At 64.6% G+C, this 55601-nt stretch carries 59 protein-coding genes (2 of these 59 only partly in view); 16 read left to right on the forward strand and 43 right to left on the reverse strand.

Annotated elements, in window-relative coordinates:
- Together yfcF and LGN17_RS03590 are read right to left on the reverse strand one after the other, a co-directional pair.
- Positions 1-611, reverse strand: partial view of a glutathione transferase gene (gene yfcF / locus LGN17_RS03585; protein WP_226195177.1) — the 5' portion only. Its footprint begins 22 nt before the window's first position; the window shows 611 of its 633 coding nt (coding positions 1-611); it begins with the start codon at positions 609-611; the stop codon falls past the left edge of the window.
- Between the two features lie 142 nt (positions 612-753).
- Positions 754-1164 (reverse strand): TIGR02594 family protein, encoded by a 411-nt coding sequence (locus tag LGN17_RS03590; RefSeq protein ID WP_175957648.1) that lies wholly within the window; start codon positions 1162-1164, stop codon positions 754-756.
- A 270-nt stretch (positions 1165-1434) separates the two neighbouring features.
- Here LGN17_RS03590 and LGN17_RS03595 point away from each other — a divergent pair, with 270 nt between their 5' ends.
- Complete coding sequence (locus tag LGN17_RS03595; RefSeq protein WP_226195178.1) at positions 1435-1890, forward strand: carboxymuconolactone decarboxylase family protein; 456 nt, start codon at positions 1435-1437, stop codon at positions 1888-1890.
- Here LGN17_RS03595 and LGN17_RS03600 read toward each other — a convergent pair.
- The 3 genes from LGN17_RS03600 to LGN17_RS03610 form a co-directional block, all read right to left on the reverse strand.
- A complete protein-coding gene (locus LGN17_RS03600; protein ID WP_226195179.1) occupies positions 1841-2743 on the reverse strand; it encodes a LysR family transcriptional regulator in 903 nt (300 codons plus the stop codon). The genes LGN17_RS03595 and LGN17_RS03600 overlap by 50 nt on opposite strands.
- A gap of 190 nt (positions 2744-2933) precedes the next feature.
- Positions 2934-3161: a hypothetical protein gene (locus LGN17_RS03605; protein ID WP_226195180.1), complete on the reverse strand. Its 228-nt coding sequence runs from the start codon at positions 3159-3161 to the stop codon at positions 2934-2936.
- A gap of 42 nt (positions 3162-3203) precedes the next feature.
- Positions 3204-3464 (reverse strand): hypothetical protein, encoded by a 261-nt coding sequence (locus LGN17_RS03610; RefSeq protein ID WP_226195181.1) that lies wholly within the window; start codon positions 3462-3464, stop codon positions 3204-3206.
- A gap of 207 nt (positions 3465-3671) precedes the next feature.
- Between LGN17_RS03610 and LGN17_RS03615 the strand changes: the two genes are divergently transcribed.
- From LGN17_RS03615 to LGN17_RS03625, 3 genes are all read left to right on the forward strand, one after another.
- The gene (locus LGN17_RS03615) at positions 3672-4583 is read left to right on the forward strand and encodes a LysR substrate-binding domain-containing protein (protein ID WP_226195182.1); all 912 of its coding nucleotides are present in this window, start codon (positions 3672-3674) and stop codon (positions 4581-4583) included.
- 133 nt (positions 4584-4716) lie between these two features.
- The gene (locus LGN17_RS03620; protein ID WP_226195183.1) at positions 4717-6033 is read left to right on the forward strand and encodes an MFS transporter; all 1317 of its coding nucleotides are present in this window, start codon (positions 4717-4719) and stop codon (positions 6031-6033) included.
- Positions 6034-6045: 12 nt separating this feature from the next.
- Positions 6046-7281, forward strand: a complete 1236-nt coding sequence (locus tag LGN17_RS03625; RefSeq protein ID WP_175965809.1) for a metal-dependent hydrolase family protein — start codon at positions 6046-6048, stop codon at positions 7279-7281.
- Positions 7282-7446: 165 nt separating this feature from the next.
- Here LGN17_RS03625 and LGN17_RS03630 read toward each other — a convergent pair whose 3' ends face one another.
- Complete coding sequence (locus LGN17_RS03630) at positions 7447-7791, reverse strand: hypothetical protein (protein WP_226195184.1); 345 nt, start codon at positions 7789-7791, stop codon at positions 7447-7449.
- A gap of 284 nt (positions 7792-8075) precedes the next feature.
- Positions 8076-8489 (reverse strand): hypothetical protein, encoded by a 414-nt coding sequence (locus LGN17_RS03635; protein WP_226195185.1) that lies wholly within the window; start codon positions 8487-8489, stop codon positions 8076-8078.
- 384 nt (positions 8490-8873) lie between these two features.
- Between LGN17_RS03635 and LGN17_RS03640 the strand changes: the two genes are divergently transcribed.
- On the forward strand, positions 8874-9260 hold the full coding sequence (locus tag LGN17_RS03640) for a hypothetical protein (protein ID WP_226195186.1): 387 nt from the start codon (positions 8874-8876) through the stop codon (positions 9258-9260).
- Positions 9261-9490: 230 nt separating this feature from the next.
- Here the strand turns inward: LGN17_RS03640 and LGN17_RS03645 are convergent, their stop codons facing one another.
- The 11 genes from LGN17_RS03645 to LGN17_RS03695 all read right to left on the reverse strand — a co-directional run bounded on the left by LGN17_RS03645 (position 9491) and on the right by LGN17_RS03695 (position 20207).
- On the reverse strand, positions 9491-10654 hold the full coding sequence (locus tag LGN17_RS03645; protein ID WP_226195187.1) for a hypothetical protein: 1164 nt from the start codon (positions 10652-10654) through the stop codon (positions 9491-9493).
- A 109-nt stretch (positions 10655-10763) separates the two neighbouring features.
- Positions 10764-11591 carry a DUF6602 domain-containing protein gene (locus tag LGN17_RS03650; protein WP_226195188.1) on the reverse strand — a complete coding sequence of 276 codons (828 nt, stop codon included), beginning with the start codon at positions 11589-11591 and terminating at the stop codon, positions 10764-10766.
- A 491-nt stretch (positions 11592-12082) separates the two neighbouring features.
- On the reverse strand, positions 12083-12871 hold the full coding sequence (locus tag LGN17_RS03655; protein WP_226195189.1) for a hypothetical protein: 789 nt from the start codon (positions 12869-12871) through the stop codon (positions 12083-12085).
- Between the two features lie 104 nt (positions 12872-12975).
- Positions 12976-14838, reverse strand: coding sequence for a methyl-accepting chemotaxis protein (locus LGN17_RS03660; RefSeq protein WP_226195190.1), 1863 nt, complete (start codon positions 14836-14838; stop codon positions 12976-12978).
- A 169-nt stretch (positions 14839-15007) separates the two neighbouring features.
- Entirely contained in the window at positions 15008-15682 is a 675-nt protein-coding gene (locus LGN17_RS03665; RefSeq protein ID WP_226195191.1) for a flagellar motor protein MotB, read from the reverse strand.
- A gap of 39 nt (positions 15683-15721) precedes the next feature.
- Positions 15722-16486 carry a flagellar motor protein gene (locus LGN17_RS03670; protein ID WP_175952203.1) on the reverse strand — a complete coding sequence of 255 codons (765 nt, stop codon included), beginning with the start codon at positions 16484-16486 and terminating at the stop codon, positions 15722-15724.
- 13 nt (positions 16487-16499) lie between these two features.
- Positions 16500-17741 (reverse strand): Crp/Fnr family transcriptional regulator, encoded by a 1242-nt coding sequence (locus tag LGN17_RS03675; RefSeq protein WP_226195192.1) that lies wholly within the window; start codon positions 17739-17741, stop codon positions 16500-16502.
- Between the two features lie 295 nt (positions 17742-18036).
- Positions 18037-18489 (reverse strand): transglycosylase SLT domain-containing protein, encoded by a 453-nt coding sequence (locus tag LGN17_RS03680; protein ID WP_413227001.1) that lies wholly within the window; start codon positions 18487-18489, stop codon positions 18037-18039.
- A gap of 68 nt (positions 18490-18557) precedes the next feature.
- Positions 18558-18941: a hypothetical protein gene (locus LGN17_RS03685; protein ID WP_226195193.1), complete on the reverse strand. Its 384-nt coding sequence runs from the start codon at positions 18939-18941 to the stop codon at positions 18558-18560.
- A 14-nt stretch (positions 18942-18955) separates the two neighbouring features.
- Complete coding sequence (locus LGN17_RS03690) at positions 18956-19342, reverse strand: hypothetical protein (RefSeq protein ID WP_226195194.1); 387 nt, start codon at positions 19340-19342, stop codon at positions 18956-18958.
- Positions 19343-19544: 202 nt separating this feature from the next.
- Entirely contained in the window at positions 19545-20207 is a 663-nt protein-coding gene (locus LGN17_RS03695) for a glutathione S-transferase family protein (protein ID WP_175952205.1), read from the reverse strand.
- Positions 20208-20495: 288 nt separating this feature from the next.
- Here LGN17_RS03695 and LGN17_RS03700 point away from each other — a divergent pair, with 288 nt between their 5' ends.
- On the forward strand, positions 20496-21851 hold the full coding sequence (locus tag LGN17_RS03700; RefSeq protein WP_226195195.1) for a polyhydroxyalkanoate depolymerase: 1356 nt from the start codon (positions 20496-20498) through the stop codon (positions 21849-21851).
- Between the two features lie 106 nt (positions 21852-21957).
- Here the strand turns inward: LGN17_RS03700 and LGN17_RS03705 are convergent, their stop codons facing one another.
- The 13 genes from LGN17_RS03705 to kdpF form a co-directional block, all read right to left on the reverse strand.
- Entirely contained in the window at positions 21958-22416 is a 459-nt protein-coding gene (locus LGN17_RS03705; protein WP_226195196.1) for a hypothetical protein, read from the reverse strand.
- A 61-nt stretch (positions 22417-22477) separates the two neighbouring features.
- The gene (locus LGN17_RS03710) at positions 22478-22618 is read right to left on the reverse strand and encodes an HHHH-motif protein (RefSeq protein ID WP_226195197.1); all 141 of its coding nucleotides are present in this window, start codon (positions 22616-22618) and stop codon (positions 22478-22480) included.
- A 313-nt stretch (positions 22619-22931) separates the two neighbouring features.
- Positions 22932-23366 (reverse strand): cupin domain-containing protein, encoded by a 435-nt coding sequence (locus LGN17_RS03715; RefSeq protein ID WP_175952209.1) that lies wholly within the window; start codon positions 23364-23366, stop codon positions 22932-22934.
- 93 nt (positions 23367-23459) lie between these two features.
- Positions 23460-24227, reverse strand: coding sequence for an ABC transporter ATP-binding protein (locus LGN17_RS03720; RefSeq protein ID WP_175952210.1), 768 nt, complete (start codon positions 24225-24227; stop codon positions 23460-23462).
- 33 nt (positions 24228-24260) lie between these two features.
- Positions 24261-24974 (reverse strand): ABC transporter permease, encoded by a 714-nt coding sequence (locus LGN17_RS03725; protein WP_175952211.1) that lies wholly within the window; start codon positions 24972-24974, stop codon positions 24261-24263.
- Positions 24971-25660 (reverse strand): ABC transporter permease, encoded by a 690-nt coding sequence (locus LGN17_RS03730; protein WP_175952212.1) that lies wholly within the window; start codon positions 25658-25660, stop codon positions 24971-24973. Before LGN17_RS03730 ends, LGN17_RS03725 begins: the two co-directional genes overlap by 4 nt.
- Before the next feature lie 174 nt (positions 25661-25834).
- A complete protein-coding gene (locus tag LGN17_RS03735) occupies positions 25835-26608 on the reverse strand; it encodes an ABC transporter substrate-binding protein (protein ID WP_226195198.1) in 774 nt (257 codons plus the stop codon).
- 274 nt (positions 26609-26882) lie between these two features.
- Positions 26883-27635, reverse strand: a complete 753-nt coding sequence (locus LGN17_RS03740; RefSeq protein WP_226195199.1) for a response regulator — start codon at positions 27633-27635, stop codon at positions 26883-26885.
- On the reverse strand, positions 27632-29338 hold the full coding sequence (locus tag LGN17_RS03745; RefSeq protein ID WP_226195200.1) for a DUF4118 domain-containing protein: 1707 nt from the start codon (positions 29336-29338) through the stop codon (positions 27632-27634). The genes LGN17_RS03740 and LGN17_RS03745 overlap by 4 nt, the downstream gene beginning before the upstream one ends.
- A gap of 80 nt (positions 29339-29418) precedes the next feature.
- Positions 29419-31467: a potassium-transporting ATPase subunit KdpB gene (gene kdpB, locus LGN17_RS03750; protein ID WP_264165836.1), complete on the reverse strand. Its 2049-nt coding sequence runs from the start codon at positions 31465-31467 to the stop codon at positions 29419-29421.
- Between the two features lie 56 nt (positions 31468-31523).
- The gene (kdpC, locus tag LGN17_RS03755; RefSeq protein ID WP_226195201.1) at positions 31524-32225 is read right to left on the reverse strand and encodes a potassium-transporting ATPase subunit KdpC; all 702 of its coding nucleotides are present in this window, start codon (positions 32223-32225) and stop codon (positions 31524-31526) included.
- A 10-nt stretch (positions 32226-32235) separates the two neighbouring features.
- Positions 32236-33939 (reverse strand): potassium-transporting ATPase subunit KdpA, encoded by a 1704-nt coding sequence (gene kdpA, locus LGN17_RS03760; RefSeq protein WP_226195202.1) that lies wholly within the window; start codon positions 33937-33939, stop codon positions 32236-32238.
- Positions 33940-34077: 138 nt separating this feature from the next.
- Positions 34078-34224 carry a K(+)-transporting ATPase subunit F gene (gene kdpF, locus LGN17_RS36820; RefSeq protein WP_413226995.1) on the reverse strand — a complete coding sequence of 49 codons (147 nt, stop codon included), beginning with the start codon at positions 34222-34224 and terminating at the stop codon, positions 34078-34080.
- A 270-nt stretch (positions 34225-34494) separates the two neighbouring features.
- Between kdpF and LGN17_RS03770 the strand changes: the two genes are divergently transcribed.
- The 3 genes from LGN17_RS03770 (at position 34495) to hutC (ending at position 36994) form a co-directional block, all read left to right on the forward strand.
- Positions 34495-34809, forward strand: coding sequence for a hypothetical protein (locus LGN17_RS03770; protein ID WP_226195203.1), 315 nt, complete (start codon positions 34495-34497; stop codon positions 34807-34809).
- 179 nt (positions 34810-34988) lie between these two features.
- Positions 34989-36116 carry a porin gene (locus LGN17_RS03775; protein WP_226195204.1) on the forward strand — a complete coding sequence of 376 codons (1128 nt, stop codon included), beginning with the start codon at positions 34989-34991 and terminating at the stop codon, positions 36114-36116.
- Between the two features lie 182 nt (positions 36117-36298).
- Positions 36299-36994 carry a histidine utilization repressor gene (gene hutC / locus LGN17_RS03780; RefSeq protein ID WP_039349239.1) on the forward strand — a complete coding sequence of 232 codons (696 nt, stop codon included), beginning with the start codon at positions 36299-36301 and terminating at the stop codon, positions 36992-36994.
- A gap of 15 nt (positions 36995-37009) precedes the next feature.
- On the opposite strand, the gene LGN17_RS03785 is transcribed toward hutC, so the two are convergent.
- Positions 37010-38251 (reverse strand): glycosyltransferase, encoded by a 1242-nt coding sequence (locus LGN17_RS03785; RefSeq protein ID WP_226195205.1) that lies wholly within the window; start codon positions 38249-38251, stop codon positions 37010-37012.
- Positions 38252-38345: 94 nt separating this feature from the next.
- On the opposite strand from LGN17_RS03785, the gene LGN17_RS03790 reads away from it, so the two are divergent.
- Together LGN17_RS03790 and LGN17_RS03795 are read left to right on the forward strand one after the other, a co-directional pair.
- Positions 38346-38966, forward strand: coding sequence for a TetR/AcrR family transcriptional regulator (locus tag LGN17_RS03790; protein WP_226195206.1), 621 nt, complete (start codon positions 38346-38348; stop codon positions 38964-38966).
- Between the two features lie 324 nt (positions 38967-39290).
- A complete protein-coding gene (locus LGN17_RS03795; protein ID WP_175952223.1) occupies positions 39291-39644 on the forward strand; it encodes a hypothetical protein in 354 nt (117 codons plus the stop codon).
- A gap of 37 nt (positions 39645-39681) precedes the next feature.
- Here LGN17_RS03795 and LGN17_RS03800 read toward each other — a convergent pair whose 3' ends face one another.
- The 5 genes from LGN17_RS03800 to LGN17_RS03820 all read right to left on the reverse strand — a co-directional run bounded on the left by LGN17_RS03800 (position 39682) and on the right by LGN17_RS03820 (position 44419).
- Positions 39682-40512: an alpha/beta fold hydrolase gene (locus LGN17_RS03800; RefSeq protein ID WP_226195207.1), complete on the reverse strand. Its 831-nt coding sequence runs from the start codon at positions 40510-40512 to the stop codon at positions 39682-39684.
- 109 nt (positions 40513-40621) lie between these two features.
- On the reverse strand, positions 40622-41539 hold the full coding sequence (locus LGN17_RS03805) for a LysR family transcriptional regulator (protein ID WP_175965782.1): 918 nt from the start codon (positions 41537-41539) through the stop codon (positions 40622-40624).
- Positions 41540-41720: 181 nt separating this feature from the next.
- Entirely contained in the window at positions 41721-41966 is a 246-nt protein-coding gene (locus tag LGN17_RS03810; RefSeq protein ID WP_175952226.1) for a DUF3717 domain-containing protein, read from the reverse strand.
- Positions 41967-42231: 265 nt separating this feature from the next.
- Entirely contained in the window at positions 42232-43767 is a 1536-nt protein-coding gene (locus tag LGN17_RS03815) for an amino acid permease (RefSeq protein WP_226195208.1), read from the reverse strand.
- A gap of 409 nt (positions 43768-44176) precedes the next feature.
- Positions 44177-44419, reverse strand: coding sequence for a hypothetical protein (locus tag LGN17_RS03820; RefSeq protein ID WP_226195288.1), 243 nt, complete (start codon positions 44417-44419; stop codon positions 44177-44179).
- Here LGN17_RS03820 and LGN17_RS03825 point away from each other — a divergent pair.
- The 3 genes from LGN17_RS03825 to argG all read left to right on the forward strand — a co-directional run bounded on the left by LGN17_RS03825 (position 44358) and on the right by argG (position 48799).
- A complete protein-coding gene (locus LGN17_RS03825) occupies positions 44358-45890 on the forward strand; it encodes a sensor domain-containing diguanylate cyclase (protein ID WP_226195209.1) in 1533 nt (510 codons plus the stop codon). The genes LGN17_RS03820 and LGN17_RS03825 overlap by 62 nt on opposite strands.
- Positions 45891-46064: 174 nt before the next feature.
- The gene (locus LGN17_RS03830) at positions 46065-47135 is read left to right on the forward strand and encodes an FUSC family protein (protein ID WP_226195210.1); all 1071 of its coding nucleotides are present in this window, start codon (positions 46065-46067) and stop codon (positions 47133-47135) included.
- Between the two features lie 329 nt (positions 47136-47464).
- A complete protein-coding gene (gene argG, locus LGN17_RS03835; RefSeq protein ID WP_069250949.1) occupies positions 47465-48799 on the forward strand; it encodes an argininosuccinate synthase in 1335 nt (444 codons plus the stop codon).
- A gap of 194 nt (positions 48800-48993) precedes the next feature.
- Here argG and LGN17_RS03840 read toward each other — a convergent pair whose 3' ends face one another.
- From LGN17_RS03840 to LGN17_RS36825, 3 genes are all read right to left on the reverse strand, one after another.
- Positions 48994-49458: a hypothetical protein gene (locus tag LGN17_RS03840; RefSeq protein WP_226195211.1), complete on the reverse strand. Its 465-nt coding sequence runs from the start codon at positions 49456-49458 to the stop codon at positions 48994-48996.
- Positions 49459-50090: 632 nt separating this feature from the next.
- The gene (locus tag LGN17_RS03845) at positions 50091-50969 is read right to left on the reverse strand and encodes a hypothetical protein (protein WP_226195212.1); all 879 of its coding nucleotides are present in this window, start codon (positions 50967-50969) and stop codon (positions 50091-50093) included.
- Between the two features lie 2 nt (positions 50970-50971).
- Positions 50972-51241: a YwqJ-related putative deaminase gene (locus LGN17_RS36825; protein WP_226195213.1), complete on the reverse strand. Its 270-nt coding sequence runs from the start codon at positions 51239-51241 to the stop codon at positions 50972-50974.
- Positions 51242-51371: 130 nt separating this feature from the next.
- On the opposite strand from LGN17_RS36825, the gene LGN17_RS03855 reads away from it, so the two are divergent.
- Together LGN17_RS03855 and LGN17_RS03860 are read left to right on the forward strand one after the other, a co-directional pair.
- Positions 51372-51887, forward strand: coding sequence for a shikimate kinase (locus tag LGN17_RS03855; RefSeq protein WP_226195214.1), 516 nt, complete (start codon positions 51372-51374; stop codon positions 51885-51887).
- Positions 51888-52239: 352 nt separating this feature from the next.
- Positions 52240-53034, forward strand: coding sequence for a polysaccharide lyase family 7 protein (locus LGN17_RS03860; RefSeq protein WP_226195215.1), 795 nt, complete (start codon positions 52240-52242; stop codon positions 53032-53034).
- 180 nt (positions 53035-53214) lie between these two features.
- Here LGN17_RS03860 and LGN17_RS03865 read toward each other — a convergent pair whose 3' ends face one another.
- The 3 genes from LGN17_RS03865 to LGN17_RS03875 all read right to left on the reverse strand — a co-directional run.
- Entirely contained in the window at positions 53215-54216 is a 1002-nt protein-coding gene (locus LGN17_RS03865; protein WP_226195216.1) for a LysR family transcriptional regulator, read from the reverse strand.
- 95 nt (positions 54217-54311) lie between these two features.
- Entirely contained in the window at positions 54312-54731 is a 420-nt protein-coding gene (locus tag LGN17_RS03870) for an ATP--cob(I)alamin adenosyltransferase (protein ID WP_226195217.1), read from the reverse strand.
- A 122-nt stretch (positions 54732-54853) separates the two neighbouring features.
- On the reverse strand, positions 54854-55601 hold the 3' portion of the coding sequence (locus LGN17_RS03875; protein ID WP_175952237.1) for an AraC family transcriptional regulator. The gene runs 53 nt beyond the window's last position; the window shows 748 of its 801 coding nt (coding positions 54-801); its start codon lies off the right edge, out of view; its stop codon occupies positions 54854-54856.

A 55601-nucleotide genomic window follows, 5' to 3' on the forward strand; every position in this document is an offset into this window, starting at 1 on the left:
TTCACCCAGCGCTGCACCGACGGCCGTTCCCACTGCGCACGCGCATAGTCGGCGAGGCGCTGCGGCACCGGATCGTCGTTCAGTACCAGACGGTTCAGCATCACCGCCAGGTCGACATCGGCAATGCTCCATTCGCCGAACAGGTTTGCCGCGCCCGGCGCGAGCAGCTTGTCGGCGGCCGCGAACAGCTTCTGCGCGGCGGCCTGCGCCAGGCTCGACAGCGGTTCGCTCGACGGCCCGTAGAACAGCACTTCGGTCGACCGCTCAGTACGCACCGGCATCAGGTCGCTGCGCAGCCACGCCTGCACCTGTCGCGCCCGCGCGCGCTGGCGCGGCTCGACCGGATAGAGCCGCGTGCCCGGAAAGATCTCGTCGAGATACTCGGTAATCGCCGACGATTCCGACAGCGCGAAATCGTCGTGCACGAGCGTCGGCACGCGTTGCGTCAGCGATGTCGCCGCATAGTCGGGCGCGAAATGCGCGCGGTTGCCGAGATCGACGGTCACCAGTTCGTAGGGCAGCGATTTTTCCTCGAGCGCGACGAAGACCGACATCGCGTACGGGCTCGTGTATTGCGTATCCGCGTAGAGGCGGAGATGACCGGTTTGCACTGCTGGCTCCTTGTGGGCGCGGAGGCCGGCGGCTGCACGTTGATGCGCCGACGGGCTCCGGGTGGGTCGATACGGTTGTGTGACAGGTTAGCAGCGGCCGCAACGTGATGTACGTGGTTTTGTGTGTGCTGTAGCGACGCGGTCATGCGGCGTCGGGCCAGCGGTAGCCGATCACTTCGTTCAACGGGTACGCAAGTTCGCGCACTTCTTCCAGTTGATTGCCGCCGAAGAGATACACCTGTTCGTCGTCGTGACGCAGGTAGAACCCGACATGCCCTTTCCAGCTCGCGGGATCGTCGCGCGTCAGGACGGCGATGCAACCGTAGACCGGGCGTTCCAGCGGCCGCCCCCATTCGAGCCACGAACGCGCGAGCGCAGAGCCCGTGCCGCGTATGCCGACGTGCGTCATGCACCAGTTGACGAACGACGAACACCAGGAAATCTTGTCGTCGTAGCCGACGAGGTTCGTCTGGTTGTTGTATTCGACGATGCGCGGGTTGATGCTGCCGGGCGGGTGGCGGCGGATGCCGAGTTCGGCCATCGCGACGGGCATCCACGGCGGATGGGCGGCGTCCGGTTTGCTCTCAGGGTTGAATAGGGTCACGTCGTTCTCGGGCGAGTGTGATGTGCGGTCAATCTTCGCATGAATGATGCACGGCGACGAGGGTCACCGGCATCGCGACGCGGCATGCATGACCGCCCCTCACGCATTGCCCACTCCCGGTGGGAAATGATCCAACCGAACAGGCGTTTATCAACGCGCCGTGTCGCCCCACACTGCGTTGGTCCGCCGGCATTTCGGCGTTTCCCGACGAGGTCAACGATGACGCAGCCCCTTCTTCCCCGCGACGACACCTACGCACGTGGTCTCGCATTGTTCGAGCGCCTGCACGGCGCGCATAGCGGCAAGGATCTTGCGCAGTCGCGCGAAACGCTCTGCCCGGACTTCCTGACGATGACGATGCAATGGGCGTTCGCCGGCGTGCTGGACCGTCCCGGGCTCGACCTGGCGACGCGCGAGCTGGTCGTGATCGCCAGCTGCGTGACGCTCGGGTATGCGTTGCCGCAGTTGCGTGCGCATACCGAAGCCGCGCTGGTCGCCGGCGCGACGCGCGAGCAGATCGTCGAGACGATCCTGCAGACGATGTTCTACGGCGGCGGTGCGGCCGTGAACAACGCGCTGGGCGTCGTGGCGGAAGTCTTCGCCGCCCTGCCCGATACCGACGGACTCATTCCGCCGGGTCCGCAGCCGCAAAATGATCCAGCGCAAACGCGATGAATGCGCGGAGCTTGGCCGGCGCGCCCGCATCGCGCGCGTAGAGTAGGTAAAAGTCTCGGCCGCGCGACTCGTACGCGGCCAGCAGCCGATGCAGGCGGCCGGCCTCGAGGTCGGCCTTGACGAGCCCGAACGGCTGCAGGATCACGCCGCCGCCGGCCAGCGCGGCCTCGCGCAGCGCGGGGCCGCTATCGACGCGCAATCGATACGCGACAGGCACCTCGATCGCGCCGTCCGGCCCGTCGAATCGCCACCGGTAACGCGGCCCCCATCGCGTATGGCCCAGGCAATCGTGATTCAGCAGATCCTGCGGCGTGATCGGTGTGCCGTGGCGAGCCAGGTAATCCGGCGACGCACACACGACCATCCGGTAGTACGACGGCAGCGGCCGCGCGACGAGCGACGAATCGGCGAGTGGGCCGACGCGAAACGCGAGGTCGATACCGTCGCCGACCGGATCGACTACGGCATCGGTCAGCACAAGTTCGATATCGACGCGCGGGTATTGCGCGAGAAAAGCAGCGACGGCCGGCGCGAGCTGCGTGACGCCGAACGAAATCGGCGCGGCGATGCGGAGGTGGCCGGACGGATCGCTACCGAGTGTCGATGCGGCGTCGTCGGCGGTCTCGACCCGATCGAGGATGTCGCGACAGCGCTCCAGGTAAAGCGCACCGGCCTCGGTCAGATGGTGGCGCCGCGTCGTGCGATGAAGCAGTTTCACGCCCAGGCGTGCTTCGAGCGCGTTCAGGTGCTTGCCGACCATGCTCGGCGACAGGCCGAGCCGCTCGGCCGCGGTGGTCAGACTGCCGGTGCTGACGATCTCGACGAACACCGACATGCTTTCGAAGCGGTCCATGGTGCCTGGGCAGGGTGAAAGGGAAATGGAGGCCGGCGAACGCCGTCACGCGCGCACCGCGGCAATCTTCGCATGAATGCGATCCGCAATTGCCGTAATGGCGTGGCGCAAAAAAAAGCACGGGGAAATCTCCCCGTGCCTTGCTGCTACGTCCACATGCGTCGCGCAGGCATCCCCGCGCGGCCACGCATCAACGCCAGCCGCGGTGCCAGCCGTAGTGCGGATGCCACCATCCCCACCCATAGTGCGGGTGATAGCGCCACGAATAGCCGGGAGCCGGCATCGCGCCGACCGGTGCAACGTAGACGACGCCAGCGGGGGCGACTGCCGGCGGTTCAGCCGGGGCCACCACGCAGCCGGACAGCGACGCGCCCAACAGCAGCGACGCGACCAGGGTGTAACAGGATTTCGTTTTCATCGTTGATCATCCAAACGTCGTGGCCATGTGAGGCGCACAGGGTTACTGCCAGCCGGGATGTCGCGCGCGGTAGTACTCGAGCGCAGCGGCACGCTCCTGCTCGGCTTGCCGGGCCAGTTGCTCCGCACGCTGCATATGGCCGCCGAACTCGCCGCCATGTTCCTGCTGGATGACGTGCATTTCCTCGATGGAGCGCTGAAGATCGTGCGTGGCGGCCATCGCCTTGTTGTGAAGCTCGTCGGCGAACGCGGCATTCGCCATCAAAGCGGCGCACAGAATCACGGGGATGGATTTGAGTTTCATGAGTGCAGTTCTCCGTCTTGTTGTGAAAGGGATTGTTGCTGCAATAGAGAACGCCCCGTCCCGGCCCCCTGTTGACGCCGCATCGCCCACACTTTGTAAATCTGTATTACGCGCCAGGCGGTCGGGCTTTCCCCCATGCGCCATGCTTGTGATTTCCTTTCGATCCGTGTTTATGATGTCGCGAGCCACGAGACCTTCACACCCGCCATGCGCATCACGCCCCTGCCGCCCCTTCAGTGCCTCATCGCGTTCGAAGCCGCCGTGCGGCATGCGAGCTTCACGCGCGCGGCCGCCGAACTGCACCTGACCCAAAGCGCGATCAGCCGGCAGATCCAGCAGCTCGAGGCATTCCTCGGCCGCTCGCTGTTCGTGCGCGAACATCGTTCGCTGCGGCTGACGATGGCCGGCGAGCAATACGCGGCGCAGGTGCACCGTCTCCTCACGCAATGCGCGGAAGCCACGCACGACGTGATGAAGCCCTACGGCGATCTCGAACTGACGATCGCGTGCTCGTCCGGCGTGGCGCTGCTGTGGCTCACGCCGCGCCTGCCCGGGTTTCGCGCCGCGTATCCGGACATCAAGCTGCGGCTGATCGTGCGCGACGGGCTTGCGTCGATGTCGCCGGCGGAATTCGACGTGGGCGTCTACTACGTGCGCCAGCAGGCGCCCGCCGAATACACCGCGCGCCGCCTGTTCGACGAGGAAGTGTTTCCCGTCTGCGCGCCGGGTTACCTGGCCGGCCGCACGCTCGACGCGGCCGATCTCGCGAACGAGACGCTGCTGCGCCTCGAGGACGGGCAGCGTCAGTGGATGTCGTGGTCCGAATGGTTCGACCAGAACGACATCGACCGGCAGAAGGCGCAGCCGCAGGACATCACGATCAACTCGTATCCGCAGATCGTGCAGATGACCATTCTCGGCCAGGGCGTGTCGCTCGGCTGGCGCTACATGATCGACGCGTGCATCGAGGCCGGGCTGCTCGTGCGCGTGACCGAGACATCCGCGAGCCACGGTGGCGGCTACTACGTGATCTCGCCCAACGACCGCGCGCAGAACCACGCCGCACGCCTGTTCACACGCTGGCTGTTCGAACAGGCGGAGCGGCAGACCGCGCCCTGACCCATCCCGCACGCGACGCATGCGTCCAGCGCATGCGTGCATGCGAATCTTTCGTTTCAGAAAAAAATCGCGCTGTCCTTAGCATGGGGTTCACGCGGGGCGCCCGTCCCGGCTTCTGACCAAGGAAGAGACCATGCAAGGAACGCTTTCCCCGCGCGCCGCGCCTGCCGTCGATGCGGCAGTGCAGCAGCGCCGCCGCGCCATCGTCGCGACCGTGATCGGCAACGGTCTCGAATGGTTCGATTTCACCGTCTACAGCTTCTTCGCGGTCATCATCGCGAAACTGTTCTTTCCGACCGGCAACGAACTGACGTCCGTGCTGCTGACCGTCGCGACGTTCGGCGTCGGCTTCTTCATGCGGCCCGTCGGCGGCATCGTGCTCGGCGTCTATGCCGACAAGGTCGGGCGCAAGGCCGCGCTGTCGCTCACCATCCTCATGATGGCCGCCGGCACCGCGCTCATCGGGCTCGCGCCGACCTACGAACAGGCCGGCATCGCCGCGCCGCTGCTGATCGTCGTCGCGCGGCTGCTGCAAGGTTTCTCGGCCGGCGGCGAGATGGGCGGCGCCACTGCGTTCCTCACCGAATACGCGCCGCCGGAGAAGCGCGCGTACTACTCGAGCTGGATCCAGTCGAGCATCGGCTTCGCGGTGCTGCTCGGCGCCGCGACCGGCACCTTCGTCACGACGTCGCTCGACGCGCAGGCGCTGCATAGCTGGGGCTGGCGGCTGCCGTTCCTGCTCGGGATCGTCGTCGGGCCGGTCGGCTACTTCATCCGCAGCCATATCGACGAGACGCCCGCGTTCAGCGCCGTCGAAGCGCAGGCGAAAGAAAGCTCGCCGCTGAAGGAGGTGCTGTCCACCTACCCGCGCGAAACGTTCGCGAGCTTTTCGATGGTCATTCTGTGGACCGTCTGCACCTACGTGCTGCTCTTCTACATGCCGACGTATTCCGTGCGCACGCTGCACCTGCCGCAATCGACCGGCTTCGCGGCCGGCATGGTCGGCGGGCTGATGATCATGTGCTGCTCGCCGATCGTCGGCCGGCTCGCCGACGTGTGGGGACGGCGCGTGTTCCTGTCCGGATCGGCGCTGGCCATCCTCGTGCTCGCGTGGCCGATGTTCGCGTGGATCAACCATGCGCCCGGGTTCACGTCGCTGATCGTGTTCCAGGCCGTGTTCGGCGTGCTGATCGCGACCTACACGGGGCCGATCCTCGCGGCGTTCGCCGAACTGTTCCCGACCAAGGTGCTGTCGACTGGGCTTTCCGTCGCCTACAACTTCGCGGTCACGATCTTCGGCGGCTTCGCGCCGTTCCTGATCACGTGGCTCATCGCCCGCACCGGCAGCAACATGGCGCCGGCCTTCTACGTGACCCTCGCGGCGGCCGTCAGCTTCATCGGAACGCGCTTCGTGAAGGACGCGAAGCGGGCTGCCTCCACGACTCGATAAGGATATTTCCTCATGACCATTACCGTGCTTCAGGGCGGCAACGTTCTGGACCTCGAACGAGGCGTGTTGCTCGAACATCATCATGTCGTGATCGACGGCGAACGAATTGTCGAAGTCACCGATCGGCCGGTGGATTTGCCGAATGCGCAGGTGATCGACGTGCGCGGCAAGACCGTGATGCCGGGGTTCATCGATTGCCATGTGCATGTGCTGGCGTCGAATGCGAATCTCGGCGCGAATGCGACGCAGCCGAACATTCTCGCGGCGATTCGCTCGTTGCCGATTCTCGATGCGATGTTGTCGCGCGGGTTCACCAGCGTGCGCGATGCAGGCGGCGCGGACTGGAGCTTGATGCAGGCGGTCGAAACCGGGCTGGTGTCGGGGCCGCGGATTTTTCCATCGGGAAAGGCGTTGTCGCAGACCGGCGGGCATGGGGATTTTCGGCCGCGCGGGGACTTGCTGGAGCCTTGCTCGTGCTGTTTCAGGACGGGCGCGATTGCGCGGGTGGTGGACGGGGTCGAAGGTGTGCGGCTTGCGGTACGTGAAGAAATTCAGAAAGGCGCGACGCAGATCAAGATCATGGCGTCAGGGGGCGTAGCTTCGCCGACCGACCCGATTGCGAACACGCAGTACGCCGAGGACGAAATTCGGGCCATCGTGGATGAAGCCGAGGCCGCGAATACGTATGTGATGGCGCATGCGTACACGGGGCGGGCGATTGCGCGGGCCGTGCGGTGCGGGGTAAGGACGATCGAACACGGCAATCTCGTGGACGAGGCGGCGGCGAAACTGATGCACGAGCATGGCGCGTTTGTGGTGCCCACGCTTGTCACTTACGACGCGCTGGCCAAACACGGCGCGGAGTTCGGGATGCCGCCCGAATCGGTGGCAAAGGTGGCCTCCGTTCAGCAGAAGGGACGCGAATCGCTGGAGATCTATGCGAACGCCGGCGTGAAGATGGGGTTCGGGTCGGATCTGCTCGGGGAAATGCATGCATTCCAGTGCGGAGAGTTCCGGATCCGGGCCGAGGTGCTGGGGAATCTGGAAGCGCTCAGGTCGGCGACGACCGTGGCGGCGGAAATCGTCAACATGCCGGGGCAGCTCGGGGTGGTCGCGGCGGGAGCAATCGCGGATCTGGTCGTGCTGGACGGGAATCCGCTCGAGGATATCGGCGTGGTGGCCGGTCAGGGCGAGCGTGTCGAATATGTGTTGCAGCGCGGGAAGATCGTGAAAGCGCGGGCGAGTTAGGGTTGGCTCGCGTTTGTGCGGGTCTCTCCGTGTACAGCGGTCGTGACAATCGTTAAAGGTAAGCATCAACACGGACACGGCGCCCGCAATCCCCCCCACTCTCGATTGTGTTCGCGCGGAAACAGCAATCCAGCAGCAAGGGCCGCGCGAAGCGGCCCTTGCCGCTTATGCCTGTTCCTCTTCCTGGGCTGCCGCACCGTAAGGCTGCTCTCGCCAGTTCAGCGCGCTACGATCAGGTTTGATGGTGACGAACCGAAGATCGAAATTGAACTCGAGATATACGCGATCACCTGGTAGGAATCCGAACATCTCGAAATGCGCGTCGATCGCACGCATCCATGGCATGTACGGCTTGCCCTCCTGCGGAAGGTCAGGCTTGTTGTCGAGGATCAGCTCAACCTCGGGATACTGTTTGCGCTTCTTGGGACGTGACTTACTATAGGCGTTAGCCATTTCCGACTCCTTGTGCGAGTTGGTGGTGGTCAGCGGGTCGTATGGGTTGCCGCCCATGCGGCCCGCGCTTCTTTGATGCCTTGGGTTTCCCCTTCTCCCCCTTCGCTGCGTCTTGTTGGGCAAGACGGCTTGCGTTCGACCATCGGTGCGAAGGGGACTGCGTTCAATCTCCGATGGCGAGAAGCAAGGCTTCATGACCAGTGTAGTCGTGCTGGTGTCTCAGAAATGGGGGATTTGGGGGGATTGGCCGTTAGGTAGAGGGAGGTCTGTACGCAGCCTCCGGTCATGTAGCGTAGCCTCGCCGGGGGTCTCTTTCCGTTCGGCCCAGCGGGCTCGAAAAGTCAGCGGATAAGCTGTCCGGAAACCCGAGCCCACGCCGCCCTAAGACGTCGCGCGCGGTCTTCGAAGAGATATGAGGCCGCAAGCGTCAAGAGACCTGAAATTGCCCCCGTCACGATGTGCTCGACATAGGGGATACGGTAGTGACTCGTGTGCGAGTAGACGTCGCCCAACGTTGTCAGGATGCCAACGACCAGCGCATTGCCGTATCGATGTGCGTAGAGTTTCCGCACAGGCGTGAAAGTCAACAGTACAGCCAGGAGTCCAGTAAGCAGGCCCGTATGAATTGCGATAGTCCAGTGGGCAACGCTCATGATATTTCCCCAGCTCCCCGGCATGCAGGTCATGCACGCACTGGTCGGCTGCCAGAAACGCTGGGCAAACAGTCTGACACGATGCTTCCATTCGGTTGACATGATGCTTCCCCATCAATGTCATCGCCACGGCCGGCGCCACCACACGTATCGGTGAAGCAGTTTCTAAACTCTTTAACGAGCTTGCCGCCGTCGTCACGGATGGGTCGGCTGTGCGCCGTATAGGCCGGTCAATAACCTGGACATGGGGGAATACTACTCCACGGTTAGACGGCCGCTGTTTCGAGCGGAGCCGGAGTTCGACTCTTGCGTCTAGCGGTGCGCCCCTGTCCGTGGCGTGCGTCGGACGATGCGCTTGCGAGAGAAATCGATGGGCGGCCTCGACCCTAAACGGTCAGTCGGACTTGCCGTCAGCGGCCATCCAGCGCGGAGCATTGCTGCTGGTAGGATTCACGTCCGGTTGGATGAATCGGAGCAATTCAGCAAATGAAACTCAACATCGAAGGGAAGGCGGAAGTCATCGCGCCCACTCCCCGACAGATCACTCATGCACTGAAATCACTGCGAAGCTATGGCAAGTATTCTTATGCGTCATTGACTGACGCTAGTGGTAGTTATGTGCAGGTAGCGGGCGGCGGCGTAAGTTGCATGATTGAGCGTTTCGACTCCGCTGCACAACGGTGGAGAGCATTCCACGATAAACCGTCACCCGTGCGCCCGGACGGCACCATTCTGGTCTTCCGGGCCGGCAACATTTCGATGCGTTCAGACGAATGGTTCATGGCTGACCAGGTCGTGGAAGTATTTCTGGCCTTCCTCAACGGCGCACCGTATCCATCATTTGTTGATTGGCGACCGGCGCCGGGTTTTTAAGCAGGAAGCCTCCGTCGGGAGACACCCTCGTCGGCTTCTGTGTCTCGAACTGTCAACGAGGTTCGACTGACCGCTTCTGGCCGGCACAGAGCCCGACGGCGGCCGGCTCAGGACGACCCGAAGCAGCCAATCGTCTTTCTCGGAAGCAGTCGCTCGATCTGCTGAGATCTACAGCCAGCGGGAGAGGGGCTGCTGCTTGCGGGAAACTCCAGGACCTGCGGTGGCCGTCGTTAAAATCTGTCCGATGCATACTCTAGACAGCCAGATGAGCAGAAGTATTTTCCGCCTTCATTGAATTCTCCATTTTCTGGATGGTAAAAATCCTCACACTGAATACACCGACGAACAAAGCTATCTTCGTGACAAGCAGTGCATTTCCCGGCATAGAGCTGCTGCTTCTGTTCATTCAAAGCTTCGACAATGTATGTGTGATTATGGCAAATATGACATTTAATCAACCTCACTTCGTGCTCTACGTCAAGAGAGTCAAAGCAGTTGAGGCAGATCAGATACTCCATTCCTTCTGCGCCAACCAGTCCAAAAAATTCTCCGGTTATTACAGTGCGCTGCTGGCAGGCCAAGCAGGGCCTGACATCCATTTTATGCACACTTTCTAGCTGCTTCACGAATCCATGGACGCCTTTTCGCCACATTTTATTCTTCGACATAGCGGAAGGTAAGCCGTAACTCCTCTCAAACAACAGCCCACCGAAATCAGAATGCCATGTGCTATGAATGAAATAAAGTGTTTTTACTACATTTATGGCAAGTTCATCCAGCGAGCCCGTGTGCTGAGCTTTGTGCAGAATCGAGTTTCTGGCATCCAAGAGGTCAACAAGCTCACGCTTCACGCCGAAAGACCATGTCCTCGTAGAGTAGTAAAGATTCAATATCTGAGAAAAATCAATATATTCATTTTGTTCGACTCCATTTTTTTTCTTCCGAATTTGATCGACCCTCCCTTTTTTCGCGAAATAATATTTAAGAAAAAGTTCTAAAGCAATCTGCGCATTGACGGCCGCAAACTTTAAATACTTATGATCCTTATCCGCTCTCCCCAGAAGTTCGAAGGAGAGCATGGAAAAGTCTACGAATCCCTCTTGAAGCTGATCTTCGTTTGGAAGTGATTTCATGTAAGTGCGCAATATCTTCTGAATCTGATTGGGGTACGCCGGCGCGGCGATATATGCAGCCAATAATGGAAATCTGAGGGCTGCCAAACCATCGATGGCTTCGACGTAATCAACTACTGAGCTGCTAATGTAATGGGTGTCGACGATTTCGGACGAGGCGTCGAATGTTCGCTGGTTCCCACACTGCGCCTCACGAGCGATCGCGGCCGTGCTTGTCGGGGCCCATAATACAAAAGCCCTAACCCGACCGTGATGGGACATTCGACTTTTCTCAAAATGGCCTTTGGAATAAGAAAATGCCAGAACCCGAAAATTAGATAAGCCGGCATTGCATGAACGACGACCTATCACCACCCAGTTTGACGAGCGATTATTTTAGCTCAACTGCAGGTGCATTGTTGTCGATTCGAGTTGTTTTAATTTTTTTCCAACCCTCTGACATTCTTCCAAAATACTCTATATAAGGCGTTTCTTTTCGCCGTTTTGCCTCCCGCGTCGCAAATTGCAGAAGATTTGAGTAAAAATAGAATAAACCAATCTTTCTATCATTTGTGTCCTCGGCGTAACGACCCTCTGACGGATTGATAATTCCCTTTCCTAAAATGTAAATACGATCAATTATTTCCGCATCGATACCCGCACCGTCGGCGCATGCTTTATAGCGCAAATATTCATCCTCTAAGTTGCCTTTGATATTGCTGCTGTATGCAAAAATTGATATGAAATATCGGCACTCTTCCGACCCTGGCTCCCGTCCGCGGACATATCGATTTAGCTTGTTACCGAAGGGTTTTAGTTTAAATAATTTTTCTGCTTTGATAAGACAATCTTTATATTCCTCTGTATTGATTGTCGATTTGACCTCCGTAACGGACATCACCGACTCAGCTTGCAAAATCGTAGGCTGCTGATTCAACACAGGAATCCCGTCGATAGATCGGTATATAATGAGATCGCTTTGCGGGCTAACATTACCCTTGGAGTCGATGATTTCCCCAGAGGTGACCGAGAATCGCTGTGGTAGAAGAGATTCAAAAAACTCTTTGATAGGATTTTCGCGCTGCTCGCCCTTGGATAACGCATGTGATATACCGCCCGCCTCGATGAAACCGGCGAGGAACCGCTGGTAAGCCCCCTCCATACGACTTGTAATTTGATGCGCTGGATCTTCTGCACGACTTTTGTAATATCCCTTCATTTTCCATTTCCGTATTTAACAATTTCTGCCCGATGAGACGACAGTAGCCGAACCCACGGCTACGTACGCCCTCAACGCGTAATCTCATTTAAAACACGCACCCACCACTGTTGGAGGTAAAAACCGCCTCACAGAGCTACATCGGCCAAAAGCTGGCGAAATTTAGGGCTCGGCCATAATTCTTTGGGTTCAGCGGAGATGTCAATAGTCGTAAGCTATGTTTCACGGTTTAGGAGAGTTGCCATGTCCGTGACCAATTGTCGGCGATTCTCGCGATGTTGCCGAGCGGCCGGTACTGGCCGAACCCGGGCCACCAACAGGACATCACCAGATGCCATCTCACGTCCGCCATGCTCGACATCGATGGCTGTCCGGTTTCCAGCAGCTGATTGTCAGCGAAGTCCCCAGCACTGTCGAATCTTTCAAAACCCGGGCGAATCCGATCGCCCCGTGATATCACCCGACTCAACGATCATCAAAACAATTGCATCCTATTGAACAACCGCATCGACCATCGCCTGCGCATCGGACACAAACCGTGAATAGCGCCGCTGTTTGGGCAATTGCTGCGAGAAACAGGCTGGCCGCTGTTCCTCGGCCACGTGCTCCGCGCTGCAGGCGGCAATCGTCGGCAACGTCGCATCCCGCCACATGAGATAAACCCGGCTGCCCTGCTTGATCGACACCATCAACGTATTCGGCCCATCCGGCATCCCGTCCTGACTGTCACCCAACAGCAACGCCTTCACCACCGCATCGGCCGGTTTCCGCTTCACCGGCAATTCCGCAAACCGATACTCCGCAGCGTCGCCACCAAGCACGTCGGTGTAAAACGTCTCGTTGTCGAAAATGGCCGCCGTGTCATCCGCCGACTTGATCCCCGCATCCGCCGTCGCCACCCAGGCTTTCAAAAGCGGAACCGTCGTCACGACGAGATTCACCTTCCCGTCATTCGACTCCAATCGCAGTCCATCCGGCCCCGGCGTCATCCCGTTGTCGATGTAGAGGGTGTCCACGGTACTCCCCGCCTTCCCGGAAAACCCTTTCACCCTGACCGTCCCGACAAGCTTAACCAGCCGCGCATTCACCTCGGCCGTGTATTTCTTGTCCAGATCCGCCTGATCTTCCATCCGCGCCGCTGTAACCGCGTCGACGGCTTTCTTCCGATAGGCAAGATAAGAATCGGTAGGCGACGCAATCACCTTCGCCCCCACCGCAGCCACCACCGCGACGAGCACCACCGCCCCCACCCCGATCTTCCACCTGGAAATGCGTTTCATTTTTATAACCGCCACCGAATTTCGCGCCGATATGCAAAACGGCTGCCGTGACCCCACGGCAGCCGTCCCTCAGAAACGCCCTATTCTAAATCGCGAATCAGACTTTATTCATCCACCTTGAAAGCCGACACCAGCCGGGTCAATTCCGCCGCCTGCTGCTTCAAGCTCGCCGCAGCCGCCGCACTTTCTTCCACCAGCGCCGCATTCTGTTGCGTCATCTGATCGAGCGACTGCACCGCCTCCCCAATCTGGTCGATCCCGGCACTCTGCTCCAGGCTCGCCTCGGCAATCTCGTTCATCATCGCGCTCACGCCCTGCACTTGCGACACGACATCGCGCATCACCTTCCCGGCCTCGCTCACCAGCCGCGACCCGGTATTCACCGTGCCCGCGCTATGCTCGATCAGCCCCTTGATCTCCTTCGCCGCCTGCGCGCTGCGCTGCGCGAGATTCCGCACTTCCGAAGCCACCACCGCAAACCCGCGCCCCTGCTCCCCGGCCCGCGCCGCTTCCACCGCCGCGTTCAACGCAAGAATATTTGTCTGGAACGAGATGCTGTCGATCATCACGATGATCTCGGAGATCCGCTGCGACGCGTCGCTGATCTCCTGCATCGTGGTCACGACTTCACCCACCACCTGCCCGCCGCGCGCCGCCGCATCGGAAGCGCCGTTGATCATCTTCGCGGCAGTCGTCGCCGTTTCGGTGTTGTTGCGCACGACGGCCGTGATCTCCTCCATCGACGAAGCCGTGCGCTCCAGGTTGCTCGACTGCCCTTCGGTGCGTTCGCTGAGATCGGCATTCCCGGTCGCAATCTGCGCCGACCCGGTCGCAATCGACGAGGACGCCGCGCGAATGCTATGCACCAGCGTCGACAGCGACGACACGAACCGGTTGAACGCATCCGACAACTGCCCGATCTCGTCCTGGCTCTCGACCGTCATCCGGCGCGTCAGGTCGCCCTGGCCGCTGGCGATCTCCGACAGCAGCGTCGCCGCGCGGCGGATCGGCGCGGCGATCGCGCGGCCCACCAGCCAGATCACGAGCAACGCGACGCCAAGGCCCACCACCGCCGCCACCAGCGCGGCGCTGCGAATCGCACGCGTCACCGGCCCGAGCAGTTCGGCCTGCGGCACCTCGACGACGACATACGCATTCAACTCCGGAATGAACGACGTCGCGATGAAGCGCGCGCCGCCGTCGCCGTTGTAGCTCAGGTACGCATACGGCTGGCCGGCCAGCAGCGTCGACGACGCATCGCCAGGCAAGCCCGGTTGATCCTTCATGAAATGCTTGCCGTCGATCAGCGACGAATCGCGATGCATCATGATCGCGCCGTCGGGACGCACGAGATACGCGAACCCGGTCTCGCCGATCCGGTAAGCAGCGATGCCCTTCGCGAGCGCATCGACGGACAGGCTCATGCAGGCCGCGCCGATCGGCACGCCGTCGAGCTCGACGCGGCTGTTGATGAACATCATGTAGCCGCCGACCGTCACCTCGCGGTCCATGTTCACGTCGAACGCCTTGCCGGACGACAGGAAGCCGGTCAGCCACTGATCCTGGTCGGTCACCTTCCGCTGCAGGCCGGATTCGTTGTAGTAGTTGCCGCTCTTCACGGACACCCACTGCACCGACGCGGCCTTCTGTTCGTCCTTCACGTTCTTCGCGAGCTGGATCCAGTTGCGCGTGCCGGCGTCGGGTTCGCCGTCGGCTTCCCATTGCAGCAGGAACGCATCGCGCGCGAGAATCCGCGATGCGGCGATCGGCCCGGCCATCTGCCGCTGCACGTCGGCGCGGATGCCGTTCACGGCCGTCGGCAGCTCTTCGTGCACGACGCGATCGCGCACCGCGTTGCCGATCAAGCGGATGCTGAGCCCGCTCGAGATCGCGACGAACACGAGCAGGCAACTCGTCATGCTGAGAATCAGCTTGTTCTGTATGGAAAGCTTGCGCCAGAAATGCATGGGGAACCCTCGATAGCCGCTCGGTCTGAGCCAGTTTGGGTTATCGGCATGCACGCGCAGAACCGCATCGCTGATTTCAGATGTTCATCATGCGAGATTCGTTATGGTGTTGTCAGGCGGGCATATGCAGCCGCCTATGGATGCGCGATCAACGAAAATTCAGCGTGAATCAATACGCAACGAAGATCGTGACACGCCGGTTGCGCGCCCGCGCGGCGGCATCGTCACCCGCGACGAGCGGCTGCGTATCGGCCCGCCCGATCGCCGCGAGCCGATGCGGTGCGACGCCGCGCTCGGTCAGGTAACGCACGACGCTCCCCGCGCGCGCCGACGACAGCTCCCAGTTCGATTCGTATTTCGCGTTCGCGATCGGCACGCTGTCTGTGTGGCCTTCGACGAGAATGTCGCCGGTCGCGTGATCGCTCAATGCCTGTGCGATCTGGTCCAGCACGGGCGACGAATCGGGCAGCAAGCGCGCATCGCCGACGTTGAACAGGATCTTCGCGTCGATGCCGATCTCGACGCCATGCGGCGCTTTCACGAGCGAGATCCGGCCGTTCGACTTCAACGAATCGAGCAACGCGAGCCACGGCGGCGAGTGCCCGGGCGTCACGGCAGCGGACGGGGATGCACCCGCCGCGCTTTCGGCATGCCGCGCGAGCGTCTGGTACCGCGCGTCGAGCGCGTTGTACTTCGCGAGCTGAAGCACGTACAACGCGAGAAACAGCACCATCAGCGTCGTGATGAGATCCGCGTATGAAATCAACCAGCGGCCGGATTGCGCGCCTTCGTGTCCGTCGTCGTCGCGATCGGCGGCGGATGCACCGTCAGTTCGAGCAGTCATGCGGTTGGAATTCCGGGTTCGTCGTACGACACACGCGCATCATGCGAGCGATTCGACCGCGCGCCCGCGCACGTCGCCGGTCAGGCGCGTCTCGATCGTATGCGGCGATTCCTTGCGCGAGATCGCCAGCAATCCGTCGAGATACAGCTTGCGAAACCGCAGCTCGCTGTCGATCTGCGCGCGCAGCTTGCCGTACAGCGGCAGGAACACGAGGTTGGCGAACGCCAGCCCGTACAGCGTCGCGATGAACGCGACCGCGATGCCCGGCCCGAGCTGCGCCGGTTCGAGAATATGGCTCGTCACCTGCACAAGCCCGAGCACCGAGCCGAGAATGCCGAACGTCGGCGCATATCCGCCGGCCTGCTGCCACACGCGCGCGGCGGCGAGGCGGCTGCGTTCGTAGGCATCGAGTTCGCGCTGCAACGCGTCCTCGAGCACGGCGGTCGACACGCCGTTCGCCAGCAGTTCGAGCCCGCGCCGCGCGAACGGATGGATGCCGCTCACGTCCATCGATTCGAACGCGAGCAGCCCGTCGAGCTTCGCGCGGTCGCCCCATTCGAGCAGGTCGGACAGGTTCTGGCGATCGACTTCGCGCGCACGGACGAACGCGAGCCGCAGCTGTTTCACCGCGTCGAAGAAGCGCGCCCAGGTGTTCTGGATCATCACCGCGCCCAGCGTGCCGCCAAGCACGATCACGAGCGCCTCGAACTGGAACAGCATCGAGAAATGCCCGCCTTCCAGCGCGAAACCGAACACGATCGCCGCGCCACCGAGCACCACACCGGCCAGGGTCAACAGGTCCATGCGCGCCCCCTCGTCATGCATCCGATGCCGACGCGACCGGCGCGATGGCCGCCGCCGGCGCCTTCGCCGCGCGAACGGCATCCAGCACGCGCCGCTCGATGTCCTCGATCTCGACCGGATCGAGCTTGAGCTCGCGGCGCATCACCCACGACACCTCGTTGCGCCGCGCCTCGGTCATCACGGAGAACAGCTTGTCGGCCACCGCGCGATCGTCGAGATTCGCGATGAGCTTCGCGAGATCGTAGGTGTCGAATGTGCTGATGACATCGAACAGCGTGCGCTGGTCGATCGACACGAGATCCTCCAGCGAGCGCACCTCGCCACGACGCGCATTGCGCCGCGAGAAGTACGCGACACCCTTCTGCTCGACGTAGCTGAGCACCTTCGATTTGCGGAACGCAAACACTTCGTCGGCGATCTCGCCGTTCGACAGCTTGTTGAGCAGGATCGCCTTCTCGACGCCGATCAGCGATTCGAGATCGGCCAGCTCGATGAGTTCGAGTTCGCTGTTGATCGACAGGTCGAGATCGTGATCGGCCACCTGCTGTGCGCGATCGATCACGCGCGCGGCGTCGAACGTGACGACCTGGCGTGCGTCCGACGACGCCGCATAGTCGGTTGCCCCGCCGGAGAGGTCCGTCTGCGCGGCCTCGATCGTGACGAGATTGAGTTTCTCCATGCGTCGCAGCATCGCGAGCACGTGCGGCCGCGAATGGCCGGCAATCGCGCGGCATTTGCGGATCACTTCGGCGAGCGGCACCGAGGTTTCGGCTGCATGGGCCTGCATCGGCCGGCGCGTCCAGGCGTCGCCGCCATCGCGCGCATCGGCGCCCGCCATCAGCGACAGCACATGCGCATACGACAGCACGCCCGGCATGAAATCGGCGTGGGTGTAGGTGGCGAGCTGGTCGTCCTTGCGCTTCACGCGGCGAATCATCGTCCGCACGATATGACGCAGCAGCGCCGACACGCGCTCGATTTCCTCATCGAGCATGCCGGCCGGCACGACCGTGAGCTGACAGAATGAAAGGGCCTTCGCGGTATGGGCGCGCGGCTCGGCCGCGAGCAACGCCGATTCCCCGAAGAACTCGCCGCGGCCGAGTGTCGCGACGACGACGCGCTTGTCTTCGCATCGCGTGGAAAGCTCGACCTTGCCTTCGGCGATCAGAAAGATGACGGGCTCACCCGCAAAGCCCTCGGAGTAAATGATTTCCCCTGGCGCCGCCGTACGCGTCCACGATTGCTGACGATTCAAGTCGATTCCCCTGCTGCGCTGACTTACTTGTGCGGCTGCGCGTCGCGCTTCATGCTCGATCATCGCCGCCGTTCCCCGTGCTCCCGTTTACGACACACGCGGCAGGGTTCTTTAACGTCATCACAGGGATGCCCCGAGCAAAACTTGATGCAAATCGTTTGCGCTGCGGATACGGCACGATGCATCCGGGAAAACGACGAGACACCGCACGTTCCCCGGATCGGCCAGGCCCGCCGCGATCCTTACTTCCGGCCTTCAACGCACACGCATGCGAGCACGAGCACGAGCACGCGGCTCACTCGTGCAAGCCCCACGACACGAGCACCGCGTGGATGTTTCGCGCGTATTCGTCCCGATAGCGCGGCGTTTCCGAGTGATACGCGCCGACCGCCTGCCAGGTGTTCCCGTAGCGGACCATCTTGCGTTTGAGCATCCACGCCGCGACGTAGAGGTTCACGCACGCGTCCTTCAGCGCGCCCGGCGGTACGCCGTTGCGGCGCAGCTCGCCGAAGTGCACCGAGTTGATCTGGGTCTGGCCGACGTCGATGCTGCCGTCCGCGTTGCGATGCACGGCGCTGGGGTTGCCCTTCGATTCGTACCAGGCGATCGCGCGCAGGATCTGCGGGTTGACGCCCTGATAGCCGGCTGCGCGCTCGAAGCATTCGCCGCCGGGCACGGTGTCGTCCGCACGCACCGGCGTGACGGCGAGTGCGCTCAGCAACACCATCGCGAACCCCAGCCACGGCATGAAGCCGGGCCGCATCGCGACCATCCGGGTGCGGGCCGTCACGTATCCGCCGCTTCGATTCCGCAGGTTCATGGCGTCATCGCCAGCGCAGCTGCACCGGCCCCCGTCGTGTGTCGCTCGTGCGCGCTCTTCGCCAGCGCGTCGTCGAGCTTCTTGTCCTCGGCCGCGAGCGCCGCGCGCGACTCGTCCGTCACGACGAGACGCACCTGGAATTCCGGCGCCTTCTTCGCGGGCGATGCGTGGCGCAGCCGCTTCGCATGACGGCTGGCCGCCGGCGCGGGCGCCTGCACGTCATCGTCGCCGCCCGCCCCCGGCGGCAGCGACGCGAACGGCGGCAACGGCGGAAACACCTGATTGGCTGCGGCAGGGGCAAACGGCGCGCCGTCGCCCGGCGGCGTCGCAAACGCGGTGCCGCACACGAGCATGGCGGCACAGATCGACAGTCGTAGCATCGCGGGATCTCCTGTTACTGGGTCGGTCCGACCTGGACGCTGTACGGCCGGCAACTGCCGGCCGCGACGTTCTCGACGCGTACCGACGCAGCACGCGGCGTCGTGACGCCGCGCCGGATCGACTGGTTCAGGTAACCGAAATCCTGCGGCAGCGCGGCCACGCGAATCGTCATCGGTTGCGATTGCTTCGATGCCAGCGCACCGACCTTCGCGAGCAATGCGGTCAGTTGAGGATCGCGCGCGCCAAGCGCATCGGCCGGTATGACGAAATCGACGAGCGATGTCGACGCGGCAGGTGGGTCGGTGTGCGCATTCGCGTCCTGGCGTCCGGGTTGAAGTTGGGCGCAGCCGGCTGACATGGCGAGCGCAGCGGCAAAGACAAGCATGACGAACGGTTTCACGTGTTTCTCTTGCGGTCACTGGACCTGCGTTATCGGCACCGTTCCCGCGATGTTTACCCCGACGAAATGCGAGGCCCGCCGCACGGGGCCTCACGCCGTGCGTCGATTCGTCCGATTTAAGCGCGCTTTGGTCAGACGCCATTCATCCGATATTTCAGCGCGTCACGCGATACTGCGTGTGCGCCGCACGTGATCCGGCGCGTCAGAACTCCATGTCGAGTTCGTCGATGTCTTCGTGCTCCGCCTTCGCCGCAGCGATCCATTCCGCGACGAACGGATGCGCGAGCACCTGCATGCAGTACTCGGCGATATCGGGCTCCAGTTTCACGTCGTAGGTCAGGAAGCGCGTGACGACCGGCGCATACATCGCGTCGGCGATGCCGATCTCCGCGCCGAACAGCCAAGGGCCGCCGTACGCGGCCAGGCACTCGCGCCAGATCGTCACGATCCGCTCGATGTCGTGCTGCGCGCGCGACCAGATGCGGAAGCCCGGGAAATGCGCGCGCAGGTTCATCGGCAACGCGGATCGCAACGCGCTGAAACCGGAATGCATCTCGCCGCAGATCGACCGGCAATGCGCGCGTGCTTTCCGGTCTTCAGGCAGCAGCCGCGCCTGCGGCCGGATTTCGTTCAGGTATTCGGCGATCGCGAGCGTGTCCCACACCGTGTTGCCGTCGTGCGTCAGGCACGGCACGAGAATCGACGGCGACAGCAGCAGCAACTCCGCGCGCGACGTGGCATCGATCGGCACGCTGACCGTCTCGAACGTGAGGCCGCTCAGCTTCGCGAGCAGCCAGCCGCGCATCGACCACGACGAGTAATTGCGGCTGCTGATGGTCAGCGTCGTCTGTCCGGTGACTTCCATGTCGCTCCCCTGTTCAAAGCCGTTCGTGCCCCTGCACCGAAACGGATGCCACGCGGCATCGCCCGCACCATGCCGGTGCGGCGCATTCGCCGAACTGGCGCAGCACCGCACGCTGTCGCGGCACGTGCCGCACGCCAGGCCGGCCGGGCAACGCATCGCGCGCGGCTGCCGTGTGTGGCGTGCCACCTGCGTTGCCGCGCTCCCGAATCGCGTGCAACGCGCGTGCCAGCCGCGGGCTGGCACATCGCTTGCCTCGTTCCATGCAACGCGGCACAACGAGCGACAGCCATGAATCTGCTTGCCTATCCGTTCTACCAATGGTCTGCAGAATGCACGCGCCCGGCGCGCGCATGGGCCGCTGCCGCCCGCGCGACGATGTCGCTGTGGCCGCCCGCCACCTCGACGCCGACCGGCCGCATGCTCGACGCGCTGTGCGAACTGCTCGAATGCTGCGCGTTCTCGCATCGGCGTCCGCCGTTCGGCATCGCGTCGATCGTCGTCGACGGCGAGACGGTGCCGATCGTCGAGGAAGCCGCCGCGGCGACGCCGTTCGGCACGCTGCTGCATTTCCGCAAGGCGCTGCCGGTGGCGCGCCAGCCGCGCGTGCTGATCGTCGCGCCGATGTCCGGGCATTTCGCGACGCTGTTGCGCGGCACCGTGCGCACGATGCTGGCCGACCACGACGTGTACATCACCGATTGGCACAACCCGCGCGACATCCCGCTGACGGCCGGACGATTCGGCTTCGACGAATATGTCACGCATGTGATCGACTTCATCCGCCAGATCGGCCCGGATGCGCATGTGCTCGCGATCTGCCAGCCGACCGTCGCCGCGCTCGCGGCGGTCGCGTTGATGGCCGCCGGCGGCGATCCCGCGCAGCCCGCGAGCCTGACGCTGATGGCAGGGCCGATCGACTGCCGCGTGAATCCGACGAAGGTCAACGCGCTCGCGACGAGCCAGCCGATCGAATGGTTCGCGCGGAACCTGATCAGCGTCGTGCCGGCGGGCTTCGTCGGTGCGCAACGCTGCGTGTATCCGGGTTTCGTGCAGGTCGGCGCGTTCATGTCGATGAATCCCGATCGCCATGCGGCGTCGTTCGCCGACCTGTATTACGAGCGCGCGAAAGGCGACCCGGCAAAAGCCGACACGCTGCGGCACTTCTACGACGAATACTTCGCCACCGCCGATCTCACCGCGGAGTTCTATCTGGAAACGGTCGAGAAGGTGTTCCAGCAATATGCGCTCGCGCGCGGCGAGCTGACGGTCGGCGATCGGCTCGTCGAACCGGCGGCGATTCATCGCACCGCGCTGTTGACGATCGAAGGCGAGAAGGACGATATCTGCGCGGTCGGCCAGACGGTGGCCGCGCAGGAGCTGTGCTCCGGGTTGCCGCCTTACCTGAAGACGCACCACGTGCAGACGGGCGCAGGCCATTACGGCGTGTTCAACGGCAGCCGCTGGGAAACGCAGATCTATCCGATCGTGCGTGCGACGATCCACGACAACGAGCCGTACGATCGCACTGCCGGTGCGGAAGGCAACGCAGACGGCACGCACTACGTGACGCTGCGCGCGCTGCTCGATGCCCGCGCAGCCGCGCACGATGCGGCGGCCGATATGCCGTCGCATCAAGCCCACTGAACGCATGCGACGCCGAAAATGAAACGCCCCGCCATCGATGGCGGGGCGTGCGTGGCTGCAGCGTGCGGACGACGCGCGAGAAAGCGGCCTCGCGCGTCAGCCTGCGTTACGAGCAGGCCTTGCCGTGCGATGCGTGGTAGCCCTTCGCCTTCGCATCCGCTTCCGACATGTAGCTGCCGTGCTTCGTCTTGCCGTAGTACTTGTCGGTCGAGCAGTGGTAGACCTTCGTGCTGTCGTTCGCCCACACCTTGCCCGGGCCGCCGCCCGGCGCTGCCGCCGCGGTCGTTGCCGCCGCGCTCTTCGCCGGTGCGGTGCCGGATGCAGGAGCGGCCATGGCCGGCGCGGCGGCCGGTGCGCTCGCGGCTGCCGCCGACGATGCGCCGTACCAGGTCTTCACGCCCTTGTGGCCCGCGCATGCGCCCTTCTTCGACGCGCCCGAGTAGAACGAGCCGTCCTTGCACAGACCGGTCGTGCCGGCCGGCGCGCTGGCCGGAACCTGCGCGAACGCACCGATCGACATACCCATGCCGGCGACCAGCGCGGCGATCAACATCGTTTTTTTCATGGTCCTCTCCTGATTTGCCTGAATGAAGAATGCGTCCCGGGTATCCCCGGGAACGTCGCGGTTATCGCACCCAGTGGCACACGCGATGGTGGTGGTGGTGATCGAAGTGGCACACACGGTGCGGATGGGCTTCGGCAAGGGCCGGCACGAGAACGGCACAGGCCACGGCGGTAGCCGTCAGGATCTTTGCGATGCGCTTCATGGAACTCTCCCGGGTAGGTCAACCGGTGATCCGGCTGGTACCTCGTTAACGCCGGTCGTCGACAAGCCGTGCACCGCGTTCACGCTCAATTGACGATTTTTGACAACGCAGCGCCGTCGACGCCTCGAAGCTGACGAATGTCTTTCTTTCCTTTCCGAACCTTCAGCATTTCGATCGTATGGAATTCGAAAGAATGTGGAGAAGGGGGAGCGGATCGCACGGAAACCTCCGCGGAAGGCGCAACAAAAAAACCGCCCGAAGGCGGTTTGTCACGAACAAGCGTACCGGCGATGCATGCGGAAACACCGCGCGGCTACGCCCCCGCCTCTCCCCACGGCGTCGGCGGCGGCACCGCGCACGGCCCCTCGACATCGATCGACTTGAAATCGGCGGGCCCGACGATCTCCAGGTATTCCATGTCCGGCGAGTAGTCGAACAGGTAGTGGACGATCCCCGGCGCCTGGTGCACGCAATCGCCGGCCGCCACTAGCGTCTCCCGTTCGCCGTACATGAAGCGCGCCCAGCCCTTCAGCATGATCACGATATGGAATTCGGCCTCGTGACGGTGCCAGCCGGTGCCCGCCTCCGGTGCATGATTCGCCCTGACGAGTTGCGCGAGAACCTTGCCGTTCGTCGCGGCCGCGATGCCGAGATCGCGATACAGGAAGAAGTCGCGCAGGCCTTCGCCGACAAAGGCGGTGTCCTGCGGCTTCACATGGGAAAAAGCGGTGGAGGTCGGTGTGCTCATCGCGGTGCTCCTTCATCGACAGGATCACGCGTGACAAGCATTTTGCGTTCCAGTGTGCGGCGTCGCGGACGATGCGCGACGCCGCGCGCCGCGTTACTTCAATCGCCCCGACAGGAACTGCCCGAGCCGTTCGCTCTTCGGGTTCACGAGAATCTCCTGCGGATTCCCTTCCTCCTCGATCTTCCCCTGATGCAGGAAGATCACGTGATTCGACACGTTGCGCGCGAAGCCCATCTCGTGCGTGACGACGACCATCGTGCGGCCTTCCTCGGCGAGCTTCTGCATCACCTTCAGCACTTCGCCCACCAGCTCCGGATCGAGCGCCGACGTCGGCTCGTCGAACAGCATCACTTCCGGCTCCATCGCGAGCGCGCGGGCAATCGCCACCCGCTGCTGCTGGCCGCCCGACAGGTGCGACGGATACATGCCCTCGACGCGCGGCGCGAGGCCGACCTTCTCCAGGTACTTGCGCGCCCGCGCGATCGCTTCGTCCTTGCCGACGCCGAGCACGGCCATCGGCGCTTCGATCACGTTCTCGAGCACCGTCATGTGGGCCCACAGGTTGAAGTGCTGGAACACCATCGACAGCTTGGTGCGCATCCGCTGCAGCTGCTTCGGGTCGGCCACGCGCAGCGAGCCGTTGCGGTCGCGCGTGGTCTGGATCGGCTCGCTGCCGATCGTGATCTGCCCGGAGCACGGCTGCTCGAGGAAGTTGATGCAGCGCAGGAACGTGCTCTTGCCGGAGCCGCTCGAGCCGATGATGCTGATCACGTCGCCGGCCTTCGCCTTCATCGACACGCCCTTCAACACCTCGTTGTCGCCGAACTTCTTGTGCAGGTTGTCAACGGTGAGCTTGTACATGCTGGGTCCTTCCTTGCGAATCTTGCGAATGCGTTAATGGCCGCGCGGCGAGAGGTACGCGAGCCAGCGCGTCTCGAGCTTGCGGAACGCCCAGATGAGCGTGAACACGACGACGGCGTACAGCACGGCTGCGATGCCATAGGCCTGGAACGACATGTACGTCGCCGAATTGACGTCGCGCGTGACCTTCAGGATGTCGGGCACGGTCGCGGTGAACGCGAGCGTCGTCGCGTGCAGCATCAGGATCACTTCGTTGCTGTAGCTCGGCAGCGAGCGGCGCAGCGCGGAAGGCAGGATGATCCGCGTATAGAGCTTGAAGCGCGACATCCCGTAGGCCATGCCGGCCTCGATCTCGCCGGCCGACGTCGCCTTGATCGCGCCCGCGAAGATCTCCGTCGCATACGCGCATTCGTTCAGCACGAACGCGAGCAGCGTGCAGTTCATCGCATTGCGGAAGAACGTGTCGAGCAGCACGTGGTTGTGCACGACCTGCAGGCTGTAGATGCCCGTGTAGCACATCAGCAGCTGCACATAGAGCGGCGTGCCGCGGAACACGTAGGTGTAGAGCCACACCGGGCCCGAGATCCAGCGGTTCGACGACGCGCGCGCGATCGCGAGCGGCACGGCGAACGCGAAGCCCAGCGCGATCGACACCACCAGCAGCCACAGCGTGACCGCGAGGCCGCTGAAGCGGTAGCCGTCGGTGTAGAGATAGCTTTGCCAGTACTGGCTGACGAGTTCGATCACAGTGCGAGCCTCCGGACACCGACGGAATAACGCTTCTCGAGGTGATGCAGCACGACGTTGGACACCGTCGTGATCGCGAGGTAGATCGCGCCTGCCGCCAGCGTGAAGAAGAAGAAATCGAGCGTGCTCTTGCCGGCGTCCTGCGACGCCTTGACGACGTCGGCGAGACCGATGATCGACACGAGCGCGGTGGCCTTCACGAGCACCTGCCAGTTGTTGCCGATGCCGGGCAGCGCGAAGCGCATCATCTGCGGAAACAGGATGCGGCGGAACACGCGCCACCCGCTCATCCCGTATGCGAAGCCCGCTTCGAGCTGGCCGCGCGGCACCGCGAGGAACGCGCCGCGGAAGGTTTCGGTGAAGTACGCGCCGTAGATGAAGCCGAGCGTGATGACGCCCGCCACGAACGGGTCGATGTCGATCTGGTCCCAGCCGAGCATGTCGGTGAAGTTGTTCAGCAGGATCTGGATCCCGTAGAACAGCAGCAGCATCAGCACGAGATCCGGCACCGCGCGGATCAGCGTCGTGTAGAAGGTGCCGATCGACTTGAGCAAGCGGTTCGTCGACAGTTTCGCGCTCGCGCCGACGAGGCCCAGCGCGAGCGACGCGGCAAGCGACAGCACCGCGAGCTTCACGGTTTCCACCGTGCCGGCCCACAGCAGCGGGCCAAATCCTTGGAAGATCATATGAGGGATCCAGAGCGAGGTGGCTGGATTGTCGATAGCCATTAGCCGCGCATCAAACGATATCTGCGCACGACCTGATGCATCCTGCTCATCAAGTCGGACGCCTCGCGCGAAGCGGGTTGTAGCCACGACAGACGCGGCGCGCGCCACAGCCGGTGCGCGCCGCATGGCGGGTCAGCTACCGTAGACGTCGAACGCGAAGTACTTCTTCTCGAGCTTCTTGTACGTGCCGTCCTTGATGATGTCGGCGATCGCGTGGTCGATCTTCGCCTTCAGGTCGGCGTCGTCCTTGCGCAGCCCGATGCCGGCGCCGTTGCCGAGCGTCTTCGGATCGTCGATGTCCTTGCCGGCGAATTCGAAGTTCGCGCCGCGCGGCGTCTTCAGGAAGCCGATGTCGGCCTGTACCGCGTCCTGCAGCGCCGCGTCGAGGCGGCCCGACATCAGGTCCTGGTAGACGCCGTCCTGGTTCTGGTAAGGCACGACCTGCACGCCCTTCGGCGCCCAGTACGCCTTCGCGTAGGTTTCCTGGATGGTGCCCTGCTCGACGCCCACCGACTTGCCCTTCAGCGAGTCGGCCGTCGGCTGCAGGTTCGCGCCCTTCTTCGCGACGAGGCGGGTCGGCGTGTTGAACAGCTTGTCGGAGAACGCGATCTGCTCGGCACGCGCCGGCGTCATCGACATCGACGACAGCACGCCGTCGAACTTCTTCGCCTTCAGCGCGGGAATCATCCCGTCGAAGTCGTTCTCGATCCACACGCATTTCGCCTTCAGGCGGGCGCAGATCTCGTTGCCGAGATCGACGTCGAAGCCGACGACCTTGCCGCTTGCGTCCTTCGATTCGAACGGCGGATAGCTGGCGTCGACGCCGAACCGGATCGTCGACCAATCCTTGGCGTGGGCACCGACCGCGATGCAGGCAAGGGCAATACTGAGCGCGAGTTTCTTCATGGCGTTCCTATCAGAGGCGAGCTGGGCAAGGGTCCCGCCGGGCGGCGCCGCCGCGAACCCTTCCAACCCGGAGATCGTCCCTTCCGGCGACACTCCAAGTTGTACATACAACTTTGCCTTTTCCACGGGTTCGCCAGCAATCCGTGTTTATCTCTAATTGTCGGTTGAATAGGATCGTGGGCCGCAAATTTCCTTATATTTCAATTAATTAAGCATTACACCAAGCTAAACGACCGCTTTCTCGGCGCCTCGGCGCGCGGCCGGGCGCCGGCTTTCACTTGTCTAGACCGGGCAACGCCGCGCCGCGCGGCCCGGCCGCCATGCCGACCGTCTCCAGGCCGACCAGCCGGTAGCCGAACTGCAGCTCCGTCAGCAGGTGCCGCGGGCGCGCGGGCACCGGCTCGAGCTTCTGCCGCAGGTTCGTCATGTACACCCGCACGTAATGCGCGCGGTCCGCGTCGTGGATGCCCCAGACTTCCGCCAGCAATTGCCGCGCGGCGATCACGCCGCCGCGCGCACGAATCAGCGCGGCGAGCAGCCGGAATTCGAGGCGCGTCAGATGGACGGGCTCGCCGCCACGCGCGACTTCGTGCTTGCCGAGATCGACCGTCACGTCGCCGAACCGCACGATCGACGACGATTGCCCGTCGGTCGACACGAACGCCGCGCGCCGCAACTGCGCGCGCGCCCGGGCGAGCAGTTCGGGCACGCCGAACGGCTTGGGCAGGTAATCGTCCGCGCCCGCATCGAGCGCCGCGACCTTCTCCACTTCCTGCTGCCGTGCCGACAGCACGATCACCGGCACCGTCGACCACTCGCGCAGCTCGCGGATGAACGTCTTGCCGTCGTCGTCCGGCAGCCCGAGATCGACGATCACGAGATCGGGCTTGCTGCTCGCCGCATACATCCGCGCCTCGCGTGCCGTCGACGCCTCGCAGGTGTCGAGCCCCTCCTGTTCCAGCGCCATCCGCACGAAACGGCGGATGTCCGATTCGTCCTCGACGATAAGTACGCGCGATCTGATCATGTCCGGCTCTCGTGTTCGATGTCGGGCGGCGCGCCCAGTGGCAGGCGAATCTCGAACCGCGCGCCGTGCGGATCGAGCGGCACCGCGCGGATCGAGCCGCCGTGCGCGTTGACGATGCTGCGGCACAGCGCGAGCCCGAGCCCCACGCCGCTGATCGACGATTCCTTGCGTTCGCGCTCGAACGGCTCGAACAGCGGCTCGGTGTTGCGCGCAATGAAGCCGGGCCCGTCGTCCTCGACGAATACGTAAAGCGTTTCGCCGAACACGCGTGCCCGCACCGCCACGGCCGCGTCCGCGCCCGCATACTTCGCCGCGTTGTCGAGCAGGTTCATCAACACGCGCTCGATCAGCAGCGCGTCGACGTCGATCAGCGGCAGGTCGGCCGGCAAGTCGGCGCTCACGTCGCGGCCGGCCAGCACGCCCGCCGAATGCGCGAGCGCGCTGCCGACGATCTCGTCGAGCATGTGCCACTCGCGATTGAGCCGCACGCCCTCGCTCTGCATGCGCGCGAGATCGAGCAGGTTCACGACGAGTCCGTGCAGCGCCTCGGCCTGGTTGCGGATGCCGTGCGCGAGCGCGGCCGGCTGGCCGTCGGCCAGCCGCTCGGGCCGCTCCAGCGTCTCGGCGAGCCCGCGGATCGCGGTCAGCGGCGTCTTCAGGTCGTGCGACACCGCGGCGAGCAGCGCATTGCGCAGCCGCTCGCCTTCGATCCGCACGAGCGTGTGCTGCGCGACGCCAACGTAGTGCACGCGTTCGAGCGCCATCGCGATCGACGAGCACAGCGCGTCGATCAGGCGGCGATCGTCGGGGTCCGTGGGCACCGGCTGCGCGTCGCCGAACAGCACGAGCACGCCGCGCACGCGCATCGGCGCCTTCAGCGGCAGGTATTGCGCGGCCGCACGCTCGAACGGCGGCAGCCCGCCCCCCGCGCCACGCGCATGCTCGTAGACCCAGCGGGCGATCGGTGCGTCGACGAACCCTGCATGCCGCGCCGGCAGCAGACGGTCATCCGCATCGGGCAGCACGAGCGCGACGCGCACGCCGAGCAGCGGCGCGATCGTGCCGGTGCAAATCGCTGCGATCTGCTCGGTCTCGATCGCAGCCGACAGGTCGTGCGCAACCCGCGCCAGCGCGGCCGAGCGTTTCTCGTTCGCGCGCGCGGCCCACGCCTCCGCGCGCAGGCGCGCCGCGAGCTGGCCGATCGCGAGCGCGACGGCCAGCATCAGCGCGAACGTGAATACGTACTGCGTATCGGACACCGCGAACGACAGCCTCGGCTCGACGAAGAAGAAGTCGAAGCAGCCGACGCAGACGAACGCGGCCCACGCGCCGGCCAGCCGGCCGAGCCGCAGCGCGATCAGCACGACGGTCATCAGGAACAGCATCACGACGTTCGACAGGTCGAACACGCGCAGCAGCGCGCTCGCCGCCAGCGTCGCCAGCGCGCACACGAGCGTGGCGAGCAGCAGCGGCGCCGCGTACTGCGACACCCACACGTGCGTGCGCGGCCGCGCTTCGCGCACGGCCAGCGTCGGCCGCGTATCCGGCCCCGCACCCGCGATGCGGTCGGCCAGCGCCGCGCACGCGCGCAGCACGCTTCGCCAGCGATCGCGGCGCGCGCCGTCCCCGCCGCGGCGGGCGGCGGTGTCCCGCGGCCCCGTTGCCCGTCGATTCGCTTCGCTCACGTTCACATTCACATCCATGATCGCTTCCGGCAATTGAAACGCCGAACGGCCCCGCGCACGCCGTGAAGGCGTGAACGGGGCCGCGACGGCGCGTTCGGTCAGATAAACGGCGTCAACAGCATGTCGATCAGCTTGATGCCGATGAACGGTGCGACGATGCCGCCCACACCGTAGATCAGCAGGTTGCGCCCCAGCAGCGTCTCGGCCGGCTCCGCGCGATACTTCACGCCCTTCAGCGCGAGCGGGATCAGCGCGACGATGATCAGCGCATTGAAGATCACCGCCGACAGGATCGCCGACGTCGGGCTGTGCAGCCCCATCACGTTCAGCGCGCCGAGCGCCGGATACGTCGCCACGAACGCTGCCGGGATGATCGCGAAATACTTCGCGAGATCGTTGGCGACGCTGAACGTGGTGAGCGCGCCGCGCGTCATGATCATCTGCTTGCCGACCTCGACCACCTGCATCAGCTTGGTCGGGTTGCTGTCGAGGTCGACCATGTTGGCCGCCTCTTTCGCCGCCTGCGTGCCGCTGTGCATCGCGACGGCCACGTCGGCCTGCGCGAGCGCGGGCGCGTCGTTGGTGCCGTCGCCCGTCATCGCGACGAGATGGCCCTTCGCCTGGTGCTCGCGGATCAGCCGCAGCTTGTCCTCGGGCGTCGCTTCCGCCAGGTAGTCGTCGACGCCGGCTTCCGCCGCGATCGCGGCCGCGGTGAGCCGGTTGTCGCCGGTGATCATCACGGTCTTCACGCCGACCTTGCGCAGCTCGGCGAAGCGCGCGGCGATCCCGTGCTTGACGATGTCCTTCAGCTCGATCGCGCCGAGCACGCGCGAGCCGTCGGCCACGACGAGCGGCGTGCCGCCGCGCCGCGCGATATCGTTGACGGCCGTCTCGACCGCGTGCGGAAACGCACCGCCGAGCGCATCGACGTGTGCGCGAATCGCGGACGCCGCGCCCTTGCGCACCTGACGCTCGCCGATGTCGAGGCCGCTCATCCGCGTGCGCGCGCTGAACGGCACGGTGATGCTGCCGGCGGTCGCGGCCACGTTCAGCGAGAAGCGCTGCTTCGCGAGCGCGACGATCGAGCGCCCCTCGGGCGTTTCGTCGGCGAGCGACGACAGTTGCGCGGCCTCGGCCAGCGCACGCTCGTCCACGCCCGGCGCCGGCCGGAACTGCACGGCCTCGCGGTTGCCGAGCGTGATCGTGCCGGTCTTGTCGAGCAGCAGCACGTCGACGTCGCCGGCCGCCTCGATCGCGCGGCCCGACGTCGCGAGCACGTTCGCGCGCATCATGCGGCTCATCCCCGCGATGCCGATCGCCGACAGCAGTGCACCGATGGTCGTCGGGATCAGGCAGACCAGCAGCGCGATCAGCACGGTCAGGCTCACCGCCGTGCCCGACGCGTTCAGCAGCACGCTGAACTGCGAGAACGGCAGCAACGTCACGCACACGAGCAGGAAGATGATCGTCAGCGCGACGAGCAGGATCGTCAGTGCGACTTCATTCGGCGTCTTGCCGCGCTTCGCGCCTTCGACCATCGCGATCATCCGGTCGAGGAACGCTTCGCCCGGTTGCGCGGTGATCTTCACGACGATCCAGTCGGACAGCACGCGCGTGCCGCCCGTCACCGACGAGAAATCGCCGCCCGATTCGCGGATCACCGGCGCGGATTCGCCGGTGATCGCCGACTCGTCGACCGACGCGACGCCGTCGATCACTTCGCCATCGGCGGGAATCGTGTCGCCGGCCTCGACGAGCACGATGCTGCCGGCGGCGAGCTCGTCGCTCGGCACGCGATGGCAGGTGCTGCCGTATTGCTTCGGCTCGTCGAGCACCTTCGCGTACACGCGCTTGCGCGCCGCACGCAGCGCGTCGGCCTGCGCCTTGCCGCGCCCTTCGGCCAGCGCCTCCGCCGCGTTCGCGAACAGCACGGTGAACCACAGCCAGCTGGCGACCGCGAAGATGAAGGCGGCCGGCGCGTCGCCCGCGCCGGTCAGCGCCTGCAGCCACAGCACGGTCGTGACGATGCTGCCGAGATACACGACGAACATCACCGGGTTCTTCAACTGGACGCGCGGCGCGAGCTTGCGGAATGCCTCGCGCAGCACGGCCGTCCAGCGCATCGGCGGCACGCCGCCGACCGGCATCGCCGCTGGATTGATCGGGGTTTCGATATGGGACATGAGTGACTCCGTGGTTCCTGCTATTGCTTCGCGCCGGCCGCCTGGCCGAATGCGCGGTCCAGCGCGAGGTTCAGGTCGAGCACGCGCACGCGCGGTTCGCCGAGCACGCCGAGCTGGCGCGGCAAGGCGATACGCTCGACCAGCGCCGCCACCCAGGCGGCATCGACTCCGCGTGCCCGCGCGACCCGCGCCGCCTGCAGCCGCGCGTTCGCGACCGAGATCTCGGGATCGAGCCCCGACGCCGACGCGGTCACGGCATCCGCCGGCACCGGCGTGCCGGCGGCGAGCGCGTTCTCCTGCCGGTAGGCGCGCACACGCTGCGCGATGTCCGCGAGCAGCTTCTTGCTGGTGGCGCCCTGGTTGCTGGCGCCGCTGCCGGCCGCGTTGTACGGCTGGTCGACCGTCTTCGACGGATCGGCCGGATCGGCGCCGACCGTCGCGCTCGGCCGCCCGTGGAAGTAGCCGGCGCGCGTGAACGACTGCCCGATCACCGCCGAGCCGATCGTCGTGCCGTTGCGCTGCACGAGACTGCCGCGCGCCTGCGACGGGAACAGCACGTTCGCGACGCCCGTGGTGAGCAGCGGATACGCGATCCCCGTGACGAGCATGAACAGCACCGACGACGCGATCACCGGCCGCACGAGGCCGCGCGTCGCCGCGCCGAACGAAGAACCGGGTGCCGGCGCGGCGGCGGCCGCTGCCTGGCGATTGCCTTGCATCATGATGTTTCCCTCAGAACAGTTGGCCGCCCGACATCAGCAGATGCTCGACGACCGGGCCGAGCGCGAGCGCGGGCAGGAACGTAAGGCCGCCGACGACCAGGATCACGAAGATCAGCAGGCCGGCGAACAGGCCCGTCGACGTCGACAGCGTGCCCGCGCTTTCCGGCACGCTCTTCTTCGCGGCGAGGCTGCCCGCGACCGCGAGCATCGGCAGCAGCGTCAGGTAACGGCCAATCAGCATCGCGAAGCCGATCGTCGTGTTGAAGAACGGCGTGTTCGCATTCAGGCCCGCGAACGCGGAGCCGTTGTTGGCCGTGCCCGACGTATAGGCGTACAGCACTTCGCTGAAGCCGTGCGGGCCGAGGTTCGCGAGGCTGTCCATCGTCGAATGCAGCATCGATGCCACGGCGGTGAAGCCGAGGATGCTGAACGGATGCGCGAGCACCGCGAGCATCACGAGCTTCATCTCGCGCGCCTCGATCTTCTTGCCGATGAACTCCGGCGTGCGCCCGATCATCATCCCGACGAGGAACACCGTGAGGATCGCGAACGTGAACAGGTTGATCAGCCCGACGCCGTCGCCGCCGAACACGTTGTTCAGCATCATCTGCGCGATCGGCACGAGGCCGCCGAGCGGTGTCAGCGAGTCATGCATCGCATCGACCGACCCGGTGGTCGCGGCCGTCGTGACGGTGGCGAACAGGCTCGTCTGCGCGATGCCGAAGCGCATCTCCTTGCCTTCCATGTTGCCGCCCGGCTGCGCCGCGCTCAGCTGCTGATCGACGCCCAGCCCGGCCACGAGCGGATTGCCGTGCTGCTCGGCCGAATAGATCATGGCCAGGAAGCCGACGAACATCACGACGAACGCACCGAGGATCACCCAGCCCTGGCGGCGCCGGCCGATCATCGTGCCGAGCGCGTAGGTCAGCGCGGACGGAATCAGCAGCATCGACAGCATATGCAGCGTGTTGGTGAGCGGCGTCGGGTTCTCGAACGGATGCGCGGCGTTCATGCTGAAGAAGCCGCCGCCGTTCGTGCCGATGTGCTTGATCGATTCGAGGCTGGCAACCGGCCCCATCACGATCTGCTGACGCGCGCCTTCGAGCGTGGTCGCCCACGCGTCGGACGCGAGCGTCTGCGGCATGCCCTGCCACACGTACACGAGCGCCATCACGAAGCTGAGCGGCAGCAGCACGCGATAGGTCACGCGGGTGAAGTCGACCCAGTAGTTGCCGATGTCCGCCGCGCTCTTGCGGCTCAGCCCGCGGATGAAGCCGCCCGCGGCCGCGACGCCGGTCGCCGCGCTGACCACCATCAGGAACGTAATGACGGCCATCTGCGAGAAGTTCGACAGGCTGCTCTCGCCTGCATACGCCTGCCAGTTCGTGTTCGTGATGAACGACGCGGCCGTGTTGAACGCGAGGTCGGGACTTTGCGCGGCGCGCTGCAGCGCGTCGAACGGCAGTGCGTCCTGGATGCGCAGCAGCAGGTAGCCGACCAGCATCATCCCGGCATTGCTGAGCAGCAGCACCATCCCGTAGCGCTGCCACGACATCGCTTCGTCGGGATTCACGCCGAGCAGCCCGTAGGTCCGGCGTTCGACCCACGCGTGGCGCGGGCTCGTAAAGGCGTGCGCGAGCCATTTCCCGACAACGGGCACCAGCGCCAGCATGATCGCGAGAACGATCGCGAATTGAATGAGATTATTGAACATGTCGACGCTCGCTCAGATCCGGTCAAGGCCGGTGATGAAACCCGCCGTCAAGGCAAAGAACGCGAGCGTGAACAGAATGAAAAGCAGATCGCTCATGACATTCACCGATATTTTCGAATTCCTGTTGAATCGTGCCGATCAATACCGCTCGGGTTGGATCAATGCATGAAACAGATAGATAAAGAGCGCGAGCGACAACGCGCCGGTGATCCACAACATGGCTTTCCCCTTTTTTTCATATGCGCGGCAACGCCGCGCGATCGTCGGCGTATCGGGCCTTGCCATGCCGGCGCAGGCCCGTGTGACGCCCCCATGCTCATCTGGCGAATGGGATGCGACAGTGTAGAAATCCGCGTATCAAAGCGGTGTTCAATTTCTTTACAAGGAATAAAAAAGCTGTAAAGACGAAAGCCGGCGGCGATGGCGTTTTTATGCATTATTTTCAGGGCCGGGTCGAGTCTATACACCGTATCGTCATCGCGATTCCTAGAATGGGCGGCATGTCCAAGACGAGATCTTCGCGATGCGGAGCACGACGCGACCCGGGGTGCCAGCATGAAACCGACCCTCACCGAAACCGCCGCTTCACGCGACCTGCCGCCCGTTCGTGCGCGGCGCCGGTCCCCGGCCGACGAACACGTGCTGCTGTCGATCCGCGTCGAATCGGACAACCTCGCCGTCGTGCGGCGCCTGCTGCACCAGGCGGTCGGCACCGCGCTCAATTTCTATACGGCCGCGATCGACAACCGCACCGGGCGCGCGTGCATCGAGCTCGAAGTGGCGCGGTCGCAGGCGTCGCCCGCCATCCTGTCGATTCTTCGCCTGCTGCCGGCCGCCGAGTTCGGCACGATCCGCCTGCTGCTGCACTAGCCGGCGTCCGTTGCGGCCGCGCGTGACACGCGTCACGCGCCCGCTCCCCTTTCATCGATTCGAACGCGCGTCTGCGGGGCGAACGCGTGCGGCTCGTCACGAGCCGCACCTGTGCGCCACCGGTGCGCGCGCCGGATCGTCGTTCCCGTCGCAACGGGTTTTTCCAGGAAGCACTCACAATGAAAAAAGCAGTCGTCGGTACCCTCTCCCTCGCGTTCCTCGGCGCGGCCGCGCATGCGCAAAGCAGCGTCACGCTCTACGGGATGCTGGATGCGGGTATCGTCTATACGAACAACCAGTCGGGTAAAAGCGCGTGGCAGCAAGGCAGCGGCCTGCTGTCGAACACGGTCTTCGGCCTGAGCGGCAACGAGGATCTCGGCGGCGGCCTGCATGCGCTGTTCCGCCTCGAGAACGGCTTCAACCTGAACAACGGCACGCAGTCCTACAAGAACACGATGTTCGGCCGCCGCGCGTACGTCGGCCTGCAGAGCGACCAGTACGGTGCACTGACGCTCGGCCGGCAGTACGACGCCGTGGTCGACTATCTCGGCCCGCTCGCGATGGCGAACAACGGCGACGGCAACAACCTCGCGTCGCATCCGTTCGACAACGACAACATCGACGATTCGTTCTACATCGACAATGCGGTGAAATACACGAGCCCGACGCTCGCCGGCTGGCAGTTCGGCGGCCTGTACGGGTTCAGCAACGCGGCCAGCGGCTTCGCGAACAACCGCGCGTACAGTGCGGGCGTGTCGTACGCGAACGGGCCGGTCAGCCTCGGCGCCGCGTACCTGCAGCTCAACCGCGGCGGGCTGACGGCCGGCGGCGCGCTGTCGAACAACGACGGGCCGAACTTCCCGGCGGTGCGCCAGCGCGTGATGGGCGCGGGCGGCAGCTACGCGTTCGACCGGCTGACGCTCGGCGCGCTGTGGACGCATTCGATGTTCGATGAAACGGCCGCGTCGTCGCTGCCCGGCGCGCTGAATGCGCTGCGCTTCGACAACTTCGAGGTCAACGCGCGCTATGCGCTCACGCCGGCCGTCTCGTTCGCGGGCGCCTATACGTTCACCAACGGCCGCTACGACGACACGACCGGCAGCCATCGGCCAAAATGGCATCAGGTGACGCTGATGGCCGACTACGCGTTGAGCAAGCGCACCGACGTGTACGCGGAAACCGTGTACCAGCATCAGTTCGGCGTGCCGTCGGGCGCGACGCTCGGCTTCGCGAACGTCACGGGGCTCGCGGCTTCGTCGACCAACACGCAGGTGGTCGGGACGGTCGGCATCCGGCATCGGTTCTGACCGCACGCCGGCCGCCGACGGCCGGCCGCTCTGTGCAATCCCGCATGGACGCGCGCCGGCCGAACAGGGATCATTCGGGGAATCCGGGCCCGCGCGCCCGCGAAACCGGTACACTCGGCGCCGGGCGCGCGCCGGATCGGCATTCGGCGGCGGGCCGCTGCCGACTCTGGAATCGTGATCCCATGACCACACCGATCTATCAGGAAATCAAGGACTTCATCCTCGCGCGCATTCATGCCGGCGAGTGGGCGGAAGGCGACCAGGTGCCGTCGGAGAACGAACTGGCGCGCGAATTCAACGTCGCGCGGATGACCGTCAACCGCGCGCTGCGCGAACTGACCGCCGAGCAGGTGCTCACGCGCACGCGCGGCTCCGGCACGTACGTCGCGTCGCCGAAGTACGAATCGACGCTCGTCGCGATCCGCAGCATCTCGGACGAAGTCGCCGCGCGCGGTCACGGCTATCGCGCGCAGGTGCTGCAGGTGGGCGCGGCCGTCGCCGATGCGAAGCTCGCCGACGAGCTGCAGATCGACACGGGCAGCCCGATCTTCCATTCGCGCGTGCTGCACTTCGAGAACGACACGCCCGTGCAGCTCGAGGAACGCTGGGTCAATCCGGCCTGCGCGCCCGAGTATGCGTTGCAGGATTTCACGACCACGACCCCGAACCAGTACCTGACGCGCGTCGCGCCGCTGCAGCGCGTCGAATACCGGATCGAGGCCGCGATGCCCGACACCGAAACGCGCCGCCACCTGACGATGGACGACCGCGAACCCTGCCTGCTGCTGCATCGGCGCACGTGGTCGCAGGGGATGGTCGCATCGGTCGCCAATCTGTGGCACCCGGGCAGCCGTTACCGGTTCACCGGGCATTTCTGAGGTCGATGCGCGGGCTTACCGCGCGCCCGGCCGCCCCCATCGCTCGATCGCGCCGACGGCCCGCTTCAAGCCTTCCTCTTGCGCGACGCGCGCGCCGAGTTCCATCGCGCGCGCTTTCGTTTCGTCCCGTTCGGCAAACGCGATGGCCCGCGCCAGCGCAGCGGCGTCCACGCGCCGCCCCGCGACCGGCGCAGCGGCCACGCCGAGCCGTTGCAGCCGGTTCGCCCAGAAGAACTGATCGCCCGCGAACGGCACGACGACCGACGGAATGCCGGCCCGCACCGCCGAATGCGTGGTGCCCGATCCGCCGTGATGAAGCGCCATCGAGACGCGCGGGAACAGCCAGTCATGCGGTGTCTCGCCGATCACGTGAACGTGCGCCGGCAGCATCGATGCGTCGATGCCGCTCCAGCCCGGATAGAACAGCGCGCGGCGGCCGGCGAGCGCACGCTCAAGCGCATCGACCATGGCGGCGCGATCGAAGCCGGCCATGCTGCCGAAACCGGCGTACACGGGCCGATCGCCCGCGTCGAGAAAGGCCGAAAGATCGGGCGGCGACTCCCATGCACGCGCATCGATTCGCCACTGGCCGCAGGCCTGCACATTCGACGGCCAGTCGCCCGGGCCGCCAAGCAGCGCCGGCGACACGCCGTACAGCATCGGATGATCGGTCCACACATGCTTGCGCGGCGGCAACCCGCACACGCTCGCGCGCGCCGCATTCGTCGCCTTCCTGAACGCCTGCCACAACAGCGCATTCACGAGCCGGTGGCTCGCGCGGTTCAGCCAGCGCGGCAGCTTCCCCGGCGGCAGGAACGGCGACGCGAATGCCGCAGTGGGTGTGATCGGGATCATGCCGGTGCCGATCGCCGGCACACCGCGATACTCGGCGACCGACAAGCCAACGAACGACGCGAGTCCCGACACGAGGATCGCGTCGCAATCTTCCGACGCGGCCGCGATTTCCCGCATCCATGCAGCCGTGTTCGCGTTGGCGATCGCCGCGAGCGCCTTCGACGTATCGTTGAAACCACCACGCCCGCGCACCGCATCCGCCAATGCGCCGTCCGGCGCGATCGCACGGCGGATATCGCCGGGCAACGGCGCCGACGGCACGCCGAGCGCGGCGGCCGCGCCGAGCGTCGCCGCATCGGCCAGCAGCCGGACCTCGTAGCCGGCATCGATCAGCGCACGGCCGAGCGCCGCCAGCGGGCGCGTGTCACCTTCGGTGCCGTAGGTGGCGATGACGAGCTTCATGCGTGACTCCTCGAGCACGGCGGCAACGGGTGGATTCGTAAAAGTGCACGCCGTATACTAATGCAATTCGTGCACTTTCATCCAATCCCTCGCCATGCCGACTCCGACCGACGATCCGGGCCGCCGCGCGCGCAAGCGCATCCAGATGCTCGCGCATCTCGCCGCCACTGGCGCACGCCTGTTCGACGCGCACGGCTACGAAGCCGTCACGATGGAACAGATCGCCGCGCAAGCCGACGTCGCGAAGCGCACGCTGTACAACCACTTTGCAACGAAGGAAGCCGTGCTCGCGCACTGGCTCGAAGGTGAACTCGCACGCGATCTCGCGCATCTGCAGCGCGACGTCGCGCGGCGCAAGACCTTCGCGTCACGCATCGGCTGCGTGCTCGATGCGTCGGCTGCGTGGTGCGAGCAGCATCCCGCCTACCTGCTTGCGTATTTGCGCCATCGCTTCCTGAGCATCGGCGCGGCCGAACCGGAAAGCGGCGGAGAGAACGGCGGCGATATCGCGCTCGTGTGGCGGCAACTGATCGCAGTCGGGCAACAATCCGGCGAACTGAACCGCGCGCTGCACGCCGACCAGCTCGCGACGTGGTTCCATCACCTGTATCTCGCGGCGATGCTGCGCTGGCTGACCGTGCCGGGGTTGTCGCTGAAACGGGAGTTCCAGGCGGTCGCGAAGCTGTTTGTCGAAGGCGCGGAAGCGAAAGACTGAGCGGCGCCGGTGGCCGGTCAAGCGTTCACCGGATCGCAAGCGCCCGGGCACGACCGCGAGCAGCGAGCGCCCGATGCGGGCGACCGCCGTTCCGCAGGCGACGAATATGGCGAATCCGGCGCATCCGGCAAAGACGGCGCGACAGACACGCCGCGCGGCGCAGATGCATTTTTACGACGAACGCATACATCGCATGCCAAATTTCCCGTGCAGCAGTATGCTGATGTCGTACGGCTGCGCACGACGCTTCGGGTAATCCCTTCGTTTGCACGTTGTCGCGCCGCCGTCGCGATCGCAATCATGCGTATCAAGGAGGGATTCGTGATGACAACCACGCATCAGCATTTCCACCTCGAACTACGGCACGCCACCGCGCCGACCTATTTCATCAGCTACCTGTTTCCCGCCTTGCTGTTCGTGTACGAACTCCTGCGCGTCGGCCAATGGATCCGGGATCACGGGATGCAGTTCGCCGCGTTCAAGCAGATGGGTTACGAGTATCTGCTGATGCTGCTGTTCGTCGGGCTGCAGATCGTCGTCGAGGCGATCTTCCTGCTCGGCGCAGCGATGCGCAAGGATCATCGCGACTTCGAGCACCGGCTGCCGAACGTGGTCCTCGGGATCGGCTGCTCGATCGCGCTGCTCGCGATCGACCTCGCGATCCAGCTCGCGTTCTGATGACCGGCGGGCGCCTGCCCGCCGGCGGCGGCAGCGCTCAGGCGAGCGCGTCGCGCAGGAACGTCGTCACGGCGGCCAGCACGTCGCCGGTTCGCTCACGGTGCGGCATGTGCCCGCACTGGCCGAGCAACAGATACGACGACGGCCCCGCGGCGCGCGCGGCGATCCGCTTCGGATGCACGTCGGACCCGTATTCGTCGTCTTCGCCGTGAATCGCGAGCGTCGCGCATGGCACGCGCGGCAATGCGTCGTCGAGATTCCAGTCGCGGAAAGCCGGCGACAGCCACGTGTCGACCCACGCGCGCAGCACCCATTCGGCCTTGTCGCCGTGATAGCGCGCGAGCCGGTCGAGCTGGCCCGGTTCGTCGAACTGCTGCGCCGCGCCGCGAATGCCGGCCAGCGTGCGATCCTCGACGAACGCCTGCGCGGCGATCGTCACGAGCGCGCGGCAACGCGCCGGATGCGCGGCGGCGCACCCGACCGCCATCCCGCCGCCGACGCTGTGCCCGAGCGCGACGAACGCGCCGACGCCCAGTTGTTCGAGCAGCGCCGCGAACGCGTGATCGGCCTCGTCGCGCACGAACGTCGTGGCGAGTTTCCCCGGATGGCGATCGGAACGACCGAAGCCGAGGCGATCGTACGCGATCACGTCGCGCTGCGCGGCGCTCGCAAGCTGCGCGGGAAAGTCGCGCCACAGTTCGACGCAGCCCAGCGAATCGTGCAGCAGCACGATCGGTGCGGCCGGCTCAGGCGCGTACGGCTTCGCCGCCCCCGCCGCCCGTTGCGCCGGGCCGCCGCGCCAGCGTTTCGCGAAGAGGCGCCCTTGCGGCGTCTCGACGGTGGTCTCCTCGATCAGGATATCGGTCATGGGTCTGTCGCCTGCATGAAAGCGGCCGCCCCTCGGCGGCCGTATCGGATCCTGCGATGCTGGCCCGCGCCCGCACACGGCGTCAAGCATGCCCCCACCGCCCGCGCGTTCATTCGGGCTGCGGCGGCAGATACTCCATCTGCGCCTCGTCGTACAGCCGGTAGATCAGCGCCTGCATCGCGCGGATGTCCTCCGATTCGTCGAGCATTCGCATGCTCATGATGATGGGCGACACGAGGTTCGGATCGTCGAGCGGCTTGTAGCTGATGTCGTCGCGCTTCAGGCCGTACACGCTGTGCGGCACGACCGACACGCCCTCGCCCATCGCGACGAGGCCGAGCGCGATCTGCAGTTCGCGCGTCTCGTAGATCTTGCGCGGCTGCAGCGCCCGGTCGTGAAAGGCCGCGAGCACCTGGTCGGCATAGCTCGGGCGCGGCGCCTTCGGAAAGATGATCAGCGTATCGTTCACGAGATCGTGCAGCGACAGCACGGGCTTCGCGCTGTCGAGCACATGGCCGACCGGCAGCGCGACGATCATCCGCTCCTCGCGCAGCACGACGCGCCGCACGCTCGGATCCTCGTGGCGGATGCGCCCGAACCCGACGTCGATGCGCCCTTCCTTCAGCGCCTTGATCTGGTCCATCGTCGACATCTCGTGCAGGCTCAGCTCGACGGCCGGGTATTCGCTGCGAAAGCGCCGGATGATCTTCGGCAGCATCCCGTACAGCGTCGAACCGACGAAGCCGACCGACATGCTGCGCTCGATCTTGCCGACCCGCTTCGTCATCGATTCGAGCTCGGCCGTCTGCGCGAGCAGCTGCACCGCGTGCGAATAGAAGAAGCGCCCCGCGTCGGTCAGCTTCAGCGGCCGCGCGTTGCGCTCGAACAGCGGCACGCCGAGCGCTTCCTCGAGCTGCTGGATCTGCCGGCTCAGCGGCGGCTGCGCGATATGCAGCCGCTCGGCCGCCCGCGTGAAATTCCGCTCTTCGGCGACCGCGACGAAGTAGCGGAGGTGTCTCAACTCCATGTTCGATGCCTCCCGGACAGCGCTCCGGCGCGCAACCCCGGCCGGATGATGTCGTCACGATACCGCAGGCGGCGCAAACCGCCACGCGCGCGGCCCCGCGCCGCCCAAAGCAAAACGGGAAGCCCGCGAGCTTCCCGTTGTTTCATCGACGCCGCGGTGCGGCGGCGCAACGCGCCGTCCGTCACACCTCGGTCGCGTAGAGCGCGTCGCGCTGCGCGTCGCTCAGCGAGTCGAGCGGCACGTCCGGCAGCTTGTAGCAGATCATCGTGCCGTACAGCTCGGCGAGGCAATTGCTACCGGCGTCGAGCGCGTAGCCGTCCTCGCCGTCCGGAGCCGGCGGGTACACTTCGCGCCACGCGTTGATCGCGGCTTCGAGTCGCACGATGGAAACGGGTTCGGCCTTCCGCTCGGCGGGTGATGCGCTCATGGATTCCTCTGGGTTGCGCGCTCCGCGGGCCGTATCGGCCCGGATGGAACGATGAAAACGCCGGGCCGCGCGCCGGCCGCCGCACGCCGCGCGCGCCGGATGCCGATCCGCGCCGCGCGCCTCGCGCCGGCCGGGCCGTGGCCCGGTAGGGTCGGGCAATATAACCGGCTTTGACCCCGTGCAGGCAAAAGCCGGGCAAAAAAAAACGGGAAGCGCGAGGCTTCCCGTTTCGTCGCAGGTCACGCGGCCAAGTGCCGCGCCCGCGTCAGCTCGCGGTTTCGCGGTTCGCCACCGGCTGCCGCTGCGCACCGCGGCTTGCGGCGATCCACGGCGCGATTTCCATGTCTTCGTAGCGCACGAAACGGCTCTTCTTCAGGAACCGGAAGCCGAGCCACACGACGAGGAACAGCGGAATGCCGACATAGGTCGCGGCCACGCCGGCCCAGTCGATCCGGTTCGCGAGGAACGCCTGATAATCCTGGCCGAGCGCGATCACGAGGCACAGCACGAACGCGAACAGCGGGCCGAACGGGAACCACTTCGACTGGTACGGCAGCTGGTCGAGCGCATAGCCCTGCTTCACGTAGCCCTTGCGGAACCGGTAGTGGCTGACCGCGATGCCGAGCCACGCGATGAAGCCCGTCATCCCCGACGTGTTCAGCAGCCACAGGTACACGGTCTTGTCGCCGTACAGCGACGTGAAGAAGCACAAGGCGCCGACGGCCGTCGTCGCGTACAGCGCATTGCGCGGCACGCCGCCGCGCGACAACTTCGCGAAGATCTTCGGCGCACGGCCTTCGGTCGCGAGGTTGTAGAGCATCCGCGTCGACGCGTACATGCCCGAGTTGCCGGCCGACAGCACGGCGGTCAGGATCACCGCGTTCATCACGCCGGCGGCAAACGCGAGGCCGGCGTGGCGGAACACCAGCGTGAACGGGCTCACGCCGATGTCGGTGACGTCCGTCTTCAGCAGGTTCGGGTCGGTATAGGGGATCAGCACGCCGATCACGAAGATCGCGAATACGTAGAACAGCAGGATGCGCCAGAACACCTGGCGCACCGCGCGCGGGATCGTGGTGCGCGGGTTTTCCGATTCGCCGGCCGCGACGCCGATCAGCTCGGTGCCCTGGAACGAGAAGCCCGCGATCATCGCGACGCCCATCAGCGCCGGCAGCCCGCCCGCGAACGGCGCGTCGCCGATCGTCAGGTTGCCCCAGCCGTTACTCGGCGCCCCTTTCAGAATGCCGAAGATCATCAGCAGGCCGACGCCGGTGAACGCGACCACGGTGACGACCTTGATCAGCGCGAACCAGTATTCGGCTTCGCCGAAGCCGCGCACGGTCAGCGCGTTGAGCAGGAACATCACGCCGAGGAACGCCGCGCTCCACCACACGCCCGGCACGTCCGGAAACCAGTAGTGCATCACGAGCTGCGCGGCGACGAGCTCCACCGCGATCGTGACGGCCCAGTTGTACCAGTAGTTCCAGCCAAGCGCGAAGCCGAAGCCTTCGTCCACGTATTTCGCGCCGTAGGTCGCGAACGAGCCCGACACCGGCATGAACGCGGCCATCTCGCCCAGGCTCGTCATCAGGAAATAGACCATCAGGCCGATCGCCATGTAGGCGACCATCGCGCCGCCGGGGCCAGCCTGCGAGATCGACGCGCCGGACGCGACGAACAGGCCCGTGCCGATCGAGCCGCCGATGGCGATCATCGTCAGGTGGCGCGCCTTCAGCGCGCGATGAAGCTTGGGTGGGTTCGCTGGCGAACCGGATGGGTCGGATTTCGGAATGGCGGACATAAACAAGACGTACGTTGAGCGGGCCGGCATCCGTAGCCGGCGCATGCGGAATCGGAGCGCGGGGCGCGTCCTGCGATGCATTCGATGCGGCCCCGATACGCGTTGCGCGGCGGGCGCCTGCGGCGAAGCGCGGATTCTACCTGATTCGTCACGGGGACAGCGCAGGTGCCGCCGCCCGCCGCCGCCGCGGAGATTTCGCAGAATCAAGGGGTTGGCCGCGCCGAACCGGGCCGCCGATGCAGGCCGGCTCGAAAACCCCGCGCGGCGGATGGTTATCCGGTGCGCCGATCCGCCCGGCGGTTCTTCACTGTCCCGTCGCCATCCTCCCGATACCGCGTCAGCATTCATAATGGCCGGGTAATCACGGGATTATTCAGACAATACAACCGATATTGGCGATTGATTCAAATCAAATCATGTGCAAGTAAAGCAGTAATGATGCGTAACACGCCAGAATCGCCGTCTCCGCATGCATGTTTTGCATGTGCACGCGAATGTCAGGAATTCGCGAGATAATGCGGCCCGATTCAAAATAAACAGCGTACGGAATCGCCGACGACGCGAAAATCCGCCGCCCGCCACCCTCGAGGATGAAGTCATTCACGCTGCCCGCCGCGCTGCGCCGCCATACCGCGTCGATCGTGGCACGCATTCTGTCGCCCCGCGGCGTGCTCGTCGCGGGGATCGTGCTGCTGATGTTCAGCTGGGGGCTTTCCACGTCGCTTTTAATCGAGACGCGGCGCGATGCATATGACCATGCGGTCGAAAATGCACGCAACCTGATGCTGCTGATCGAACGCGATATCGCGCGCAATATCGAACTCTACGATTTGTCGCTGCAGAACGTCGTCGACGGCATGGCCGACCCGGAACTGACGACCTTGCCGCCGCGCCAGCGCCACCGGCTGCTGTTCGACCGCGCGGCGACCGGCGAGTATCTCGGATCGATCTTCGTGATGGATGCGCACGGCAATATCGTGATCGATTCGAGCGCGTCGCCCGCGCGGCAAGGCAATTTCGCCGACCGCGACTATTTCGCCGTGCATCGCGACGGGCTCGCGCAGGGCCTCTACATCAGCAAGCCGTATGCCGCCCGACTACGCGGCGGCGCATTGACGATCGCCCTCAGCCGCCGGATCAACGGGCCCGACGGCACGTTCGCCGGCATCGTCGTCGGTACGCTCAGCATCGACTATTTCCGTGCGCTGCTCGACGGCCTGGCGGTCGGCAAGCACGGCAGCGCGGCGATCGTCGAGGACAACGGCACGCTCGTGTCGCGGCTGCCGTACGACCCGCATGTGGTCGGCCTCGACCTGCACGACTCGGCGCTCTTCATCGACTCGCAGCGCGCCCGCGACGGCGTGCTGACCGGGGTCGGCGCGATCGACGGCATCCGGCGCATCTATGTTTACAAGCATCTCGCCGGCCTGCCGCTGATCGTCGACGTCGCGCCCGCCGAGGTCGACATCTACGCGTCGTGGCACCATCGCGCGATCTGGATCGTCGTGCTGATGTGCCTGTTCACCGGGTTCATCGCGTGGGGTTCGCTGGCGCTGTCGCGCGAACTCAAGCGCCGGCAGGTCGCCGAATCGAAGCTGTACCGGCTCGCGCATACCGATGCGCTGACTGGCCTCGACAACCGCGGCACGTTCGACATGGTGCTCACGAAGGAGGCGCAGCGTGCGTCGCGCAGCGGCCGCCCGCTGTCGGTGCTGTTCGTCGACGTCGATCACTTCAAGGCGTTCAACGACTACTACGGCCACCCGGCCGGCGACGACGTGCTGCGGCGCGTCGCGCAGACCGCATCGCGCTGCCTGCGCCGCGACAGCGATCACGTCGCGCGCTACGGCGGCGAGGAATTCGTCGTCACGCTGCCCGACACCGATGCGCAAGGCGCGATGACCGTCGCCGAGAGCATCCGGCGCGCGATCGTGGCGCTTGGCATCGAGCACGCGAAAAGCCCGTACGGGCGTGTGACCGCAAGCATCGGCGCGGCCACCTCCGCCAACGGCCGATTGAGCGCCGCGACGCTGCTGCGGCGTGCCGACGAGGCGCTGTACCGCGCGAAGTCCGGCGGCCGCAACCGTGTGCTGGAGGCGCAGCCGAGCGCCGCCGACGCATGACGCCGCCATGACGCCACCCTGACGTGACGTGAAGTCGCGCGGCGGCCGGCCGGGCCGGCTGACCTCGCCGTGGACAGCCCTCCCGCGTTCGGCTAGCGTTACGTCTGCTGCGCATGCGGCGCGGCGCCGGCCCGCGCAGGCCGCCGTGCGCGTTCCGGCCACTCCAGCTCCGCCATGACCACCCCGCTCCCTACCCGGCTGCCGCCGCTCCTGCGCAACGCGCTCCGCCCGCTGCTCGACCCGTATCGCCGCTACCGGCACGCGAAGCTGATCCATGCGGCGCGCGTCTCGCTCGCGATTCTCGTGTCGATCGCGCTGTCCACCGGACTGAGCGTGCCGCACGGCGAGTGGTCGACGATCACCGTGCTGATCGTCGTCGGGGGACTGCAACATCACGGCAACATCCGCAAGAAGGCCGCCGAGCGTGCGCTCGGCACGTCGATCGGCGCACTCGCGGGGCTCGGGCTGATCCTGCTGTATTCGTTCGTGCACGCACCGTTCGCGATCTACCTGCTGATGGCGCTCGCATGCGGCATCTGCGCGTATCACGCGATCGGCAAGGCCGGCTATATCGCGCTGCTGTCGGCGATCACGATGGTGATCGTCGCCGGGCACGGCGACAACGAGATCGTCGACGGCCTGTGGCGCGCGGTGAACGTGCTGACCGGCATCGCGATCGCGCTGGCGTTTTCGTTCGCGCTGCCGCTGTATGCCACCTACTCGTGGCGCTACAAGCTCGCCGACGCGCTGCGCGCGTGCGCGGCCGTGCATGCGCGGCTCGCGGGCGACCGCCCGATCAGCGACGACGCGCACCTGAAGGAGATGGCCGCGCTGAGCGCGCTGCTCGTGCAGTTGCGCTCGCTGATGCCGTCGGTGTCGAAGGAATGCGAGACGTCGATGGCGCAGCTCGAGGCGATCCAGCGCAGCCTGCGCCTGTGCATCGGCTATCTGGAGATCCTGTCGAGCGCGGTGCCGCCCCGCGACGACATCGCGGCCCGCGAATACATGCGCGTCGACATGAAGGGCGTGAACCGGCGCATCCGCGACACGCTGGTCGGCGCGAGCCGCGCGCTCAAGTTCGGCACGCCGAGCCGGCTCTCGCCGCGCCGCCGGCCGGCCGACCCGCCGCACGACGCGCCGCCGCCGCAGTTGTCCGGCTACGTGTCGATCACGGCCAAGCTGGCCGGGGAAGTCGACCAGTTGCGCGAGAAGCTGCTCGACACCGCACCGTCGTGGAACATCTGACGTTCGCGGGACGCCGGGCTTCGCACGCCATTCTTTCATTTGTCTTTCATGGTGGCGAGCCGGCATCCTGACGCCGGAAGCCCCGCCTTTCGGCCGATCCGGCCCCGGAAGCACGGCCCGCGGCCGGGCTCACCGGCGCCTGCTTTTACGGCGATTTCGCGCCGGCTCGCGGGGCGTTCTCCACCCGGCTCACCGCCCGTCAGGCCCGCCGCGACAGGCCCGACGACGGTTCCGCGCGAAAATCAACCCTTGCCCCAACCTTCCGGACAGCCGATACTCGCATATTCCGCGAAATACGATCCCACCGGCTTCAATCCACGGTAATTCCTATGAGCACGATTCTCGAAAGCCTCCCGACCGGCCAGAAGGTCGGTATCGCCTTCTCCGGCGGCCTGGACACCAGCGCAGCGCTGCACTGGATGAAACTCAAGGGCGCCGTCCCGTACGCATACACGGCGAACCTCGGCCAGCCCGACGAAGACGATTACGACGCGATCCCGAAACGCGCGATCGAATACGGCGCAGCCGGCGCCCGCCTGATCGACTGCCGCGCGCAGCTCGTCGCCGAAGGCATCGCCGCGCTGCAAAGCGGCGCGTTCCACATCACGACGGCCGGCGTCACGTACTTCAACACCACGCCGATCGGCCGCGCCGTGACGGGCACGATGCTCGTCGCCGCGATGAAGGAAGACGGCGTCAACATCTGGGGCGACGGCAGCACGTACAAGGGCAACGACATCGAGCGCTTCTACCGCTACGGCCTGCTCGTGAACCCGGATCTGAAGATCTACAAGCCGTGGCTCGACCAGACGTTCATCGACGAGCTCGGCGGCCGTGCCGAAATGTCCGAATTCATGAACCAGGCCGGTTTCGCGTACAAGATGTCGGCCGAGAAGGCGTATTCGACCGATTCGAACCTGCTCGGCGCGACGCATGAGGCGAAGGATCTCGAAAGCCTCGAAAGCGGCATCAAGATCGTGAACCCGATCATGGGCGTCGCGTTCTGGCGCGACGACGTGAAGATCGCCGCGGAAGAAGTGACGGTGCGCTTCGAGGCCGGCCAGCCGGTCGCGCTGAACGGCGTCGAGTTCACCGACCCGGTCGAGCTGCTGCTGGAAGCGAACCGCATCGGCGGCCGCCATGGCCTCGGCATGAGCGACCAGATCGAGAACCGGATCATCGAAGCGAAGAGCCGCGGCATCTATGAAGCCCCGGGCCTCGCGCTGCTGTACATCGCGTACGAGCGTCTCGTCACCGGCATCCACAACGAAGACACGATTGAGCAGTACCGCGAGAACGGCCGCCGCCTCGGCCGCCTGCTGTACCAGGGCCGCTGGTTCGACCCGCAGGCGATCATGCTGCGTGAAACCGCGCAGCGCTGGGTCGCACGCGCGATCACCGGCGAAGTGAAGATCGAACTGCGCCGCGGCAACGACTACTCGATCCTGAGCACGAAGTCGCCGAACCTCACGTATCAGCCGGAACGCCTGTCGATGGAGAAGGTGGCGTCGACGTTCTCGCCGCGCGACCGGATCGGCCAGCTGACGATGCGCAACCTCGACATCACCGATACGCGCGACAAGCTGCGCGTGTATTCGCAAGTCGGGCTGCTGACGCCGGGTGAAGCGTCGGCGCTGCCGCAGATCAAGGGCGACGAGAAGTAACGCGTGCTATTGATTGCGGCCGGGCGGCGGGTTCTGCCGCCCGGCTGTGTTGCACCCTCTCCCTTCCTCAGTGAAGCGCCAGGCTGGCCTCCTTCACGCCGTCAAGCAACGTCGCCGTTGGTCGCCGGCGCTCAACCTGCAAGTTCTTGCAGATACTCGTCGCTGAATTTCACGGCCGCCGTACGTGCAAGCGATCACTTGCCTGCCCTTTTGTCCTGATATCCGATCGTTACAAATACTTCCCCGGTGTCATCGTCACACAAGACCCGCGCCGGCACTGACACATCGCCAAACTCCCTCTGCAATTTCGCATTCCAGCCATCAACGATCAATTTTGCGAGCTCAGCAGCCTGGTCGGTATCAATATCATCAAACATTCCCGTTATTTCAAGCAGATTTATCCAGAATTGGATTTCGTGAGAAGCCTTTCCTTCACTCAACAACCTTTTGTACTCTTCGTCACTGAACAATTCAGAGACAAATATCGCCCCGTCCACGACCTTGAGATCCGGCAAGAACAATTTACCAAAGTGGAAAAGAAAATCATAAACCAGACCATGCCCCTTATAGAGAACATGAACATAGTCAAGCCCTGAAATATCAGCACGCTGATTAACAGATACAAACGATGCGAAGTCGAATGGTTTGAAATGATTCATTACATTTTTTTAAAATTTATCCGGGATCAGGCAACCCTACGTTGAGCTTGCTTGCGCGCTCGCGCCTACCATCGAGGACGCCATGCATGCCGGTGCTTGGCCCAACAGGTCGGCACTGTCAAGCCTCGCCATCACGAGTCGCCCAGATTTCGAGAGAGTCGGTCAGTGGCTTTGATCAGGTCCGGAACTCTGAACTTCCCGACCATTTTCACAATATTGCTCTTTGCCAACTCCAAATCGATACCGGCAGCAGTAACGAACAGCGGCTTCGAACTGCCTCCGCGTAAAATTTCTGCGTTTTTGGCGTTCCCAGGAATTTGGTCTTTGCGACGCCAACTACCGGAATCTTGCCATCAAGGTGTTGCCACAACCGCATACCGAGGCCTGGACATTCGTCGGCGCCAAGTGTCACATAGCCATCGACGACGATACATTCAAGCGGATGTTCGACATGCTTCAGCAACTCGACGATGCACGGTAATTCACGCAAATAGAATTTTCGGGGATATAGCTCGCCAGACCATCGACTTTAGCCGTCAGTCTCTCGACCACTACGCTGCTTTCCCAGGATTCGGTCACCATTCCTGCGGTAAGCGCGCTGTCATCGGAGTAGGACACGTCGACGATTAAAATCACGTTACCTCACGCCCGTCCACAAAAACCTTAACAGAAGAACCGCCTCTCTTGACAAATGATTCAAGATCAAGGTGCTCACCACTTCCGTGCTTGATTCCCGTTAACTCGAATCCGTCGACGCGCAATTCTCCCAAATGCGGAAGACCCACCAAGCTCAAGAATTTCACACCAACATTTGTCAATTTGAGCACTGCAACATCCCTCAACATCCCGCAATCGCTCAAATATCGAAAGAAATCATCTCCGACATCTCCTCCAAATAGAGTCAGATCATCTGACATCTCGAGCCTCTCGAAGTCGCGAACTGTAGAAATGGGAAAAAATCGAGCCTTCCTTACTATTCTCGGAATAGCTTCAAGAAAGCCATTGCACGCACTCAATATTACGAGTCGCCCCTCTTCTGAAAAACGCATCCCGCCATAAAACTCGGCATTGGTCGTTACATCTACACTCTTCAACCCGCCAGACGAATACCACTCGTAAACCTCGCCAAATTCATCATTAGGAACGTCAAAATAAACCATCCCTCCGGCCTCGGTCCACCTGGCCTCTGAATACACGATGCCGTTCCGCAGAAAGACTTCCCGCGTGCAGGCACCGTCATCGAATTCATATCCGATTCCGCTGAACGGCCGCCCCTGGTACAACGGCACCTCATAGTCAGACAACATTCCGGTCAGATCAACCTGATCGAATCCATCACCAGGGCTCGCGCAAATTGGACGGTAACTCCCCACTTCGACACCATCCACCAGTTCTATCGCGCGCACCCTTTGCTCTTGCCTAATTTCGAAGGAAACTCCAGAAAACTCCTTTCCGGAAAGAAAATATCTCCCACCTTTCCGCTCCAACAACTCGATATTTATCCGGCTCAATTCTATTTCCTCCCGGTAATAACATTAACATTGGGCGGAATGATCCCACTACAATTCCGACATGCCGTGAACGCGCCTCCTTGAGTTCCGGCCGCACTGCTCCGCCCCAGCTCTATGGTCGCAATACTGATATCGGCCAGGTTCAGTGCAGCCGGATTTGGCACTGCGTTGTAGATGTAGTTCAAAGACTGAACCTCCGCGTGCAAGCCAGGTATCCCTGCCATGTAATGCTTTTGTGAGTTACCGAGGCGAGCTAACGGCTCACACGCCACCTTTCTTTAGGGTATATCCCTAATAAATTTTCATTTCGGATTTGCGGCCAAAATATTACAAATACATTTCAATCGACCGCGCCGGATCGGTGCCGCGTCCCGCCTCCTCTCCGAAAATCACGAGCCCCCCGTGCAACGCCCCATCGCCCCGCCACCTCTTACCGTCATCCACCTGAACGGCCCGATCAACAGCGGCAAGACGACGATCGGTCTCGCGCTCGCACGCGTGCTGCCCGATGCGCGCTTCATCGACGGCGACGATCACGATGCACCCGAGGATGCGCCGTTCGACGTGCAGTGGGCGATCGCGCTCGAACGTCTCGTCACGCAGATCACGAACGCACGCGAGCGTCATTTGGTCATTGCCTATCCGATCGGCGAAACGGAGTTCGAGCGGCTCCGCGCCGCCACCGTTGCGCGCGATGCGCGGTTGTTCGTCGTGACGCTCGCGCCGCCTGAAGCGGTCGCCTCGTCGAATCGCGGCTCGCGCGCGCTGACGGATTGGGAGCGGAACCGGATCGCCGAGATGTATCGCGAAGGCTATGCGTCGCGGCCATTCAGCCAGATGGTGCTCGATACGTCCGATGCGACGCCTGATGCTTGTGCGGCGCGAATTGCGCAGCACGTCGCAGTATCAGAGTCATAACGCCTACGCCCGCGACTACGCGAGCGCGCACGCCATGGAGTTGCACCAATCGCGCTTGCCGCCACCCAGCGGATAGCAGCATCACCCACCAAAGGAAAACGTTTACTCTTCCGAAACTTCTTGCTAGCATCGTCCCCGATCGACTGACCCTCGCACGCGGAAAGCCGATCGAAAGCTCCATTATTCCAACGCTTTTTCGCATCCTTTTACTCGCCGTCGCGTCATCCCTGCTTTCTGTATTTTGGAGTGCTTTCTATGGGCAACCGATCTCGCTTCGACGATCGCGCGCCTGAAAAAGGAAAACGTTATCCACAACATGGCACCCAGCCATGGACCATCAGAGAGAGACACCATGAAGAACAGAATCATCCCGTGCGTCGTCGCCGTTCTGTCCGTTGCGTGCCTGTCCGCGTGCGGCGGCGACGATCCGGCCAGCCCGGCCGCCGCTGCCCGCCAGCAGGCCACCGCGATGGCGCTCAGCCCGTCGAACCCACCCGGCTCGAACTTCAACCTCGCGCCGTTCACGCTGCAGTTGCCGACCGGCTCGTCCGGCAAGGTCGACACGGTGAGCGGTTCGTCGCTCGCGGGCGGCTACGTGAACCCGACGTACTTTTATACCGACGGCAGCGATGGATCGATGGTGATGATGGACCCGACGCAGGGCTGGACAACGTCCGGCTCGCTGCATCCGCGCACCGAGTTGCGCGAGAACGCGATCTGGCCGACTTCCGGCACGAACCGGCTGAATGCGACGGTGGCCGTCACGCAGGTGCCCGATCACACGACGATCGGCCAGATCTTCCAGGGCACCGGCCCGAGCAAGCCGCTGTGCGAGTTGCAGTTCACATCCGGCGGCGTCGTGCAATTGCTGCTCGAAAGCACCAACCAGGGCGGCAAGGCGACGACCACGCCGATCACCACGGTCGGCGTCGGCAAGCAGTTCAGCTACGCGCTGAGCCTGAGCGGGACGACGATCACCGTCACGGCGAACGGCACGACCAAGACCTTCACGATGGATTCGAGTTTCGACGGCGAGAGCTTCTACTTCAAGGCCGGTGACTACGACCAGACGGCCGTGTCCGGCACGCCGCTGACGACGCCCGGCACCGTCGTGAAGTTCTATGCGCTGACGCTCACGCACAGCTGATCGCGTCTCGATGGAGCGCGCCGGACGGGCATGCGATGCGTCCGCCCGGTGCCCAGGTGCCAATCTCGCGTTGATGAGTGAGGCGCCAAATGGAAAACACTCGCTGCGCGACTCGCGCTGCCGCCCCGGGAACAGGACCGGATGGCGCACGCATTCCATCTCGCAGAAGCATGAGCGCCGTCACACCACCGCGACCTGCCGGTCTTCGCGCTCGCACGCGGCGGCCGCACGCGCCTTGAGCCGAACCGCCGTTGCCCCCGCAACGATCATGCCCTCCCCGTCCCGCGCGGCGTCCACGAACCGCTCCGCAATCCAGTCGACGAACGCGCGCACGCCGGGCGACACATGCGGCCGCTTCACGTAGACGGCCGACACCGCGATCGCGCCGGGCCGCCAGCGCGGCAGCACTTCGCGCAACCGCCCCGCGTCGATCAGCGGCTGCGCGGCGACGCGCGGCGGCTGGATCAGCCCGAGGCCGTGCACGCCGCACGCCAGATACGCCTGCTCGTCGTCCACGGCGACGATCCCGTCGAGCCGCACCTTGCGCACCGCGCCATCGGCGAGGAAATCGAGTTCGGCCGTGCGCTGGCCCGGCAAGGACGATACGCTGACCGCGCGATGCGAGGCCAGATCGTCGAGCGTACGCGGCACGCCGTGACGGTCGAGATACGCGGGGCTCGCGCACGTCACGCGCTCGAGCATGCCGAGCCGGCGCGCGACGAGCGACGAATCGGGCAACTCGCCGAGCCGGACGCTGCAATCGATCGCGTCGCCGACCCTGTCGGCCGCACGCCCGGATACCCCCACCGTCAGCATCAGGTCGGGATGCCGCGCATGAAACGCGTCAAGCGCCGGCAGCACGATCGCGTCCGCGACCGCCGCCGGCAGCTCGACGCGCAGCGGCCCGCTCGGATGCAGCGCGGCGCCGCGGATGCTGGCCTCGAGCTCGTCGACATCCGCCGTGATGCGCACGCAGCGCCGGTAATACGCGTCGCCTTCGGGGGTCGCCCGCAGCGCGCGCGTCGTGCGCACCAGCAAAGGCATGCCGAGCGCCGTTTCGAGCTCCTGCACGGTCCGCGTCGCGGTGGCGCGCGAAATGCCGAGCGCCTGCGCCGCACGCGTAAAGCTGTTCATTTCGACGATGCGCGTGAAGATGCGCATCGAGCGGATCGGATTGTCCACCGGACACCCCTGCATGGTTGCCGCATGCCGCGGCGCGCATTCGCGCACCGTGCATGCGTGTCGAGGAACGCCGCGCCGCCGGCGCGGCAGATGGTTCAGCCGTTCGCCGCCGCGGCGCCGCGCGCCGGTTCGTCGAGCAGCCGCCGCGCCAGCGCGAGCGCGTCGTCGCGGGTTGCCGCCGCGTTCAGCGGATAGCCCCACACCTTCTCGAACGCGCCCGAGAATGCATCGAGCGCCACGCGCCGCGCCGCGTCAGGCTCGATCGCGATCATCGCGGGAATCCATTCACGCGACTGCGCGCGGTTGGCCTTGCTCCACTTCGCGAGCTGCTTGCGCAACGCGTGATCGTCGGCGCCGCGATCGTCGCCGGACGGCGCGTCGTCGGTAAGGAAAACGAACGGTTCGCGACGCGCCAGCAACGCGTCGAGTTCGGCGATCAGGCGGGCGGGGTCGGTATGCGTCGAACCGGTGTAACGCAGCCAGACAAACGGGAATTCGGTCGTGACGATTTGCATGTCGACCTCCATATGAGAACGATTCTCATTTTATGGATCGAGGCCTGCGGCGTCATTTATCGTCCCGGCCAACCGCTTGCTCAATCCGGCCAATCGCGCATGTATGGCGCGAACCGCGCGGTTCAGCGTTGCCGGTCGGTCAGGAATTGCGTGGGCGACTTGCCGGTCGCCTTGCGGAACATCGTCACGAAGCTGCTCGCGCTCTCGTAGCCGAGATCGATCGCGATCTGGTGCACGCGGCGGCCGGTCGTCAGCATCCGCAGCGACAGCGCGACGTGCAGCCGCCGGCGCCAGTCGCCGAGGCTCATCCCGAGCTCCTTCGCCGCGAGCCGCGTCAGGCTGCGCTCGCTAATGCCCACGCGCCGCGCGAGTTCGGGCAGCGGCGACTTGTCGGCCGGATCGGCGAGCAGTTGGTCGATCAGCTTGCGCAGCCGCCGGTCGGCCGGCATCGGCAGGTACAGATCCTCGACCGGCGCCGCGACGAGTTCGTCGAGCAGCGTCGCCATCAGCCGCCCTTGCGGCCCGTCGACGTCGTACAGGTTCGGAAAGCTCGCCGCCTTCAGCAGCAGCTCGCGCAGCAGCGGCGACACCGACAGCGTGCAGCAGCGCGCAGGCAGGTCGAGCGCGGCGTCCGGCTCGACCAGCACCGCATAGAACGTCGCGCCGGCCGAGCCGTGCGCCGCGTGCGGGACGTCGCCCGGAATCCACACCGTGCACTGCGGCGGCGCGCTCCACACGCCGCCGTCGATCTCGCAGTAGATGACGCCGCTCAGCGTGTAGAGCAATTGCGCCTGCGGATGGCTGTGCCGCTCGAGCCGCCATTCGGGCTCGACGACCGAGCCGCCGAACACGACGAGCGGACGCGGCACG

Source organism: Burkholderia sp. AU30280 (assembly GCF_020420125.1).
GTDB lineage: Bacteria > Pseudomonadota > Gammaproteobacteria > Burkholderiales > Burkholderiaceae > Burkholderia.

Excerpts from the sequence above, each read along its gene's own strand:
- LGN17_RS03590 (WP_175957648.1), bottom strand. The coding sequence starts at position 1,164 with ATGCCCGTCGCGATGGCCGAACTCGGCATCCGCCGCCACCCGCCCGGC.
- LGN17_RS03595 (WP_226195178.1), top strand. The coding sequence starts at position 1,435 with ATGACGCAGCCCCTTCTTCCCCGCGACGACACCTACGCACGTGGTCTC.
- LGN17_RS03600 (WP_226195179.1), bottom strand. The coding sequence starts at position 2,743 with ATGGACCGCTTCGAAAGCATGTCGGTGTTCGTCGAGATCGTCAGCACC.
- LGN17_RS03605 (WP_226195180.1), bottom strand. The coding sequence starts at position 3,161 with ATGAAAACGAAATCCTGTTACACCCTGGTCGCGTCGCTGCTGTTGGGC.
- LGN17_RS03610 (WP_226195181.1), bottom strand. The coding sequence starts at position 3,464 with ATGAAACTCAAATCCATCCCCGTGATTCTGTGCGCCGCTTTGATGGCG.
- LGN17_RS03615 (WP_226195182.1), top strand. The coding sequence starts at position 3,672 with ATGCGCATCACGCCCCTGCCGCCCCTTCAGTGCCTCATCGCGTTCGAA.
- LGN17_RS03620 (WP_226195183.1), top strand. The coding sequence starts at position 4,717 with ATGCAAGGAACGCTTTCCCCGCGCGCCGCGCCTGCCGTCGATGCGGCA.
- LGN17_RS03625 (WP_175965809.1), top strand. The coding sequence starts at position 6,046 with ATGACCATTACCGTGCTTCAGGGCGGCAACGTTCTGGACCTCGAACGA.
- LGN17_RS03630 (WP_226195184.1), bottom strand. The coding sequence starts at position 7,791 with ATGGGCGGCAACCCATACGACCCGCTGACCACCACCAACTCGCACAAG.
- LGN17_RS03635 (WP_226195185.1), bottom strand. The coding sequence starts at position 8,489 with ATGTCAACCGAATGGAAGCATCGTGTCAGACTGTTTGCCCAGCGTTTC.
- LGN17_RS03640 (WP_226195186.1), top strand. The coding sequence starts at position 8,874 with ATGAAACTCAACATCGAAGGGAAGGCGGAAGTCATCGCGCCCACTCCC.
- LGN17_RS03645 (WP_226195187.1), bottom strand. The coding sequence starts at position 10,654 with ATGTCCCATCACGGTCGGGTTAGGGCTTTTGTATTATGGGCCCCGACA.
- LGN17_RS03650 (WP_226195188.1), bottom strand. The coding sequence starts at position 11,591 with ATGAAGGGATATTACAAAAGTCGTGCAGAAGATCCAGCGCATCAAATT.
- LGN17_RS03655 (WP_226195189.1), bottom strand. The coding sequence starts at position 12,871 with ATGAAACGCATTTCCAGGTGGAAGATCGGGGTGGGGGCGGTGGTGCTC.
- LGN17_RS03660 (WP_226195190.1), bottom strand. The coding sequence starts at position 14,838 with ATGCATTTCTGGCGCAAGCTTTCCATACAGAACAAGCTGATTCTCAGC.
- LGN17_RS03665 (WP_226195191.1), bottom strand. The coding sequence starts at position 15,682 with ATGACTGCTCGAACTGACGGTGCATCCGCCGCCGATCGCGACGACGAC.
- LGN17_RS03670 (WP_175952203.1), bottom strand. The coding sequence starts at position 16,486 with ATGGACCTGTTGACCCTGGCCGGTGTGGTGCTCGGTGGCGCGGCGATC.
- LGN17_RS03680 (WP_413227001.1), bottom strand. The coding sequence starts at position 18,489 with ATGCCGTGGCTGGGGTTCGCGATGGTGTTGCTGAGCGCACTCGCCGTC.
- LGN17_RS03685 (WP_226195193.1), bottom strand. The coding sequence starts at position 18,941 with ATGCTACGACTGTCGATCTGTGCCGCCATGCTCGTGTGCGGCACCGCG.
- LGN17_RS03695 (WP_175952205.1), bottom strand. The coding sequence starts at position 20,207 with ATGGAAGTCACCGGACAGACGACGCTGACCATCAGCAGCCGCAATTAC.
- LGN17_RS03700 (WP_226195195.1), top strand. The coding sequence starts at position 20,496 with ATGAATCTGCTTGCCTATCCGTTCTACCAATGGTCTGCAGAATGCACG.
- LGN17_RS03705 (WP_226195196.1), bottom strand. The coding sequence starts at position 22,416 with ATGAAAAAAACGATGTTGATCGCCGCGCTGGTCGCCGGCATGGGTATG.
- LGN17_RS03710 (WP_226195197.1), bottom strand. The coding sequence starts at position 22,618 with ATGAAGCGCATCGCAAAGATCCTGACGGCTACCGCCGTGGCCTGTGCC.
- LGN17_RS03715 (WP_175952209.1), bottom strand. The coding sequence starts at position 23,366 with ATGAGCACACCGACCTCCACCGCTTTTTCCCATGTGAAGCCGCAGGAC.
- LGN17_RS03720 (WP_175952210.1), bottom strand. The coding sequence starts at position 24,227 with ATGTACAAGCTCACCGTTGACAACCTGCACAAGAAGTTCGGCGACAAC.
- LGN17_RS03730 (WP_175952212.1), bottom strand. The coding sequence starts at position 25,660 with ATGATCTTCCAAGGATTTGGCCCGCTGCTGTGGGCCGGCACGGTGGAA.
- LGN17_RS03735 (WP_226195198.1), bottom strand. The coding sequence starts at position 26,608 with ATGAAGAAACTCGCGCTCAGTATTGCCCTTGCCTGCATCGCGGTCGGT.
- LGN17_RS03740 (WP_226195199.1), bottom strand. The coding sequence starts at position 27,635 with ATGATCAGATCGCGCGTACTTATCGTCGAGGACGAATCGGACATCCGC.
- LGN17_RS03745 (WP_226195200.1), bottom strand. The coding sequence starts at position 29,338 with ATGGATGTGAATGTGAACGTGAGCGAAGCGAATCGACGGGCAACGGGG.
- kdpB (WP_264165836.1), bottom strand. The coding sequence starts at position 31,467 with ATGCCGGTCGGCGGCGTGCCGCCGATGCGCTGGACGGCCGTGCTGCGC.
- kdpC (WP_226195201.1), bottom strand. The coding sequence starts at position 32,225 with ATGATGCAAGGCAATCGCCAGGCAGCGGCCGCCGCCGCGCCGGCACCC.
- kdpA (WP_226195202.1), bottom strand. The coding sequence starts at position 33,939 with ATGTTCAATAATCTCATTCAATTCGCGATCGTTCTCGCGATCATGCTG.
- kdpF (WP_413226995.1), bottom strand. The coding sequence starts at position 34,224 with ATGGCAAGGCCCGATACGCCGACGATCGCGCGGCGTTGCCGCGCATAT.
- LGN17_RS03770 (WP_226195203.1), top strand. The coding sequence starts at position 34,495 with ATGAAACCGACCCTCACCGAAACCGCCGCTTCACGCGACCTGCCGCCC.
- LGN17_RS03775 (WP_226195204.1), top strand. The coding sequence starts at position 34,989 with ATGAAAAAAGCAGTCGTCGGTACCCTCTCCCTCGCGTTCCTCGGCGCG.
- hutC (WP_039349239.1), top strand. The coding sequence starts at position 36,299 with ATGACCACACCGATCTATCAGGAAATCAAGGACTTCATCCTCGCGCGC.
- LGN17_RS03785 (WP_226195205.1), bottom strand. The coding sequence starts at position 38,251 with ATGAAGCTCGTCATCGCCACCTACGGCACCGAAGGTGACACGCGCCCG.
- LGN17_RS03790 (WP_226195206.1), top strand. The coding sequence starts at position 38,346 with ATGCCGACTCCGACCGACGATCCGGGCCGCCGCGCGCGCAAGCGCATC.
- LGN17_RS03795 (WP_175952223.1), top strand. The coding sequence starts at position 39,291 with ATGACAACCACGCATCAGCATTTCCACCTCGAACTACGGCACGCCACC.
- LGN17_RS03800 (WP_226195207.1), bottom strand. The coding sequence starts at position 40,512 with ATGACCGATATCCTGATCGAGGAGACCACCGTCGAGACGCCGCAAGGG.
- LGN17_RS03805 (WP_175965782.1), bottom strand. The coding sequence starts at position 41,539 with ATGGAGTTGAGACACCTCCGCTACTTCGTCGCGGTCGCCGAAGAGCGG.
- LGN17_RS03810 (WP_175952226.1), bottom strand. The coding sequence starts at position 41,966 with ATGAGCGCATCACCCGCCGAGCGGAAGGCCGAACCCGTTTCCATCGTG.
- LGN17_RS03815 (WP_226195208.1), bottom strand. The coding sequence starts at position 43,767 with ATGTCCGCCATTCCGAAATCCGACCCATCCGGTTCGCCAGCGAACCCA.
- LGN17_RS03825 (WP_226195209.1), top strand. The coding sequence starts at position 44,358 with ATGAAGTCATTCACGCTGCCCGCCGCGCTGCGCCGCCATACCGCGTCG.
- LGN17_RS03820 (WP_226195288.1), bottom strand. The coding sequence starts at position 44,419 with ATGCGTGCCACGATCGACGCGGTATGGCGGCGCAGCGCGGCGGGCAGC.
- LGN17_RS03830 (WP_226195210.1), top strand. The coding sequence starts at position 46,065 with ATGACCACCCCGCTCCCTACCCGGCTGCCGCCGCTCCTGCGCAACGCG.
- argG (WP_069250949.1), top strand. The coding sequence starts at position 47,465 with ATGAGCACGATTCTCGAAAGCCTCCCGACCGGCCAGAAGGTCGGTATC.
- LGN17_RS03840 (WP_226195211.1), bottom strand. The coding sequence starts at position 49,458 with ATGAATCATTTCAAACCATTCGACTTCGCATCGTTTGTATCTGTTAAT.
- LGN17_RS03860 (WP_226195215.1), top strand. The coding sequence starts at position 52,240 with ATGAAGAACAGAATCATCCCGTGCGTCGTCGCCGTTCTGTCCGTTGCG.
- LGN17_RS03870 (WP_226195217.1), bottom strand. The coding sequence starts at position 54,731 with ATGCAAATCGTCACGACCGAATTCCCGTTTGTCTGGCTGCGTTACACC.